The sequence below is a fragment of the Aeromonas sp. QDB63 genome (genome assembly GCF_027707425.1).
Taxonomy (GTDB): Bacteria; Pseudomonadota; Gammaproteobacteria; order Enterobacterales; family Aeromonadaceae; genus Aeromonas; species Aeromonas caviae.
The window spans coordinates 1-50,594 of sequence record NZ_JAPCIS010000033.1 but is presented as its reverse complement, the minus strand read 5'-3'; the positions used below and the strand labels follow the sequence as shown (position 1 = coordinate 50,594).

The following is a 50,594-nucleotide window of genomic DNA, read 5'->3' as shown; positions in this document are numbered from 1 at the left end:
TAGCGACTAATCAGATCGCACAAACTGGACTGAGTTCCCTTCCTCCGGTGATCTACTATTCGGAACAGCTATTTAGATGACGGGTTGTCCGAGTTCAGACTGAACGGCGTGTGTGTATTTTCTCCGGGTGCGGCGACGGGCCTGGACCGCCTCTGCCAGCATGGCAAGCAGGTGTTCACTCTCTTCCCAGCAGAGGCAGGCATCGGTCACTGACAGACCGTATTGCAGTTCACCCAGAGGAGCCGGTTTCTGGTTTCCTCCCAGCAAGAAGCTCTCGACCATGACGGCGGCGACGGCTTGGCTCCCTTCGCTCAGCTGGCGACAGAGCTCTTTGGCGACCTTCAGCTGGTTCGTGTGCAGCTTCTGGCTGTTGCCATGGCTGCAATCCACCATCAGGCGAGGGGGGAGTCCCTGGCGGGTGAGGCGGTCTGCTGCCTCCGCCACATCGCTCTGGTGGTAGTTGGGCAGGGTGCCGCCACGCAGAATGATATGGCCGTCGGGATTGCCTTCGCTCTTGATCACTACCATGCCGCCCTGGCTGCCGGGGGCGGTGAAGAGATGGGAGGCGGTACTGGCCTGGATGGCATCGATGGCGACCCGGATATTGCCGTCCGTACCGTTCTTGAATCCCACGGGGCAGGGCAGTGCGGAGGCCAATTGCCGGTGGACCTGAGACTCCGTGGTGCGTGCCCCGATGGCGCCCCAGCTGACGAGATCGGCGAGATAGAGAAAGCTGGTGGTGTCGAGGAATTCGGTGGCGGTGGCGAGCCCCAGTCCATTGATGTCGAGCAGCACCTGGCGTGCCAGATGCAATCCCCGATTGATGTCGTTGCTGCCGTCCAGGTGCGGATCGAAGACCAGCCCCTTCCAGCCCACCGTGGTGCGCGGCTTTTCAAAATAGGCTCGCATGACTATCTGAAGGCTGTCTTCATAGGCGGTGGCGAGTCGTGCCAGCCGTCCGGCATAGTCCAGGGCCGCGACGGGATCATGGATGGAGCAGGGGCCAATCACGACCAGCAGGCGATCGTCTTCACCTGCCAGGATCCGGCGTGCCTGATGGCGCTGGTTGTCGATGTGCCGGGCCATGTCGGCCGGACAGGGGTGCTGCGCCAGCAGCTCGGCAGGGGTGGGTAGCGCCTCTATGGCGAAGGCGCGCATGACCGAATTCAAAACTGCCATCTGGAGTTACCTTGCTGTGCATGTGTGCGATGGGGAACCCGTATGCGCCATCCTGTTGGGAGCAGACAGATTCACGGCTCATCGCAGTTGTTGAGAATGATTGTCATTATCTTGGTGTTTGTCTCAAATGCAAGTGCAATGAAATCGCCAGGCGAAGATGGGGGGAGAGAGAACGATGGCGGGGGAACCGCAGCAAAAGCAGGCCGCTTCCCCGAGGGAAGAAGCCCGCCAGTCACAAGATAAAGAGGGGATCAGCTGTCCATCACGGCGTGCCTGTCCTGATGGTAGGCGTCTTCATCCTTGCCGCTGCGCCAGTAGGGGACTGCGTAGACCCGCTGGCGCTCGGCATCCAGGGCGCGTCTGACGTGGCGGCGCAGCGGCACGACCAGGCTCTCTTCCCCGCCAAACCAGAAATAGCTCCCCTCGGCGACCATGGGCTGGGCGGTGAAATGCGCCACCAAGGTCGCGGCCTGCTCCGGATTGCCCACGAACCAGCGCAGGTCGACGCCGGCCGGCAGCGACAGATCCTGCACGTCGTCCTGATGGGGGACCAGCAGGGCGATATGGCCGAGGGCATGGGCCGGCATCACCTCCACCATGGCGCTGATGGCGGGCAGGGCGGTGAGATCCCCCGCCATGTAATAGTGCTCGGCCATTTGCAGCATGGGGTCGGGACCGCCCGGGCCCGAGATGGCGAGCTTGTCACCCGGTTTGGCGTGCAGGGCGAAACGACTGGCGGGGCCGGCCTCGCCGTGCAGGGCGAAGTCGATGTCGAGCTCCAGCGCCTCCCGGCGAAATGCGCGTATGGTGAAGGTGCGAATGACGGGTTTCTGGGCGGGATCGAGCCAGCGAGGCCCCTTGTCGGTGGGGGTGGGCAACACTATCTCGCGCTGACCCGGTCGGGGCAGCATGATCTTGACATGAGCACCGCCACAGCTGAAGGGGTAGTCCACAAGCTCGGGGCTGGTCAGGCAGATTCGGCGCAGGTGCGGGCTCACATCCTGAACATGCTTGACGGTGAGCAGGCGGGGGCGATTGGCCGGGGCGGGTTGAGACATGGGCATACTCCTGGCTGATGATGGCGCCCATTCTTGATGAAATGAAAACTATTATCAATTGGTTTGTGGAAAGAATGGGTCGCGATTGACCTCCTCGGGATGTCCATCGCGATCCCACACTCTTTGCCTGGGTCAGGATCGATCGCTTCCCCCCAGCGCCCGATAAATGCCTGCCATGTTGTTGAGCTGGGCCTGCTGCTGTGCCAGCAGAGCGAGCTCGGCATCCCACAGGCGGTTCTGCTCATCCAGCCAGGGTTGCACCCCGGTGGCTCCGGCCAGGAAACGGGCGCTTGCGAGCCTTTCGGCCTCCCGGGCATAGGCCCTCTGCTGCTCCAGATAGCGCAGCCGCTGTTCCCCTTGCTGACGGGCGGCCAGGCCATCCTCCACTTCCAGCAGCGCGGTATAGAGCTGCTTGCGAAATTCGGTTTCGGCAATCTGGTAGTCGATGTCGGCGCTGGCGATGGAGAGCCGGGTCTTGTTGTACTCGAGGAAAGGGAGCGCCAGCGTGGCGCCCAGGGTGCCAACCGGATTTTGCAGCACCTGGGTCAGGGTATCCGAGGTGGTGCTGGCACCGCCGGTCAGGCTCAGGGTGGGATAAAAGCCGGTGCGGATCTCGTCTCCCCTCGCGAGAGTCTTGCGCAGCCTGAGTTCGGCGGCGCGCACATCGGGCCGCCGGGCCAGCACATCGGCGGGAATGCCGGCCGCCAGGGACGGGATCGGGCCCATTACCAGGGCGTCGGGAGCGTCAGCGAGCGGCCCGCTGCTGCGGCCCAGCAGCAGGCGAAGAGCATTGCCCGCCTGTGCCCGCTGCTGGGTGAGGGTGGTGAGCTCCGCCTGCTTGCCTGCCTTCTGCTGGCTGGCCTGTACCAGATCGAGTCGAGTCACGGCGCCCGCCTCGTATTTGGCGCGGGTCAGGCGTTCAATGCGCTCCAGATTGGCCAGTTGCTGGGTGCCCAGGGTAATGGCCGAGCCGAGGTAGGCCAGTTGCCAGTATTGCTCCAGGGTCTTGCCGATGAGCAGCAATCGGGTGGCGGCCAGATCCTGTTCGCTGGCTTGTGCCTCCCAGCTCGCCTGATCCCTTGCCGCGGCCAGTCTGCCCCAGAGATCCACTTCGTAGCTGAGGTTGAGGGAGGGGCCCAGGTTGCTGCTGGCGCTGCCATCTTTCATGTTCTTGGTGCCGCTGGCCCCGAGATTGGCGCTGACCGAGGGGGTGAGGTTGGTGTCAGCCAGATCGGCGCCGAGCAGGGTGTTCTTGAGCTTGAGCCCGGCCACCCGCATGTCCGGGTTGGCGGCCAGCACCGCCTCGACCAGGCGATCGAGCGCGGGATCCTGGAATCCCTGCCACCAGGGACCAGCCTGCTGCACGGTGAGGCCCCGGCTCTCCTGCTGCCATGCTGGCGCCACGTCGAGATCGGGTCTGTGATAGGTGCTCTGCTGGCTGCAGGCACCGAGGCTGGCGGTGAGCATCAGGCTTAGCCCGAGCCTTGATAGGTTGTGCATCGTCATTCCCTCGCCAGTGCCTCCACCGGATCGAGCCTGGCCGCATTGCGGGCGGGCAGGTAACCAAACAGGATCCCGATGAGGGAGGAGCACCCGAAGGCCATCAGGATGGAGAAGAGCGAGAAGCGCATCTGGAAGCTTTCCACGAGCAGGGAGAAGAGAGCGCCGATGAGCAGGGCGAGGCCGATACCGAGCAGCCCCCCCAGCAGGCTGACCATCACCGCCTCGATGAGGAACTGCTGCAATATGTCGGACTGGCGGGCGCCGACGGCGATGCGGATCCCTATCTCCCGGGTACGCTCCACCACCGAGACCAGCATGATGTTCATCACGCCGACGCCGCCGACGATGAGGGAGATCACCGCGATGGCGGAGACCAGCAGTGTCAGGGTGGCGGTGGTCTTCTCCACCGATTTGACGATACTGTCGCTGCTGAAGGTGAAGAAGTCCTTCACGCCGTGGCGCTGGGTGAGCAGGGCGACTGCCGCCTGCTCGGCCAGGGCGGGCTGGACGCCGTCCTTGACCCGGATGGTGATCTGGGTGAAGTGCTGCTGGGAGAGGAGACGGCTCATGACGGCGCTGTAGGGGAGCCAGACATTGACCGACTGGCTGCTGCGGCCAAAGCCGGTCTCCTGGGTGACCACCCCCACGATGCGCACCGGCAGGGTGCCGACCAGCACCACCTGGCCGACCGGGTCCACCTTGCCGAGCAGGCTCTCTATGGTCTTGCCATCCACCACGGCGACTGCCGTCCGGTTTCGAATGTCCCGCTCATCGAGCAGGCGCCCCTGGGTGAGCGTCATCCCCTTGACCCGGAAAAAGTCGTTGCCGACCCCGATCACGCTGCCGCTGCTGGTCTTGTTGCGATAGCGAAGCTGGCCCGACGTCGCTATCTGTGGGCTGGCCCCCTCCAGATAGGGCTGGCCGAGCAGCGCGTCGAGATCCCGCTCGTTCAAGGTCTGGATGCTGGCGGCCTTCTCGTCTCCCCAGTCCTTGCCGGGGAAGATGTCGATGGTGTTGGTGCCCATGGCGTTGATGTCGTCGATCACCTTGGCGCGCGCCCCCTGACCCAGCGCCACCACGCTGACCACGGCGGCGATGCCGATGATGATGCCGAGCATGGTGAGGAAGGTGCGCATGCGATGGGCCAGCATGGCGTGCAGGGCCATGCGCCCCGCCTCCCGGTAGCGATCCCAGCCCCGGCTTGCGGTGCGGACGGCGGCGCCTGTGCCCCGTGCATCTTGCCCGACAGAGGGAGGGGCCAGCTGGCTGCCGTCACCTGGCTGCGGGTGGGCTGGCGCCCCGGATGGGGAGGGGGAGGCTGCGTTGTCATCGGACGCCCGATGGCCGCTGTCCTCCACTACCCGCCCGTCACGCAGGGTGATGATGCGATCCGCATGGCTTGCCACCGCCATGTCGTGGGTCACCAGAATGATGGTGTGGCCCTGGGCGTGCAGCTCCTTGAGGATGGTCATCACCTCCTTGCCGCTCTGGCTGTCGAGAGCGCCGGTGGGTTCGTCCGCCAGGATCACCTCGCCGCCGTTGGCGAGCGCCCGGGCAATACTGACCCGCTGCTGCTGACCGCCGGAGAGCTGGCCGGGTCTGTGGTGGCTGCGATCCTGCAGTCCCAGGCGGGTCAGCAAGGTGCGGGCTCGGGCCTGGCGATCAAGGCGGGCAGTGCCGGCATAGATGGCGGGGATCTCCACGTTGGCGGCCGCATCCAGATGGGGCAGCAGGTGATAGCGCTGGAAGATGAAGCCGAAGTGGTGGCAGCGCAGCCGTGCCAGGGAGAGGGCATCCAGGGTCGCGGTGTCTTGGCCGCGAAACAGATACTGGCCGCCGCTCGGGCGATCTAGGCAGCCCAGCAGGTTCATCAGGGTCGATTTGCCGGAGCCGGAGGCGCCGACGATGGCCACCATCTCCCCGGCATCGATGGCGAGATCCAGCGGGTGCAGCACGGTCACTTCGTGCTCTCCGCTCTGGTAGCGCCGCTCGATACCCTTGAGACGGATCAGGAGCTCGCTCACGGCTCCATCTCCCCTTCATCGTGCAGGGCCGGTTTGCCCTGCTCCAGGATCACCTTCTCCTGCTCGGTCAGGCCGCTCACCACCTCAATCTTGATGTCATCCTTCATGCCGGTCTTGATGCGGCGGGTCTCTCTCTGGTCCCCCTCCTTGAGCAGGCTGACCTCGTACTCGTTGTCGCCAGTCTTCTTGCCGAGGGCGGTCTGGGGAATGGCCAGTACCTGCTTGCGCTCGCCGAGCACGATGGTGACCTGGGTCGTCATGGCGACCCTCAACTGATGGCCGGGGTTGGGCACATCGAACAGGGCATAGTAGTAGATGGCTGCATTGCTGGTGGCCGTGGTGCTGGCCGTCTGCTCATTGATGTTGGTGGGGGCCAGCTCGACCGTGCGAAGGGTACCGTGGTAGCGAGTATCCGGATCCCCTATCAGGGTGAAATAGACCGGCATGCCTGCCTTGACACGGGTGACGTCCGCTTCGGAGATCTGGGCCTTGACCGTCATGGTGTCGAGATTGGCGAGCTTGAGCAGGGTCGGTACCGTCTGGCTGGCGGCCAGGGTCTGCCCCTGCCGGGTGACGATGGAGACGACGGTACCATCCATGGGGGCCTGAATGCGGTTGTAGCCGAGCTCCGTCTTGGCGCGCTCCACCTTGATGATGGCGTTGTCGATGTCGGCCTGGGCGCTTTGCAGCTCGGCCCGGGTGACGGCAAGCTGGGCTTCGGCGCTCTCCAGATCCGCACGAGAGCTCGCTTCCTGCCGAAACATCTGCTGCTGGCGGCGCCAGGCAAGCTCGTTCTGTTTGAGCTGTGCCTGCTTGATCTTGAGCTGGGCGCGGCGGCTGGCCAGCTCCGCCTCGGCGGTCTTGAGGTTGTTCTGGGCGATCAGGGGATCGATCTCCGCCAGCAGCTCTCCTTGTTTGACCTGTTGACCCGCTTCCACCGCGAGATAGGTGACCTGACCCGAGACCTGGGCCCCCACATCCACCTGCTCGATGGCCTGCAGTACGCCACTGGCGAGCACCGTCTGCTCCACATCCTGTCGGGTAACCGTTGCGGTCAGTACCGGGTCCGGTGTGTTGCCTGGCCAGGCCAGCCAGGTGACGAGAGGGATCAGCACAAGGGCGAGCAGGGCGAGCTTGCCGGGTTTTCGAAGAGCTTTCATTTATCACCTGAACGAAACGAGCGAAGGCGTGCAAGGGCCATATCGTGCAGCAAATGGCCCTCAAAAAGAAGCGAGCAATGTGTAAGAAATCGTGTGGTTCTGGCGGTGACGCAGTGGAGGAGGTCAAGCTGGGGGAGGATGACGGCGGGGCGTCAGAAACAAGAAGACCCGCTCAGGGAGCGGGTCTTGTGGTGTCAACCGACGGCTTTGAGCAAGGCGGCGTGAGGCTCGTGGCAGATCTGGATATCGAGGGGCAGTTTGTAGAGGAGCAGGCGGGCCAGCGAGCCCTCCATCCAGTGATGACGGCTGCCGACCAGCAAGAGGTCGGCGGGGTGGGCGGCCAGCCAGCGCTGGAGATCCGGTACCACGTCATCCACCACCAGGCACTGGTAATCCACCGGATGAGACAGCTGGGTGATGAGTTCACTGATGATCGCCTTGGCATCCAGGGTGCCCTGGGGGCTGCGCTCCTCTTGTGACAGGGACAGACTATTGCGACGGGTCTTGCTGCTGTGGGTCAGGTGCAACAAGGTCAGGTTGGCGCCCAGCCCTTGTGCCAGACGGCTCGCCTTGGCCAGTGTCTCCTGCTCGTAATCCTTGCCTTCCAGCAACAGCACAATATTGGTCGGGCTCATAAGCAGTTCTCCTTGGCAGGTGCGGGTCAGACGGCGGAAGCGCGCTCCCATCCTCCCTTCCCGCGAAATGTCAGCTCAAACGAACCCGGTGTGTTTGCATCAAGCGTCACCTTCTGTCGATGGCAACTGAAGGTACCGAGTCCGTTTACATCATCATAACAGACTGAGTTGAATGGAAAATGAAGGAGTGGGGCCGTTCGATATATGAATGAGTGCAACGAAGATGAGTGGCGTCCTGACCATGGCGATGGAAACCCGACTGGGTGATGACCAGGCTGGCAGGTTCAGACTGAGCATCAAGACACGTGCCGCGGATTAGCCAGGGCAGCTCCTCGTTCTTGCTTGCGGCTCACGGCATGGGTCAACCAGGCCGGCACCGTCGGCAAGAGGCTTCAACTGGCCAGCGCGATGATGGCACGGTCAATCTGAAAGGGCCGACATGGACGGGAGGGCATCCCTCCCGCCCCGTGGTCAGCTTGCGAGCAACTCACGGGCGTTGGCCAGGGTGTTGTCGGTGATCTGATCGCCCCCCAGCAGGCGGGCCAGTTCGTTGAGCCGGGCACCCGGGGTGAGCGCCTGCATCTGGGTTTCCGTTGTCTTGCCGTCGGTGTGTTTGCTCACCACCATGTGCTGGTGACCCTTGCCTGCCACCTGGGGCAGGTGGGTGACCACCATCACCTGGGTGGATTCGCCGAGCTGGCGCAACAGGCGGCCCACCACGGCGGCGGTCGGGCCGCTGATCCCCACATCCACTTCGTCGAAGATAAGGGTCGGGGTGGAGATCTTGCGGGCGCTGATCACCACGATGGCGAGGCTGATACGCGACAGCTCGCCGCCAGAAGCCACCTTGCCAAGGGGTTGGATGGGCTGACCCGGGTTGGTGGTGACCATGAACTCCACCCGATCGATGCCAAGGGGCGAGAGGCTGCTCTGGGCATCGGGTCGCACCTCGATGGCGAAGCGGCCATCGGGCATCGCCAGTTCGTGCATGCTGGCGCTTACCTTGGCGCCCAGCTCCTCGGCATAGCGCTGGCGGCTCTGGCTCAGGGCCTCGGCGGCCTGCACGAAGGCCTGGCGGGCCGAGGCCAGCTCGTCTTCCATCCCCTCGAGTCGCTCTTCGTCGGAGTTGAGGCGGGCCAGATCGGCGGCCAGCTCCTGATGGTGCAGGGCCAGCTCCGCCGGTTTGACATGGTGCTTGCGTGCCAGGTTGATGGCCTTGGAGAGGCGGCTCTCCAGCTCGTTGAAGCGCTCTGGATCCAGTTCCAGCCGGTCGAGATAGCTGCGCAGCTCGCTGTGGCTCTCCTGTACGCCGATCAGGGCTTCGTTGAGCATGCCGAGCACGTTGCCAAGCCGGCTGTCCATGCCGACCAGGGTCTCGGCCCTGTCCACCGCCGTCTGCAGCAGACCGGCGATGGTGGTCTCTTCATTGTCATAGAGCAGATCGAGGCAATACCCGCACTCCTGCATCAGCTCGGTGCCATTGGCGAGCCGCTGATGCTCCTCTTCAATCTCTTCAAACTCTCCCGGCTGAAGGGCAAATTCATCCAGCTCCTGCACCTGGTATTCGATGAGTTGACGGCGGGCTTCCCGCTGCTGCTGCTCGGCCTTGAGCCGGTTGAGCTCGTTTTGCAACTGGCGCCACTGCTGGTAGTGGCGGCGCACATCGTCGAGGAGCAGATGATGACCGGCGTAGCCGTCCAGCAGGGCGAGCTGGTAATCGGGTTTGAGCAGCATCTGGTGAGCGTGCTGACCGTGGACGTTGACCAGCAGTTGACCCAGGTTCCTGAGCTGGGCGAGGGGGACGGGAACCCCGTTGATATAGCTGCGAGAGCGCCCCTCGGCGGACAATACCCGCCGGACGATGCACTCACCGTCATTTTCAAGCTCGTTGGTGGCGAGCCAGGCCCGGGCGGCAGGATTACCCTCCAGCAGGAAGCGGGCACTCACCTCGGTCTTGTCGCTGCCCGGGCGCACCATGCTGGCTTCGGCGCGCTCCCCCAGGCACAGCCCCAGAGCATCGATGGCGATGGATTTACCCGCCCCGGTTTCCCCGGTGATGCAGGTCATCCCCGGTTGCAGATCGAGCTCGAGAAACTTGACGATGGCGAAGTTGTTGACGGTCAGCTGGGTCAGCATGGTCTCATCCTGTATGGGTCAACATTACTGTGTATGTATCCAGTATATACTGGTCTTATATACAGTAAAGTGGGCAGGGAGGATTTTTGCGAAACAGGGGGAGGGCAAGGATGTCAAGGCCGCGGCATGGGTGTGACGCCGATCAGATGGCCTGCAAAATCAACCTGCGTACCTGGCATGGGCTGAGGCGATGCGAGAAGCCACCTCGAGGGGCTCTCTTGTGGTGAGTGGCTGGCTGAGACACACTCGAAACAGTCCTGGTTGAGCCTGGGCTGTGTACAGACCTCTTCGCAAGGATGCGTCACGATGATCCATACCCCGACCCTGCTGCTGATCTCCCTGGCAATCAACCTGATGTCGGGGCTGATCATGCTGTTCATCCACTCCCTGAAGCCGGGTCGAGGCAACTTTCTGTACTGGTCCCTCTCCGCTTTTCTCTTCTCCCTCTCCATCCTGCTGCTCAGTCTGGGGGTATTGGGAGGGTATCCGGCGCTGGGCATCCGGGTCGGCGGCCTGGTCTCGCTCATGAGCATCCTGCTGTTGCTCGCCGGTTTTTGTGCGCTTTACGAGCGCGCATGGCATCCCCGTGCCGTGGGGGGAGGCGTGGCGGTGTTGCTGCTGCTCTATCTGGGGTTGTCCAGCCTCGCCCCCGTGCGTATTGTGCTGGCTCTGATGGAGTCGATGTTGTACCTGTGGTGCGCCTGCCTCATCGTCTCTCTCGGCCGGCAACAGAAGCGGGTGCTCCATGTGGTGGCGCTCATTTACCTGCTGCATTTCACCATCCTGCTGAGTCAGGGGGGGCTGCTCTTGCTGGGAGCTGAAGGGCGGATGGGAGACGGAGGCTGGCTCGATCTCATCTTCTTCATGCACATGGTGCTGACCATCGGCTCGGTGTTGTTGCTGCCTCTGGTGGCCTATGTGGAGACGGAGGAGGCATTGCTGGCGCTCTCGGAGCGGGATCCCCTCACCGGGGTGCTCAATCGGCGCGGCCTCTTCAGGCTCGGAGAGGGTACTACGCCTGGCCAGACGCGCTGCGTGGTGGTCCTGGACATCGATCACTTCAAGCGGGTCAACGACCAGTTTGGTCACGGCTGCGGGGATGAAGTCATTCGCTATGTGGCCGGGGTGCTGGTGGCCGAGGTACGCAAGGATGATCTGGTGGGGCGCATTGGTGGCGAGGAGTTCGCCATCATCATGGGGGGCGTGAGCGGCCAGATGGCCCGCGACATCTGTGACCGGATCCGCCGCCAGATAGAGACGGGCTCCCGGCAGGGGGCCTGCCTGCCGTGCGAGGGGGTTACGGTGAGCATGGGGGTTGTGTGCGCCAGTGCCGAGGCTGACCTGGCACTGATGCTGACCAAAGCCGATGCTGCCATGTACCGGGTGAAGGAAGCGGGACGAAACGGGGTGCATCTGGCATTCGAGCCGGCACTGCCTCGGCTGGTCGAAAGCAGCGAGGGGTAGACCCTCGCCACCGATGGTGCCTGGCTAGAAGAGTTTGCTGCCCCAACCGAGCTTGTTGCGCAGCACGTGGAAGTAGCTGTAATCCAGCGGATGCACCAGATGAAGCTTGTGGCTGCTCTTCTTGATGAGGATCTCGTCCCCCGGGTGGACCGCCAGGGTGACCTGGCCGTCGCAGCTCACCTGCATGGCGTCGTCCTGGTTGTCTGGCGAGACCAGCAGCCGCACTTCGCTGTCCGCATCCAGCACGATGGGGCGGCTGCTCAGGGTGTGCGGGAACATGGGCACCAGCGTGATGGCGTTGAGTTTGGGGGTGAGGATGGCGCCCCCTGCCGACAGGGAGTAGGCGGTGGAGCCGGTGGGTGTCGCCACAATGATGCCGTCCGAGCGCTGGCTGTACATGAAGCTGCCGTCGATGTAGACCTCGAATTCGATCATGTGGGCGATCTTGCCCGGGTGAAGCACCGCCTCGTTGACCGCGAGGTTGCTCGACTTGCGCTCCCCGTGGCGATAGACGGCGGCCTCCAGCAGGAAGCGATGCTCGCTTTTGAAGTGACCCGAGAGCACCTGCTCCAGGGGCAGCAGATAATCCTGGGGCGAGAGATCGGTCAGGAAGCCGAGGTTGCCCCGGTTCACCCCGATCACCGCCACATCGAACCGTGACAGCACCCGGGCGGCCCCCAGCATGTTGCCGTCACCGCCGACAACGATGGCGAGATCCGCCTGCTCGCCGAGCTGCACCAGATCCATCACGTTCTCCCCGAGCAGCCCCAGGGTATGGGCCACCCGGCTCTCCAGCAGCACACGAAAGCCGCGGCTGGTCAGGTACTGGTACAGGCCGGTCAGGGTCTGGTTGGCCCCCTCGTGATGGGGCTTGCCGATGAGGGCAACGGTTTTGAACGGAGAATCCATAGGTTATCGGGTCTGGGAGAGTCTTGGGGGGAGTATACCGCGCTTTGCCGGGGATTTGTCTGCCTCCGTGGTGGTTGGTGCAATCGGCCCCGAAAAGGGACTGCCTGGCACGCGGATGGGCGCCATTGTGCCCGATCTGCCCTTTTCCCCTTGAAAGCCGGGGCTGTGTCCCCATAATAGCGCCAACACAGGGTCTGCTGGCGCGTGTCGCTTGTCTGAACGCCAGCCACCCTCACACGCAACCCCTGAATATTGGAGATGTCATGAGCCACGAAGAACAAAAGGTTGAAGCGATGGAGCAAGTGGAAGCCCAGCCAGTCGAGCCGACCGATGTAGACAGTGAAGTGACAGCCGAGCAGGCCCGTATCGCCGAGCTGGAGGCCCAGCTGGAGACGGCCCAGCAGGCCTCCCTGGAAGAGCGCGAGCGCGCCATTCGCGCCGTCGCCGAGATGGAGAACCTGCGTCGCCGTGCCGCTCAGGACGTGGAGAAAGCCCACAAGTTTGCACTGGAGAAGTTCGCCGCAGAGCTCTTGCCGGTGCTGGACAACCTGGAGCGCGCCATCGAGCTGGCGGACAAGGAGAACGACACCCTCAAGCCGATGATTGAAGGGGTCGAGCTGACCCTGAAATCCATGCAGAGCGGCGTGGCCAAGTTTGGCCTGGTGGCGCTGGACCCGACCAACCAGCCGTTCGACCCCAATGCCCACCAGGCCATGAGCATGGTGCCCAGTGCCGACGTGGCGCCGAACACCGTGATCGCCGTGATGCAGAAGGGCTACGAGCTCAACGGCCGCGTCATCCGCCCGGCCATGGTGATGGTCTCCAAGTCCGCTGACTGATCGCGCTGTTCTCACCAAGCCCGCCGCTTGGCGGGCTTTTTGTTGGATGTGGCGCCAAAAGACGTGTCTGGCGTCATTTGGCTGTCAGGTGGCCTGTATGCAGGTTTTTTCAGGGCCGGACTTGAAGCGCCGACTTGAGACCCCATATAGGTTGCAAGGCCACGGCGGCACAAAAAATTTGATGCCGGGAGCTTGAAAGCCACAGTGGCAGGCCCCACCTAGCCGTTAACGTATCAAGGCGAGCCCCTCGCCAGTTTATTCAAAGTATTTGGAGATTCGTCAAATGGGTAAAATCATCGGTATTGACCTGGGTACTACCAACTCCTGCGTCGCTATTCTGGATGGCGACCATGCTCGCGTGATCGAGAACGCGGAAGGCGACCGTACTACTCCGTCCATCATTGCCTATGCCGATGACGGCGAAATCCTGGTTGGTCAGCCGGCCAAGCGCCAAGCCATCACCAACCCGAAGAACACGCTGTTCGCCATCAAGCGTCTGATCGGCCGTCGTTTCGAAGATGACGAAGTACAACGTGACCTGAAAATCATGCCGTACGCCATCGCCAAGGCCGACAACGGTGACGCCTGGGTTGAAGTGAAAGGCAAGAAAATGGCACCGCCGCAGATCTCTGCCGAAGTGCTGAAAAAGATGAAGAAGACCGCCGAGGACTACCTTGGCGAGCCGGTGACCGAAGCCGTCATCACCGTACCGGCCTACTTCAACGACGCTCAGCGTCAGGCCACCAAGGATGCCGGTCGTATCGCCGGTCTGGATGTAAAACGCATCATCAACGAACCGACTGCAGCTGCTTTCGCCTACGGCGTCAACAAGGTCAAGGGCGAGCGCAAGGTTGCCGTATATGACTTAGGGGGCGGTACCTTCGATATCTCCATCATCGAGATCGACGAAGTCGAAGGGGAAACCACCTTCGAAGTGCTGGCGACCAACGGTAACACCCACCTGGGTGGTGAAGACTTCGACAACCGCGTCATCAACTACCTGGTTGACGAGTTCAAGCGCGAGCAGGGCATCGATCTGCGCAACGACCAGCTGGCCTTGCAGCGTCTGAAAGATGCCGCCGAAAAAGCCAAGATCGAGCTCTCTTCTGCCCAGCAGACCGACGTGAACCTGCCGTACATCACAGCAGATGCCACCGGTCCGAAGCACATGAACATCAAGGTGACCCGCGCCAAGCTGGAATCCCTGGTGGAAGACATGGTGAAAGACTCCCTGGAGCCGGTTCGTGTCGCCCTGAAAGACTCCGGTCTGGCGGTTGGCGAGATCGACGACGTCATCCTGGTGGGCGGTCAGACCCGTATGCCGCTGGTTCAGAAGACCGTGGCCGACTTCTTCGGCAAAGAGCCGCGCAAAGACGTCAACCCGGACGAAGCCGTGGCCATGGGTGCTGCCATCCAGGGTGCCGTACTGTCCGGTGACAAGACCGACGTACTGCTGCTGGACGTGACTCCGCTCTCCCTGGGGATCGAAACCATGGGCAGCGTGATGACCGCGCTCATCGAGAAGAACACCACCATTCCGACCAAGAAGTCCCAGGTGTTCTCCACCGCCGAAGACAACCAGTCTGCCGTGACCATTCACGTGCTGCAGGGTGAGCGCAAGCGCGCCAGCGACAACAAGTCCCTGGGCCAGTTCAACCTGGAAGGCATCCGTCCGGCACCGCGCGGTCTGCCGCAGATCGAAGTGACCTTCGACATCGACGCCAACGGCATCCTGCACGTCTCCGCGAAAGACAAGGAGACCAACAAGGAGCAGAAGATCACCATCCAGGCCTCTTCCGGTCTGTCTGATGACGAGATCGAACGCATGGTACGCGAAGCCGAAGCCAACGCGGCCGAGGACAAGAAGTTCGAAGAGCTGGTGCAGGCCCGCAACCAGGCTGACGGTCTGGTCCACTCCGTGCGCAAGCAGGTCACCGAAGCCGGTGAAGCTCTGCCTGCCGACGAGAAGACCAAGATCGAGACTGCCCTGAGCGAGCTGGAATCCGCCATCAAGGGTGACGACAAGGCTGCCATCGAAGCCAAGCAGCAAGCGCTGCTGGAAGCGTCCCAGAAGCTGATGGAAATTGCTCAGCAGCAGGCTCAGGCGCAAGGCGCCGCCGGTGCTGACGCCGGTCAGTCCTCCTCTTCTGCCAAGGCTGACGACGACGTGGTCGACGCCGAGTTCGAAGAAGTGAAAGACGACAAGAAGTAAGCCCGACCCGGATGGGCGAAGTCCGCTTCGCCCATCGGCTCAGAATCTGTTCACGGTCTATCGCGAGAGGCCGTCAGCAAGGTAAAGAGCAGCGCAAGAACCGGAGTCTATGTGAATACATGAGCACTCTTGGTTACAAACAAGCGAGCTGCACATGAGCCTTGATCACGGCTTCGTAGTAAGAGTGTGAGCAGATTCGTCAATGAATTTACGGGCGTTGGGTAACCAACGCCCGTCTGCGTAACTGCTGATATAGCAACAGGATGAGTATGTCGAAGCGCGATTTCTACGAAGTGCTCGGGGTGTCGAAAGGTGCCGACGAGCGCGAGATCAAGAAGGCGTACAAGCGTCTGGCCATGAAGTATCACCCGGATCGCAACCAGGGTGATGCCGGGGCTGAAGAGAAGTTCAAAGAGGTCAAGGAAGCCTACGAGGTCCTGACCGACGAGAACCTGCGTGCCCGTTATGACCAGTACGGTCATGCCGGGGTGGATCCGAGCCAGGGTGGCGGCCACGGCGGCTTTGGCGGTGGTGCCGATTTCGGCGATATCTTCGGCGACGTGTTTGGCGACATCTTCGGTGGTCGCGGGGGCGGTCGTCGCGGCCCGGCCCGTGGCTCCGATCTGCGCTACAACATGGAGCTGACGCTGGAAGAGGCGGTGCGCGGGGTCTCCAAGGAGATCAAGATCCCGACCCAGGTCCACTGCGAAGTGTGCAACGGCTCCGGTGCCCATACCGGAAGCCAGGCCCAGACCTGCCCCACCTGCCACGGCTCCGGCCAGGTGCAGATGCGCCAGGGCTTCTTCGCGGTACAGCAGCCCTGCCCCCACTGTCACGGTCGCGGCAAGATCATCAAGGATCCGTGCCGCAAGTGCCATGGGGAAGGGCGCTACCAGAAGACCAAGACCCTGTCGGTCAAGATCCCGGCCGGGGTCGATACCGGGGATCGCATCCGTCTCTCCGGCGAAGGGGAAGCGGGGGAAACCGGCGCATCGGCGGGGGATCTGTACGTACAGGTTCACGTGCGCGAGCACGAGATCTTCGTCCGTGACGGCAACGACCTCTACTGCGAAGTGCCCATCAGCTTCACCACGGCGGCGCTCGGCGGCGAGATTGAAGTGCCGACCCTGGATGGTCGGGTCAAGCTCAAGGTGACCCCGGAGACCCAGACCGGCAAGCTGTTCCGCCTGCGGGGCAAGGGCGTCAAGTCCGTGCGCTCCGGCCAGGTGGGGGATCTGATGTGCAAGGTGGTGATCGAGACTCCGGTCAAGCTGACCGAGACCCAGAAAGATCTGCTGCGCCAGCTGGACGACTCCTTCAGCGGCGCCGCTGCCAAGACCCACAAGCCGAAATCCGAAGGCTTCTTCGAAGGGGTGAAACGCTTCTTCGACGACCTGACCAAATAAACGCGACCCGCGTTACCCAAGCCGGCACGGATGTGCCGGCTTTTTTTTGCCCGCCATCTGGCCTGGATCCCCCCTTATTGAGTGGATCCCGATGAGGGATCCTCCTCACAACTTCCGCCAATTCCCCCTGTACAAATGTTATCCCGCTCACACTCCTGCTGAAACGGTTTAGCTGACATATTGAGTCAGCTAAAGCGGTTTAGCTATCCTCGGCTCGTCAACAACAACAGAGCCCGGACGGGCGACAGAAGACAGGTGAGGACGATGACGATGTTCAAGAGCAAGTTGGCGCTGGCCGTGGCGCTGGGATTGGGAATGAGCAGCCCGCTGTGGGCGGCGGATGGCGGTATCGAAGCCAGGCTGGCGGCGCTGGAGGCGCGGGTGCAGGCGGCCGAGGCGCGCGCCACCGCTGCCGAAGCGCGGGCCGATGAGGCCCAGAGCAAGGCAAACGAAGCCCGCGAGACCGCCGCCGTGGCCAAGGCCCAGAGCGAGAAGGTGGACAAGCAGACTGCCGGTGCCCAGGGCTTCGAGTTCCACGGCTATGCCCGCTCGGGCCTGCTGGTGAACGGCAACGGCAATGGTGGCCGCGGCGGCCCCTACATCACCCCGGCCGGCTCGGTGGGCGGCGCCGTGGGTCGCCTTGGCAACGAGGATGACACCTACATGGAGGCCAACCTGCTGAAGACCCAGACCTTCGACGATGGCAGCTGGGCCCGCTACAAGCTGATGCTGGCGGACGGAGTGGAGACCAGCAACGACTGGACCGCCAGCGATTCCAGCCTCAACACCCGCCAGGTGTTTGCCGAGCTCGGCGATCTGGCGAGCTTCAGCGGTCCTTTCCAGCACTCGGTGCTCTGGGCGGGCAAGCGCTTTGACCGGGACAACTTCGACATCCACTGGCTCGACTCGGACGTGGTCTTCCTGGCCGGCACCGGCGGCGGCGTCTACGACGTGCAGCTGGCCGACAGCTGGAAGGCGAACTTCTCCCTCTACGGGCGCGACTACGGCGACATCAGCGCGAGCGGTCTCTCCGACATCGAGAGCTACATCCTCACCATGAACAACCGCGTTGGCAACTGGCAGTGGATGCTGAACGGCCTCTCCGCCAAGGACAACGAGGCGCGCATCAATGACGGCGGCGCGGGCAGCGAGGCAGCCGACAAGGGGGCCCACACCCTGGTGGCCTACCACGCCGACAGCTTCTTTGGCATCAACCCCGGTTTCTCCAAGGCGGCGGTGCTGTATGGCCACGGTCTGGGTGCCGAGCTCAAGGGGCTGGGCTCCGACAGCGAGCTGCTGCCGGATGCCGATGCGGTGCGGGTCGCCGTGTTTGGTGCCACCGATCTTGCCCCGCGCTGGCGTGTCGCCCCGGCCCTGCTGGCCGAGCACAGCCAGGATCGTTACGTGAAGGGGGACGAGTACCGCTGGGTGACCCTCAATGGCCGCCTGGCCCAGGTGCTGAGCCAGAACGTCGAGCTGGTCTACGAGGCGACCTGGCAGTACATGGACCTCGATCCCAAGGGCTACAAGGGTCGTCAGGCGGTGAGCGGCGATTTCACCAAGCTCACCTTCGCGCCGACCTTCAAGGCGCAAACCGCCGGCTTCTTCGAGCGGCCCGAGCTTCGGGTGTTCGCCACCTGGATGGACTGGTCCTCCGAGCTCGACAACTACGCCAGCTCCGATGCCATGGGCCAGAGCAACTTCACCGCCGGGGGCGAGTGGAACTTTGGCGTGCAGATGGAAACCTGGTTCTAGTTCGTTATCCCGATCACAAAAATGGCAGGCGGCCCCGGGATCTGTTGGTTAGCTAAAACGGTTTAGCTGATAATGCGGACCCAGAACCCGGGGCTGACCCCGGCAAATCCTGTGCAGCAGTGGAGTAGCAACAAGGTGACGAATCGTGTGTGGGTAATGGGGGATGCGGTAGTGGACTTGATCCCGGAAGGGGAGCAGCACTACCTCAAGTGTCCGGGTGGCGCACCGGCCAACGTGGCGGTGGGCGTTGCCCGGCTCGGCGGGGAGTCGGCCTTCATTGGCCGGGTCGGCGCGGATCCCTTCGGCCGCTTCATGGGGGAGACTCTGGCCAGGGAGGGGGTCGACATTCGCCATCTGATCCAGGATCCGGCCCATCGCACCAGCACGGTACTGGTGGATCTCGATGAGGCGGGGGAGCGCAGCTTCACCTTCATGGTGCGCCCGAGCGCCGATCAGTTCCTGAGCCACGCCGATCTGCCGGTCTTCCAGGCCGGGCAGTGGCTGCTGACCTGCTCCATTGCGCTCGCCAACGAGCCGGTGCGCAGCAGTTGTCTGCAAGCCATGGCGACCATCCGTGCCGTCGGGGGGCGGGTCTGCTTCGACCCCAACCTGAGGCCAGAGGTGTGGGGCAACCCTGCCGAGATGCTGCCCGTGGTGCGCGAGGCCATGACCCTCGCCGACGTGGTCAAGCTCTCGGTGGAGGAGCTGCAACTGCTGAGCGGTCTGGACGATCTGGCGGCGGGGCTTGCCACTCTTTCAGGCCCGGCCCTGGTGCTGGTGACCCGGGGGGCGGGGGGCGTGGTGGCCCGTCTGGGTGGCGAGTTGCTGGAGTGGGTGGGGCCCAAAGTGACGCCACTCGATACCACGGGGGCGGGGGACGCCTTCGTCGCCGGGCTGCTGGCGGCCTTGGCCGAACGGACCTCGCTGCCGACGCTGGCCGAGCTGCCCGCCATTCTGGCTCAGGCCCACGGCTGCGGGGCGCTCGCCACCACCGCCAAGGGGGCGATGACGGCACTGCCCACCCGCACCCGGCTGGATGATTTTTTGCGATCAGGCGCAGACGGCTGTTGATCTGCGGCTAGAAGCCCGGCTCGACAGCCCCTACTCTCATGTGACAAGGGCCCGCCAGCGTGGCGGGTCATAAGAGGAAGAATATGAATATCAGTGCGATAGCCCAGGATCTGGTGCCCCTGCTCGGGGGCAAGGAGAACATCGTCAGCGCCGCCCACTGCGCCACCCGGCTGCGGCTGGTGCTGGCGGACGACAGCAAGGTGAACAAGGCCGCCATCGACAAGCTGGAGGGGGTCAAGGGGTGCTTCAGCAACGCTGGCCAGATCCAGGTCATTTTCGGCACCGGCCTGGTCAACAAGGTCTATGCGGAGTTCGTGGCGCTGACCGGGACCGGCACCGCCAGCAAGGCGGAGCTGACCGACATGGCGACGGCCAAGCTCAACGTGGCCCAGCGTCTGGCGCGGACCCTCTCCAACATCTTCGTGCCCATCATTCCGGCCATCGTCGCCTCCGGCCTGCTGATGGGGCTGCTCGGCATGGTGCGCACCTACGGCTGGGTCAACGCCGACAGCGCCCTGTTCGTCATGCTCGACATGTTCAGCTCGGCAGCCTTCATCATCCTGCCGATCCTCATCGGCTTTACGGCGGCGCGGGAGTTTGGCGGCAATCCGTACCTCGGGGCGACCCTTGGCGGCATCCTCACCCACCCGGCCCTGACCAACGCCTGGGGCGTGGCCGGGGGCTTCAAGACCATGGACTTCTTCGGCCTGGATGTCGCCATGATCGGCTACCAGGGCACTGTCTTCCCGGTGCTCCTGGCGGTCTGGTTCATGTCCCACCTGGAGAAGCAGCTGCGCAAGCGCATCCCTGACGCCCTGGATCTCATCCTCACCCCGTTTTTGACCGTCATCATCACCGGCTTCGTGGCGCTGCTTTTCATCGGCCCCGCCGGGCGGGTGCTGGGGGATGGCATCTCGTTCGGTCTGAGCGCCCTCTATGAGCAGGCAGGCTGGCTGGCGGGTCTGGTGTTTGGCGGGACTTATTCCCTTATCGTCATCACCGGCATCCACCACAGCTTCCACGCCATCGAGGCGGGGCTGCTGGCCAACCCTGCCATCGGCGTCAACTTCCTGCTGCCCATCTGGGCCATGGCCAACGTGGCCCAGGGTGGGGCTTGCCTCGCGGTCTACTTCAAGACCCGCGATGTGAAGATCAAGGCCATCACGGTGCCGGCGGCCATGTCCTGCCTGCTTGGCATCACCGAGGCGGCGATCTTCGGGGTCAACCTGCGCTACATCAAGCCCTTCCTGGCCGGTCTGTTCGGCGGGGCCTGCGGCGGCGCCTACGTGGTGGCGGCCAAGGTCGGCATGACGGCGGTGGGCCTGACCGGCATCCCGGGCATGGCCATCGTCCAGCCCATGAGCCTCATCCACTACGTCATCGGTCTGGTGATCGCCTTTGGCGCCGCTTTCGCCGCCTCCTACCTGCTCAAGTACAAGGTGGAGTGATGAAAGACGTCGCATTGCTCAACCAAATTGTCCGGTCGCTGCTGGCCGGACAGCTCAAGGCGGCGGCCGATCCCCATCGGCCGCGCTGGCACCTGGCGGCCCCGGTGGGGCTGCTCAACGACCCCAACGGCTTCATCGAGCACGGCGGGCGCTACCACCTCTTCTACCAGTGGAACCCGCTCGGTTGCGAGCATCGCAACAAGGGCTGGGGGCATGTCACCTCCACCGATCTGCTGCACTGGCAGCACGAGCCGGTGGCGCTGCTGCCCACCGAGGAATATGAAAGCCACGGCTGCTATTCGGGTTCGGCGGTCAGCGATGAGCAGGGGCGCCTGACTCTCATCTATACCGGCAACGTCAAATACCCGGACGGCAGCCGCACCGCCTACCAGTGTCTGGCCTGCGCCGACGATGAGGGGGGCTTTGCCAAGCTGGGGCCTGTGCTGGACCTGCCCGCAGGCTACAGCGGCCATGTGCGCGACCCCAAGGTGTGGCACGACGGCCAGCAGTGGCTGATGGTGCTGGGGGCTCGCACCCTGGACGACAGGGGGGAGGTGCTGCTCTATCGCGGTGATACCCTGGATGCCTGGACGCTGGTGGGCCCCATCGCCGGCAGCGGGCACGGCGGTCTCGGGGAGTTTGGCTATATGTGGGAGTGTCCGGACCTCTTCCCCCTGAGTGATCGCCATGTGCTGATCAGCTGCCCGCAGGGGATAGCCCCGCAGGGAGAGGATTATCGCAACCTCTACCAGTGCGGCTGGCTGGCGGGTGACTTCGACGGCGAGCGCTTCGCGTACGGGGATTTCCACGAGCTGGACAGGGGCTTCGAGTTCTATGCCCCCCAGACCACTCAGGACAACCAGGGGCGGCGCCTCTTGTTTGGCTGGCTGGGCTTGCCGGAGGAGAACGAGATGAGCCAGCCCACTCTCGAGCACGGCTGGCTGCACCAGATGAGCTGCCCGCGGGAGCTGTTCTGGCAAGACGACTGGCTCTGCCAGCGGCCAGTGGCGGAGCTCGCGGCATTGAAGGGGGAGCAGACCCGCTTCGAGGGGACGCTCGGTGAATTTCCGGGGCTGGCCATCGACTCGGCCTGGCTCGATCTGGCGCTTGGCGGTGAGGGCAGCCTCTGGTTTGGGGCCGTGGTCGAGCTGGTGTGGCAGCCGGGGCGTCTTGTCCTGCGGCGCCAGAACTGGCAGAGCGGGGAGTGGGAGGAGCGAAGCGCCCCCTGGCTTGGGGGCAAGATCACCGTCTTGTGTGACCGCTCCAGCCTGGAGTGCTTCGTCGATGGCGGGCGCCAGAGCTTGTCGACCCGTTACTTCCCCGGCGAAAACCCAGTACTTTCCGCACGTTGCGGTGGTGATGACAGCAAAATTTGCCTCGATCACTGGCCGCTGGCGACCTGCCTAGTACAATAGCCCGGTGTCAGTGTGCCGGGAGGTCAGGTGGAGAAGAAGAAACGGATCACGATTGCCCAGATAGCCACGCTTGCGGGGGTCTCCAAGGCCACCGCCAGCCTGGTGCTCAACGGCAAGAGTGCGGAATACCGCATCGCCGACGATACCCGCAAGCGGATCCAGGCGGTGGCGGACGAGTGCCACTATCAGCCGAGCATCCATGCCCGCTCCCTGCGGGAGGTGCGCAGCTACACCTGGGGGCTGGTGATCCCTGACCTCACCAACTTCGGCTTCGCCAGCATCGCCCGGGCCCTTGAGGCCCGCTGTCGGGAGGCGGGGATCCAGCTGCTCATCGCCTGCTCCGAGGATGACCCCACCCTGGAGCAGCGGGTGGTGGACAACCTCATCAGCCGTCAGGTGGATGGCCTCATCGTCGCCTCCAGCGGCCACAGTGACGACATCTATGCCCGCATCCACGACCGCTTGCCGGTGGTGCAGCTCGACCGCCACATCGGTGAGTCGCGCCTGCCCATGGTGATCTCGGACGCCTGCAAGGCTACCGCCGAGCTGGTGCAGGATATGGCCGAGGATTGCGGGGAGGAGATCTACTACTTCGGCGGTCTGCTGGATCTCTCCCCCAGCCGCCACCGGCTGGCGGGTTACGAGCTCGGATTGCACCGGGCCGGGCTGGAGGCCACTTCAGACCGGGTCCGCCACCGTGACTACCAGCCGAGCTCGGGCTATCAGCTGATGTCTGAGCTGGTGGACGAACTCGGGGCACCGCCGAAGGGGCTTTTTACCGCCTCTTTCACCCTGCTGGAGGGGGTGCTGCGCTACCTCAACGAGGCGGAACTGATGGAGACCGGCATGCGCCTGTGTACCTTCGACGATCACGATCTGCTCGACTGCATCCCCATGCGCATCGATTCCGTGGCCCAGGATTGCCCGGCCCTGGCCCGGGCCGCCTTCGAGATGATGCAGCAACTCATCGCGGGCAATCCCCCAGCCCAGACCGCCCAGGTCATCAACCCCAGGGTGCGCTGGCGCAGCCGCCGCTAGGCACACGGCTTCCCTTTCCTGTGAAAAAGCCCCGCCGTATCCGGCGGGGCTTTTTCTGCTGCATCTGGTATGAGGGCGTCAATCGGTGATGCTGGCCCGCCAGAAGATCTGCTTGATGTGAGGGTGCTCCCCGAGCGTGTTCATCAGGGCATCGAGCTTGGTGCCATCGATGGCGGTGGCGAGCAGCGCCGCCGAGATCTCGAGATCCTGATCGCCGAAGGGGGTGATGTCGAGCTCGCTCAGGGGGTAGTGGGCCTGCTCCAGCATCTGCTCGAGCCAGGGCAGTACCTCCTTCTGGTGAGCGCGGCCGATGAGAGCGGTCACGTGATAGGTCACTTCGGTGTCCATGTTGTCCACCGGGTCACGGTTTATCTGGTTGACCAGGGGACGCAGCAGGGTGTTGGCGGCCAGCACGAAGAGGGCGCCGAGGATGGCCTCCAGGGCGAACCCGGCGCCGCAGGCGGCCCCGACCGCGGCCACGCCCCACAGGGTGGCTGCTGTGTTGATGCCCCGGATGTTGCCGGATTCCCGCATGATGACGCCAGCGCCGAGAAAACCGATGCCGGAGACGATGTAGACCACCACGTGGACGACCCCGTAACTGCCGCCATGCAGGTCATAGATGCGCTGGGCCAGGTTGACGAACAGGGCCGCCCCCACGGCGACCAGCACGTTGGTGCGAAGACCGGCGGTGCGCTGGCGGTACTGGCGCTCCAGGCCGACCAGGCTGCCCAGCACGAAGGCGAGCAGCAGGCTGGCCAGGGTGTCGAGCAGGGCGAGAAAATCGAGTTGTTGCCACATTCTCATGAAGGGTCTCCTTCTGGGGATGCCGACCAGCCTTCGCCCCCGGGTTGCGTGAGAGACGGGGGGCAAGGTCGACATCGTGGTGAATGCAAGGGCGCGACCCGCCTCCTGACGGGGCGGGATGGCGCAGAACAGGGTACAGGTCCTTCACGGTTGCCCGGGAAGGACCCGCCTCATTCGAGGGTCAATGCCTGGTGGCGTCGTCCCCGGCGCGGGGGCGCAGTTCCCAGCGTACCGGGTGGACAGCCCCGACCTGGTGGATGAACTGCACCAGATAGCGGCGCTGGGGCGGCGTGCAGTAGAGGCTCAGCACCAGCACGCGGCCTTCACCGCGCCCGGGCTTCATGGACTGCAGGGGACTGAGTCCGGCCGGTTGCAGGGTGTGGCTCACCGCCGCCAGCACCTGCTCCATGTCGGCTCTGTCTTCGCAGCGGATGTGCAGCCGATAGAGGTGCTGACGCCGTCTGCCACGTTGCCAGAGTGGCCGCAGGCCCCATCCCAGTCTGCTCAGCAGGGAAGGGGATTTGTCAGCGACAGGGTTGTTTGAAATCAAGCGCATAGCAGCCTCCTTTTGGGAAGCAGAAACTATGCAGGCAAGGTGTCGGGGGATGAGTCCGCGTCACCTGACGTCAAGTGTGAAAAGCGGGGAAAAGAGGGATCCACTTCTCGCAGGGTGGCGAGTCGCGGCAGAGAAAAACCTGCGGCTAGCTCGCGACCAGGGTGCCGACGACGAGGGTCGGCGTGCGTCTGTCACTTGATGAGTTGCCCACCGATGGTCTCCGCTAGTGATAAAGAGGCGACATGGTAGCCGATACGGCGGCCTGGGTAAACCCCGAGCCCTTGATAGCAACATATTGAAACATAATAAAAAAGAGATGAAAGCGCCGGTGAAGGGAGCCCTCTTCCCTTCACCGGCGGGCCCTTGGGGGGTTACCGGGTCTTGTCGATGCCCAGGTATTTGAGCATCAGTTTTTCATAGATGGGTTCGGTGTCGCCCACCTGCATCTTGTGCAGGAAATACTTCTCGAACGCTATCTTGGCCAGGTGGACCCACTTCCCTTTCTTGAACCAGGCGACGTTGCGCGGCGGGATCTGCGGCATGGCCACGAAGGCGGCCCCTGTGTCCCCCATGTCCGCCAGACAGATGGCATTCCACACCGCCCGGGTGACCGGGGGCTGGCCGTCCAGCTCCGCCTTGATGTTGTGGCTCAGGGTGCGCACCATGGCCTCGATCATGTAGCCGGTCTTGGGCACCCCGGTCGGTACCGGCGTCTTGTGCTGGGGCGGGATGGCGATGCAGACCCCGGCGGCGTAAATCTGCGGGAAGACAGGGTTGCGCTGGTGTTCGTCGACGATGACGAACCCGCGGGGATTGACCAGCCCCTCGAGGCTCCGCAGGGGGCTGATGCCGGCGAAGGCGGGCAGCATCATGGCATGCTTGTAGGGGAGGTTGTGGGTGCGCTTGACGTTGCCATCTTCATCCAGCTCCTCCACCGTCATCACCCCATCCCTGGCCGCCACGGTGCGGGCATTGCAGATCCATTGCATGTCGCGCATGCGCAGCTCGCTCTCCAGCATGCCCTTGGAATCCCCCACGCCGTTGAGGCCGAGGTGACCGATGTAGGGTTCGCTGGTGACGAAGGTCATGGACACGTCCTTTCTCACCTTCTTGTCGCGCAGGTGGCGATCGAGGATGAAGGCGTATTCGTAGGCCTGGCCGAAGCAGGAGGCGCCGGGCATGGCACCGACGATCACCGGACCCGGTTCGTCGAGCAGCCCGTTGACACTGTGCTGGCACTCCTCTGCGTGGGAGAGGGTGCAGACGCTGGCGGTGCCGCCCGCCGTCGGGCCCGCTCCCTGCACCTCTTCAAAGGCGAGTGCGGGGCCGGTGCAGAGCACCAGAAAGTCGTAGTGCAGGTGCTGGCCATCGGAGAGGCGGATCTGCTGTTCGAGGGGTTGCAACCCGGTCAGGGCGGCGTGGATGAAGCGGATCCCCTTCTTCTTCACATGAGGCTCTATGGGGAGGGAGATATCTTTGCGCTCTCGCCACCGGACCGCAATCCACGGGTTCGAAGGGTTGAATTCAAAGTCGGGTTTGTCGTTCACCAGGATGACGTCGTGCTGCTTGCCGAGTTCGGCCTTGAGCTCGTAGGCGGCCGACATGCCCCCCAACCCTGCCCCGATGATGATGATGGTTGCCATAATGAGCCTCCGCTCTATTACACGGCTCCTGTGAGCCAATATGTCCGCCTGCCTATTTGAGCCCCATTCGCCTGAGCACGGCGGCGGCGGGACAGACCCCGGTGAACGCGCTCTGGATCAGGTTGACCCCGACAAAGACGCTCAACCAGACAAAGCCCGGGTGGACCCAGGCTGTGAGCAGCAGCGACAGCAGCAACATGCCACCCGCGACCACTCTGACTCCGTTATCGATGGTCATTTCTCGTCTCCCCTTTTGTTTAGTGATTGCTAATTTAGCGTTGTTTTATACAATAGAACAAATATCAGCAATTGCTAATTTAATCTTATGAGCCACTTCGACGAGATGAACCGACATGCGACTGCCGCCGCCGGCCTGCTCAAGGCGCTGGCTCATCCCGAACGCCTGATGGTGCTCTGCCAGCTGGTGGAAGGGGAGAAGGGGGTCGGGGAGCTGCTGGCCCACAGCCAGCTCGGGCAGTCGGCCTTCTCCCAGCAACTGTCGGTATTGAAGCGCCAGGGCCTTATCCGCTCGCGCAAAGTCTCCCAGCAGATCTACTACTCCCTGGTGAGCGAGGCGGCGGCCGATGTGCTGGCGGCGCTGCAAACCCATTTTTGTCACTCAGATGAGGAAATTCGATGATGGAAAGCCAATGGCTGCTCTCGTTGGGGGGCGGCATGCTGGCGGGGCTCTCGGCCCTGATCCTGATGTTGTTCAACGGCCGGGTGGCCGGGATCAGCGGCATTCTGGCCGGTGCAATGCAGTACAAGACGCCCTGGCGGGTGCTGTTTCTGCTGGGATTGGGACTGGGGGCCTGGCTGGCGCTGACCCTGGGTTGGGCCACCATGCCCGCCTTTGATGCCTTGCCCGGCTGGCCCGTGGTGGTGCTGGCCGGCCTGCTGGTGGGCATCGGCACCCGTCTTGGCAATGGCTGCACCAGCGGTCACGGCATCTGCGGCATGGGGCGGCTGTCGACGCGCTCCGTGGTAGCGACGCTCACCTTTATGGGGATGGGCGTGGCGACCGTGTTCTTTACTCACCACATGTTTTGACGGGTTGATTGCCATGAAATTGCTGACAAGTGTGTTTGCGGGTCTGTTGTTCGGGCTGGGAATGGCCCTCTCCGGGATGATGGATCCGGCGCGGGTCACCGGGTTTCTCGATCTGGCCGGTGCCTGGGATCCCAGCCTGGCCTTCGTGATGGGAGGGGCCCTGGCTGTCTTCATGCCGGGCTACTTCCTGCTGGTGAAGCCCCGTCGTCTGAGCCTGCTGGGGGAACCCATGGCCCGGGTTCCCGCTCCCGTGCTGGATCGCCGCCTGATTGGCGGGGCCGCACTGTTCGGGATCGGTTGGGGCCTGGTCGGCATCTGTCCAGGGCCTGCCTTGAGTCTCATTTCCAGCGGACAGCCCGTGATATTGTTGTTCATCGGGGCCATGGCGGCCGGGATCCTGCTGGTGGACAAGGTCTGGAACAGGGTGCTGGAGAAGGCTCGCCAGCACCGTATTGCCTGAGTTTTCAAGGTGCCCATGAGCCAGGGAAGGAGAATCATGATGAACACAATCCGGTTGCTGGTGACCACCCTGCTGGTCATGACATCCACCCTGGTGGCGGCCGAGGAGGCCAAGGGGCCGCTGACGCTGACCCCGCAGCGCGTCACCGACTGGCTCACCCTGAGCGGTACCGTGAGCGCCATTCATCAGGGGACGGTCGCGGCCCAGACCAGCGGCCGCGTCTCCCGCATGCTGGTGGATGTGAACGACGAGGTACAGGCCGGGCAGCCCCTGCTCGAGATAAGCGGCAAGGAGCAGTCTGCCGCCGTGACCGGCGCCGAGGCGCGGGTGGCCAGGGCCCAGGCCCAGCAGGTGGAGGCCGAGCGCCAGCTCACCCGTTATCAGGCCCTCATCGCCAAGGGGGTGATCACCCGGGCCCAGCTCGACAACGCCCAGGCAACGGATCGGGCCGCCCGCGCCGAGGTCAATGCCGCCGAGGCCGCCCTCATCCAGGCCCGGGAAGCCTACGGCTATACCCGTATCCTCGCCCCCTACGCCGGGGTGGTGACCAGGCGGCTGGTGGAGCTGGGGGAGACGGTGGCCCCCGGTACGCCGCTGCTATCCGGTTTCTCCCTGGGCGAGCTGAGGGTGGAGCTGGAGCTGCCCCAGTCCGCGCTGGCTCTCGCCGGCCAGCCGTCGGATGTGCAGGTGCTGCTGCCTGGTGGCAAGGCCGTGACTCCCGTCAAGCTGACCCGCTTCAACTACGCCGACAGCCAGAGCCACAGTTTCCGGCTGCGCCTCGATCTGCCGCCGAACACGGCAGGGGTGCTGCCCGGCATGTGGCTCAAGGTGCAGCTCAAACAGGGTGAGCGTCAGGTGTTGCAAGTGCCGGAGCCCGCCCTGCTGCGGCAGGGGGAGTTCAACGGCGTCTACCTCAAAGAGGGGGAGGGCTGGGCCCTGACCCCGGTGCGGGTCGGCCACTGCGAGGCTGGGCTGTGCGAGGTCTTGGCGGGTCTCAAGGGCGGTGACACCCTGGCCCCCGATGCCTGGACCCGTCAACAGGAGGTGTCCCATGAGTAGCGAGCTGAACGGCAACCATGGCCACCTGGGGCCGGCGGGTCGGCTGGCGGCCCTGTTTCAGGGCTCGGCCATCACCCCGCTGCTGGCGCTGGTGGGGCTCTTGCTCGGCCTCTTTGCCGTGCTGGTGACCCCCAAGGAGGAGGAGCCCCAGATCGATGTCACCTTCGCCGACGTCTACATTCCCTTCCCGGGAGCCAGCCCGGCAGAGGTGGAGTCCCTCGTCACCACCCCTGCCGAGCAGGTGGTCTCCCAGATAAAGGGGATAGATACCCTCTACTCCTTCTCCCAACCCGATGGCGCCCTGCTGGTGGTGGTGTTCAAGGTAGGCGTGAGCCGGGAGCAGGCCATCGTGGATCTCAACAACCAGCTCGACTCCAACCGCGACTGGTTGCCACAGGGGATCGGAGTCGGTCAGCCACTGGTAAAACCCCGGGGGATCGATGATGTTCCCATCGTCAGTCTGACCCTCTGGAGCAAGCAGCTGGGGGCCTCCGATCTGACCCGGGTCGCCCACGAGCTGGAGACCGAACTCAAGCGCATTCCCGGTACCCGCGATATCTACACGCTGGGCAGCCAGAGCGCCGTGCTGCGGGTGATGCCGGATCCGGCGGCCCTCAGCGCCCATGGCATCAGCTGGGGCGAGCTGAGCCAGCGACTTGCGGCCGCCAACCGGGTGGGCAGCGAGCAGGCCGTGGTGCAGGATAACCGGGAAATCAAGGTGCAGGTGGGGCAGTTCCTGCAAAGCGAGCAGGAGGCCCGCGAGCTGGTGGTGGGGTTGCACGACGGCAAGCCCGTCTACCTCGGTGAGGTGGCCCGGGTGGCGCTTGGGGAGGAGACCCCGGTCCAGCGCAGCTGGATGGGGCAGGGGCAAGCCAGCTACCCGGCGGTGACCCTGGCCATCGGCAAGCAGCCGGGGCAGAACGCGGTGGAGGTGGCCAAGCGGGTGGAAGAACGGGTGGAGAGCCTCAGGAACCGGCTCATCCCGGCTGGCGTCGAGGTGACGGTGACCCGTGACTACGGCGTCACCGCCGAGACCAAATCCAACACCCTCATCGGCAAGCTCATCTTTGCCACCACGGCGGTGGTATTGCTGGTGCTGGTGAGCATGGGGTGGCGCGAGGCGCTGGTGGTGGGGGTCGCCATCGTCATCACCCTGGCACTGACCCTCTTTGCCAGCTGGGCGTGGGGCTTTACCCTCAACCGGGTGTCCCTCTTTGCGCTGATCTTCTCCATCGGCATCCTGGTGGATGACGCCATAGTCGTGGTGGAGAACATCCACCGCCATCGCGGCCTGGGCAAGGGTTCCCTCAAGGATCTCATTCCAGGCGCGGTGGACGAGGTGGGGGGGCCGACCATACTGGCGACCCTGACCGTGATCGCGGCCCTGCTGCCGATGGCGTTTGTCAGCGGCCTGATGGGCCCCTACATGAGCCCCATCCCCATCAATGCCAGCATGGGGATGCTTATCTCCCTGCTGGTGGCCTTTATCTTCTCCCCCTGGCTGGCGGGCCATCTGCTCAAGAGCGAGGGGCATGTCGCCCACGGGGAGGCCAGGGCCGGCCTCTTTCACCGTCTGATGACCCCCTTCCTGATTGGCGCTGGCGCCAGGAGCGCGAGACGCAAGCTCTGGCTGGTCATCCTGCTGCTGGTGGCGGGCGCCGCCGCCATGCCCATGGTGCAGTGGGTGGTGCTCAAGATGCTCCCCTTCGACAACAAGTCGGAATTCCAGCTGGTGCTCGACATGCCGGAGGGGGCGACCCTGGAACAGACCGAGCGCACCCTGCTGGCGGTGGGTCGGGAGCTTGCCAGGGTGCCCGAGGTGAAGGATTACCAGATTTACGCCGGCAGCGCCGCCCCCATCAACTTCAACGGGCTGGTGCGCCACTACTTCATCCGCAGCGGCGCCAACGTGGGTGATATTCAGGTCAATCTGGTGGACAAGCATGAACGGGATCGCAGCAGTCACGAGATTGCCCGGTCGGTGCGTGCGCCCTTGCAGGCCATCGCCAGAGCGGCAGGGGGCAATCTCAAGGTGGTGGAGGTGCCCCCGGGACCGCCTGTCTGGTCACCCATCGTCGCGGAAGTGTATGGCCCGACGCAGGCCGCCCGTGAAGCCGCTGCCCGCGCCGTACAGGCCCGCTTTGTGGCCACGGCGGATCTGGTGGACGTGGATATCTATCTGACCGCCCCCCAGCCCAAGTGGCGGCTGGTGGTGGATCGCGCCCAGGCGGCCCTGCTCGGGGTCGATCTCGGGGATCTGGTGGCGACCCTCAACGGGGGCGTGGGTTATCAGGATGCCAGCTGGCTGCAGGGGCAAGGCGCCAAGTATCCGGTGCCGATCCGCATCGAGCTCGCCCCCGGTGACAAGCGGGATTTGACCGGCATCCTGGCTCTCAAGGTGCGCAGCCAGAGCGGCCAGCTGGTGCGGGTCTCCGAGCTGGTGAGCCGTCGTGACGAGGTGGCCCCCAGCTACCTCATGCACAAGAACATGCAGCCCATGGTGATGGTGGTGGCTGACATGGGCGGCCATGCCGACAGCCCGCTCTACGGCATGTTTGCCGCCGGTGCCGACATCTCGCTGCCACAGTATTACGTGCATCAGCCCGACAAGCTGGGGGAGGTGGCCCTCTTGTGGGACGGGGAGTGGAAGATAACCTACGAGACCTTCCGCGACATGGGGCTGGCCTATGGGGTGGGGATGATCCTCATCTACCTGCTGGTGGTGGCCCAGTTCCGCTCCTATCTGGTGCCGCTCATCATCATGGCCCCCATTCCGCTCACCCTCATCGGGGTGATGCCGGGTCACGCCCTGCTGGGGGCCCAGTTCACCGCCACATCGATGATAGGGATGATTGCGCTGGCCGGGATCATCGTGCGCAACAGCATCCTGCTGGTGGATTTCATCGAGCAGCAGCGGGCGAGTGGCATGGCGTTCGAGCAGGCGGTGATCGAGGCGGCGCAGGTGCGAGCCAAACCCATCATGCTGACGGCGCTGGCGGCCATGATAGGGGCGCTTTTCATCCTGGATGACCCCATCTTCAACGGGCTGGCCATCAGCCTGATCTTCGGGATCCTGGTTTCCACCCTGCTCACCCTGGTGGTGATCCCGCTGCTCTACTACAGCCTGCTCGTTCGCCGAAGTCAGAGGTAAACACAGGGGGCACGTGCCCCCTGTTTTCTGGCATCACACCGCCTCGCGGGCATCGCAGGTTTTCATCAGGGGGAAATAACGGCGATCCGCCTGGCTCATGTGACCCACGACCAGCTCCTGGATGATGAAGTTGAGCAGGGCGTCGTTGCCAAGGGTGCCCGCCTGTGCGGCCACCATCAGCTGACCGGCTTTTTTCAGCAGATGCTGGTGCTCCTGGCGATGGGCCGCCAGCTCCTCATAGCCATATTGCGCGAGGACCAGCTCTTCGAGGAGGAAGTGCTGGCGCGCCATCTCGAATATCTGCGCCATGTCTGCCAGCAAGGCATCGGGATGGATGCCGGGATCCTGCATGTGCTCGAGCAAGCGGTTGGCCAGCAGGTAGAGCTGGCGGTGGTCCGCATCGATACGGGGGTGGCCGCATGCGTGGGCAGGCTGCCATTGCAGGGTGCCGGGGAGGGGATCCTGCCCGGTGGAAAACAGGCAGACCCTGCCCCGGCCATGGTGCTTGGCTTGATACATGGCCTTATCGGCGTGGTGCATCAGGGTCTTGGGGTCGGTGCCGTGATCCGGATAGAGGGCGACCCCTATGCTGCCGGAGATGCGCAGCGCCTGCTGCTCAAGCTGGAAGGGGTGATGCAGGCAGTGGTGCAGCTTGTCGGCGACCGCGAGGGCCGAGGCATCCGTATCGGGCAGCATGATCACGAATTCGTCCCCCCCAAGGCGTGCCACCAGATCTTCTTCCCTGACGCACTCCCCCATGCGCTCGGCCACCAGCTTGAGCAGCAGGTCGCCGGTTTCGTGGCCGAAGGTGTCATTGATGGGCTTGAAGTGGTCGAGATCGATGAAGACCAGGGCCAGGGGCTGCTGGGGAGCCTGCTCCAGGGTCTCCTTGAGCCGCTGTTGCAGCAGGCGGCGGTTGGCCAGGCCGGTGAGGGGGTCATAGAAGGCGAGGCGGCGCATCATCTCCTCCCGGGCCGAACGTTCGGTGACATCCCGGGTCACCCCCAAAATGGCGTCCGGTCTTGTGCTGGCGCTGCCATGCAAGGTAGTGACCGTCTCGATGGCCACCAGATGACCCTGCTTGTGGCGCAGCTGGGAGTGGATGACGCACCGGGTCTGCCCATGATCCCCCCGTTGCCAGGCCTCGAGGGAGGTGGTGATGCCGTCGCGAAGCTGTTTCCAGGACTCATCGGGGAGCAGCTGGCGCAGGGAGAGGGCAAAGAGTTCGGCGGGCTCATAGCCGCTTAGGGACGCGATGGCGGGGCTGATGTAACGAAAACGCAGGCTGCCGGTGTCCATGGTCCAGATCACGTCGCCGCTGTTCTCCGCCACGAAACGGTAGTGCTGCTCGCGCTGGGCCAGTTCCCGGGTGAGCCGCTGTCGGTCACTGGCCTCTTCCCGCAGACGCAGATAGAGGTGCAGGAAGACGCCGAGCAGGGCCAGCAGGGAGAAAGAGATCAGCATGGCGATGGCCACGCTCCTGTCGAGCAGTTGGCGCTGTTGGCGAAGGCTCGCCTGGGAACTGTTGTAGAGGAAGGGGGTGAGGTTGGGCACCGCCTTGATCATCCCGGCCTCCTGGTAGGTGCGTGCGATCTGCTGCCAGCGATCCTGCTGCATGTAGCCGGGCTCGATGATGTCGGGCTGCATCAGGGCCCGGGTTTCACGGGCCTCGAAGGCGAGCGCCTCGCGCCCGGCCCCGCTGGGGTAGTGCTCCAGGATCAGGTTGATCATCTCCTCGGGATGATCCATGGCATAGCGCCACCCCTTGAGGCTGGCCTGCAAGAAGCGCTGGACCCGTTCCTGCTGGTTGATGACCTCACTCTCCGAGGTGAAGAGGTTGTCTCCGTAGAAGTCGTACCCGATGTCGCGGGGACTGAACACCCGGTAGGGAATGCCCTGTTGCTGCAGGGTGAAGGGCTCGGTTGTGCTGTAGGCGCTGATGGCGTCCGCCTGGCCCCTCAGCAGTGCCTGTACCCCCCTCTCGTAGGGCAGGGTATCCCACTGCCGGCTGCGGGTGTAGCGATGCAGGTAGGTGAGCAGCTCGTTGGAGCCGGGTTCGAGCATCAGCCGCTTGTTGGCCAGATCGCCCGGGGTCTGGATATCCGGCCGCTCCAGGGTAATGAGCATCAGGGGGGAGTGCTGCAACATGGCGGCGAGCACCACCACAGGGCGACCTGCTGCCCGGGCCAGCAGCAGATCGCTGCCGCGGATGCCGAACTGGGCGCGACCCGTGGTGACTTCATTGATGACGTCGGTGCCCGGCCCCGCCTCCCGCAGGGTGACTTGCAGGCCGGCCTCCCGGTAGAACCCCTTGGCGATGGCGGCGTAGTAACCGGCAAACTGGAACTGGTGCTGCCAGGGAAGTTGCAGGATGACGCGCTCATCCGCCCTGAGGGGAGCCGTGGTCAGGGTGGCAATCATCACCCAGAAGGGCAGAAGCCAGCGTACAGGCTGGCGAGATGCATCGGACTCCGTCATACCGCTGTTCTCTCGGGAGGTGCTCTTCTGGCTAGAGTCAAACAATTTCCTGTTATTCGCAAGGGGAGCAAGCCCCAATAAGATGGGGCGCGGGAGGCAGTAAAAGTCATTTTTGTGTCATTCATCACGCCAATGGGCGTCACGGCTCGTTTTGAAACCTTGTTAACCCGTCACCGACCCGGTGGCAAGGGAATAAGGTGTCATTCCAGGAGGGGTGGCTGCCGCCTCTCTTCTCGCCTGTTAATGATAAACTGCGTGTTTTCGGCAATTCCCTCTTGTCTTCTCCTGTCGTATCAGAAGTTGATGCTCTTGCCCCTATCGGGTGTCGACCTGTGGCGGTCGGGGGACGCCTTCCTCCGTTCAGGGTGGTATGGTAGTCATCCGTTTCCTGTTTTCCGAGAAGGTCCTGTCATGTCTTCCTTGCGCCTGCTGCTCTCCGACTCCCACGATCCCCTGTTCAACCTCGCGGTGGAGGAGTGCATCTTTCGCCAGATGGACCCGGCCCAGCGGGTGCTGTTCCTGTGGCGCAACGACAATACGGTGGTGATAGGCCGGGCCCAGAACCCCTGGAAGGAGTGCAACACCCGCCGCATGGAAGAGGACGGGGTGACCCTGGCCCGGCGCAGCAGCGGGGGTGGCGCCGTGTTCCACGACCTTGGCAACAGCTGTTTCACCTTCATGGCGGGCAAGCCCGGTTATGACAAGAGCGTCTCCACCACCATCGTCATTGATGCCCTCGCCAGACTAGGCGTGAGTGCTTTTGCCTCCGGGCGCAACGACCTGCTGGTGGCGACCCCGGACGGGGATCGCAAGGTGTCGGGTTCGGCCTACCGGGAGACCCATGATCGCGGCTTTCACCACGGTACCCTGCTGCTGGACGCCGATCTTGGTCGCCTCGCCCACTACCTCAATCCCGACCCCAAGAAGCTGGCGGCCAAGGGTATCAGCTCGGTGAGAAGCAGGGTGGCGAACCTTGGCGAGCTGTTGCCTAGCCTGGGTCATGAGCAGGTGGTGCAGGCCCTGTGCGACGCCTTCTTTGCCCATCACGGTGAGGTGGTGCAGCCTGAGCATATCTCCCCCGAGCGGATGCCCGACCTGCCCGGCTTTGCCGAGATCTTTGCCCGCCAACGCAGCTGGGAGTGGAACTTCGGCCATGCTCCCGCCTTCAGTCACCTGCTGGAGGAGCGCTTCCCCTGGGGCGGGGTCGAGCTGCATTTCGATGTGGAGAAGGGGGTGATAGGGCGGGCACAGATCTTCAGTGACACCCTGGACCCTGCGCCCCTGGATGACCTGGCCGCACGCCTGCCCGGGGTGGCCTATCGTCCCGAGGCCATCGACGAGTTGCTGCGTCAGTGGCGGGCGACGTTTTCGGCCAACCCCGAGCTGGAAGGGTTTTCGGCATGGCTGCTGACCGCCCTGCGCTGACCTTGCCCATGACCAGGATCACAAGATGAACAGGGGAAAAGAGGGAAGAGGGGGCGCGGCGCCCGTCAGGGCGCCAACATGACAAAAAGTAGGGCAGACCATTAGTTATTGTCTCTGTTGATAGAGGTGTCACTGGAGTATAAAAACCGCACCTCAGCAGTATCAATGGTATAAAAATGAATCACTTGGTCTATCTGAAAGATGAGGGCGTCAACGCCGTCTCCCCCGAATTCGCCCGCCGTTTTGCCACCGCCAAAGCCCACTTTTTCTCACGCAACCCCGACCTCTGGCCGGTCTTTCGCGAGCCCGGCTTTGCCACCCTCAACGAGTTTCGCGCCCGTGGACTGGCGCCGGCTGCGCGGCTCAATGCCTGGCCCGATGGCCGCGCCCGTCTCGCCGATCTCTGCGAAACCATGCCGGTGCCGGCCACCATGCGCACGCCGGGGGAGCCCATGGCGGAGCTGCTGTTTGCCGGCGCCCTGTCAAAGGATTGGGAGAACCCCTCCAGCGTCGAGAACGTCATCACCATGTCGGCGGATCCCGCCATCTATGGCGCCCAGATGGGCATATTGGCCAACCCTAACCTGGTCTACTCCGAATACGCCGGGGTGGCCGAGGAGCTGGAGAAGAAGGTGGTGCGCCAGATAGCGCTGCTGGCGGGTTACGACCCGGCCCGCGCCACCGGCATCTTCACCCAGGGGGGGACCTTCTGTAACCTCTACGGCTACCTGCTCGGCATCCGCAAGAGCCTGCCACAGGCCAAGCACAAGGGGCTCGGCCACTATCAGGATTACCGCATCATCAACTCCCAGGGCGGTCACTACTCCAACATCACCAACCTCTCCCTGCTCGGGGTCGACATCGAGAACAAGACCATCCGCATCCAGGTTGGCGAGAACAACGACATCGATCTCGACCACCTCGAGCGCACCCTGACCGCCTGCTTCGCTCTCAAGCACGTGGTGCCCACTATCATGCTTACCATGGGCACCACCGACACCTTCGGAGTGGACCAGGTGAAACCCGTGGTGGACCTGCGGGATCGCCTCTGCGAGCGCTTCGAGGTGGCGGTCAGGCCCCACATCCACGTCGACGCCGCCATCGGCTGGTCGATGATCTTCTTCCTGGATTACGACTTTGCCGCCAACCCGCTGGCCATCAACAGCGCCACCTTGGCGGGGATCGAGCGCAACGTGAGCCGCTTCGCCGAGCTCAAATACGCCGACTCCTTCACCGTCGACTTCCAGAAGTGGGGTTATGTGCCCTACACCTCCAGCCTGGTGATGATCAAGGAGCAGGACGACCTCAAGGCGATGGAGAACGACCCGGAGAACTTCTCCTACTTTGAGCGGGACATTCAGGGCCAGACCCACCTGCAGTCCACCATCGAGTGCTCCCGCGGGGCGAGCGGCCTGTTTGGTGCCTATGCGGCGCTCAACTACCTGGGGGTGGAGGGGTATCGCACCGTGCTGGCCCACTGCCTGCAAAACGCCAACTACTTCCGCTTCCGGTTAAGCCAGCTCGGCAACGTCAAGCTGGTGGCCCAGGAGAACCAGGGGCCGAGCGTGGGCTTCAAGATCTACAACCCCGAGTGGGTGCAGGACCCCGAGGCCGAGTTCGCCTTCGAGCTGGCGCGCAGCCCGGATGCGGCCTACAAGGCGCGCTTGCAGCGCAACACCGACTACCACCGCAGCCTGTTTACCGGGCGCGGCAAGGTGGGGCTCTACACCAACTGGGTGGAGGCCATCGCTCACTCCGACTATGACGCTCGTGGCAAGTACTCCTACATCGCCGGGGAGAAGGCGGTCTTCATGAACCCGGCCTGCGGCCGCGAACAGATCGACGCCTTTATCGCGCATATTCGCGGCTGACAGAGCCACATCTTGTGATGTCATAAATAAAAACGGCGGGATAATCCCGCCGTTTTTATGGCTCAAGGCAGTGGTTACCGTTTCTGGATGGCGGTCACGGTGAGCTTGCCGGCCGGGTTTTCGGCGTGAAAGCGCACCGCATCCCCCACTTTCAGATCCTTGAGCAGTGCGGGATCGGCCACCCGAAACACCATGGTCATCGCCGGCATCTTGAGGTTCGCGATGGCCTCGTGCTTGATGCCGACCTTGCCGTTGGCCGCGTCGATGCGGCTGATGACCCCCTGGGTCATCGCCATCTCGTTCATGCCTTCCATCTGGCTCATCTGGCCCATGTCGTGGCCGGCATGGTTCATCATCTCGGCAGCCTGCAGGCTGGTGTGGGTGGCAAGGCCGAGCAGCAATGTCAGGGTCAACGTCTTGTAATTCATGATCTTTTCCTCGTCGTTTATTCAAAGTCGGTGGTGAAGTCGGGTCAATCGGCTTGCCGGGTTTCGGTCTTGCCAAGGCTGCGGCTGCGCCAGAGGTAATAGGCGGCAGGCAGCACCAAGAGGGTCAGCACCAGCGCGCTCACCATGCCGCCAATCATGGGGGCGGCGATGCGCTGCATCACCTCGGAGCCGGTGCCGTGGCTCCACATGATGGGCAACAGGCCCGCGATGATGGTCACCACCGTCATCATCTTGGGGCGCAGGCGCAGGGCGGCGCCGTGGATGACCGCCCGGTGCAGGCCCGCCTTGTCCGGCTTGCCGCTCGCCACCAGGTCATCCCAGGCGTGGTTGAGGTAGACCAGCATCAGGACGCCGGTCTCCACCGCCACCCCCGCCAGGGCGATAAAACCTACCCCTACGGCGACTGACAGGTTGAAGTCCAGCAGCCAGAGGGTCCAGATCCCGCCCACCACCGCCAGCGGCAAGGTGGTGAGAATGAGCAGCACCTCCTGGAAGCGGCGAAACGCCAGATAGAGCAGCAGCACGATAATGGCGATGGTGAGCGGCACCACGTAGGCGAGGCGTGCCTTGGCCCGCTCCATGTATTCGTATTGACCGGACCAGGTGAGGGCGTAGCCCGCCGGCAGCACCAGCTGCCTACCCACCTCGGACTTGGCCTCTGCCACAAAGGAGCCGATGTCGCGGCCGCGAATGTCCACGTAGACCCAGCCGTTGAGGCGCGCGTTTTCACTGCGCAGCATGGGCGCCTCGTCGCTGATGTAGACCCGCGCCACGTCCGCCAGGGCGATGCGTTCCCCCTTGGGGGTCACCAGGGGCAGCAGCTCGAGGCTGGCCACCGAATCGCGGTAGCTCTGGGGGTAGCGCAGGTTGATGGGATAGCGTTCGCGCCCCTCTATGGTCTGGCCCACCTCCATGCCGCCCACCGCGGTGGCGAGCACCGCCTGCACGTCGGCGATATTGAGGCCGTAGCGGGCCGCCTTCAGCCGGTCGATGTCCACCTTGACGTAGCGGCCACCCGCCACCCGCTCGGCGTAGACCGATGAGGCGCCCTCCACCTTTCCGACTACTTGCTCAAGCTGTTGGCCGAGCTGCTGGATCACCTTGAGATCCGGCCCCGCTATCTTGATGCCGACCGGGGTCTTGATGCCGGTGGCCAGCATGTCGATGCGGGTCTTGATGGGGGGCACCCAGGCGTTGGTGAGACCGGGGAAGCGGATGAGGGAGTCGAGCTCCTCCTTGAGCTTCTCCGGGGTCATGCCGGGGCGCCACTGATCCTTGGGCTTGAGCTGGATGCTGGTCTCCATCATCACGAGATCCGCAGGGTCGGTGGCCGAGTCGGCGCGCCCCGCCTTGCCGAACACGTTCTGCACCTCGGGCACGGTGCGAATGAGCTTGTCGGTCTGCTGCAAAATCTCCCGCGCCTTGCCCACCGAGATGTTGGTCGCCGTGGTGGGCATGTACATGATGTCCCCCTCGTCGAGCGGCGGTATGAACTCGGAGCCCAGATGCTGGAGTGGCCAGAAGCCCGCCACCGTGACCACGGCGGCGATGGCCAGGGTAGTTTTCGGACGAGCCAGCACGGCCTTGAGCAGGGGCACATAACCCTGGCTCAGCCAGCGGTTGAGGGGGTTGGCCTGTTCGGCCAGCACCTTGCCACGGATGAAGTAGCCCATGATCACCGGCACCAGCGTGATGGCGAGCGCGGCGGCGGCGGCCATGGCGTAGGTCTTGGTGTAGGCGAGGGGGTGGAACATCCGCCCCTCCTGCGCCTCCAGCGCGAACACCGGCAGGAAGCTGATGGTGATGATGAGCAGGGAGAAGAAGATGGCGGGCCCCACCTCTATGCTCGCCTCGGTGATGATGCGCCAGCGGTTCTTGTCGGTGAGCGCCTCCCGCTCCATGTGTTTGTGGACGTTCTCGATCATCACGATGGCACCGTCCACCATGGCGCCGATGGCGATGGCGATGCCCCCCAGCGACATGATGTTGGCGTTGATCCCCTGCAGGTGCATGACGATGAAGGCGGTCAGGATGGCGATGGGCAAGGAGATGACCACCACCAGGGACGAGCGCAGGTGGAACAGGAAGGCGAGGCAGACCAGCACCACCACGGCGAACTCTTCCACCAGCTTGCCGGAGAGGTTGTCGATGGCGCGCTGGATAAGATCGGATCGATCGTAGACGGTGACGATCTCCACCCCCTCCGGCAGGCTGGATTTGAGCTCCGCCAGCCGCGCCTTGACCCCGTCTATGGTGTGCTGGGCATTCTCGCCATAGCGCATGACGATGATGCCGCCCACCACTTCCCCTTCGCCGTTGAGCTCGGCCAGGCCGCGTCGGCTCTGGGGGCCGGTGACCACATCCGCCACATCCCCCAGCAGCAGGGGGGCGCCGCGCACATTGGTGCCGAGCGGGATCTGCTTCAGATCCTCCACGCTTTTCAGATAGCCATTCGAGCGCACCATGTATTCCGCTTCCGCCATCTCGATGACGGAGGCGCCGGTCTCCTGGTTGCCCTGCTTGATGGCGGTCTCGATAAGGGAGAGCGGGATGCCGTAGGCGCGCAGCTTGTCCGGGTCGACCCGCACCTGATACTGGCGCACCATGCCGCCCACGGTGGCGACCTCGGAGACGCCGTCCACCGTCTGCAGCTCGAACTTGAGCAGCCAGTTCTGCAGGGAGGTGAGCTCGCTGAGGTCATGCTTGCCGGTTCTGTCCACCAGGGCGTACTGGTAGACCCAGCCCACCCCGGTGGCATCGGGGCCGAGCTGGGGGCGGGCGGAGGCGGGCAGGTTGGGGGCCACCTGGCTCAGGTACTCCAGCACCCGGGCTCGGGCCCAGTAGAGGTCGGTGTCGTCGTCAAACAGCACGTAGACGAAGGAGTCGCCGAAGAAGGAGTAGCCGCGCACCGTGGTGGCGCCCGGCACCGCCAGCATGGCGGTGGTGAGCGGGTAGGTCACCTGATCCTCCACCACCTGCGGCGCCTGGCCGGGGTAGGAGGTCTTGATGATCACCTGGACGTCGGAGAGATCCGGCAGGGCGTCCACCGGGGTCTGTTTGACCGACCAGAGCCCCCAGGCGGTGAGCATGAGGGTCAATAGCAGCACCAGGAAGCGGTTGCCCACGGACCAGCGAATAATCGAGGGGATCATGGTTGGGCTCCTTGCTCATTGGGTGCAGAGAGCGGAGAGCGGTTGCCTGTCAGGCAGCGAATGATGGCAGGGATCATGACTTCTTCTCCATCTCGGGCATCGCCATCTGATGCTGGCCATGGTCCATGCCTTCCATTTGCTCCATCTCATCCGTTGCTGGCTTGGTGGCGTCGCCGGGTACTGGCGCTTGTTCCTGATGGATGGTGGTGATGCGATATTCATCCCCCTCCTGCATCACCTGCAGGTGCAGGGTCTGTCCCTCGGTCAGCTTGCTCATGTCGACCCCCTCGGCCACGGTGAACTCCATCTCCATGGCGGGCCACTGCCACTCGGGGATGGGCTGGTGGGCGACCATCAGGGTACGCCCGGCCAGGTCGATGCCTTGCACCTCCCCCTGGGTCCAGATCTGGGCGGGGCGCACCGCCGTCATGCGCTGGAAGTCCGAATCGATGGCCGACTCCGAGTCGAGCAGGAACTGGGCCGAGCTGACGATGCTGTCCCCCGCTTCAACCCCCTCCCGGATGGCAACCTTGTCGCCAAACTGGGGGCCCAGGGTGACGGCTACCGACTTGAAGCTGCCATCCCCCAGCGCCAGCACCAGCCTGTCCTGGCTGCCGGTGCGGATCACCGCTTCGCTCGGCACCACCAGTCGGGGCTCGCCCTTGCCTGTCTGAATCGTCACCTTGGCGAACATGTTGGGTTTCAGGAACTCGTCCGGGTTGGCGAAGCGCAGCCGTACCTTGAGGGTGCGGGTGGCGGCATCCAGGGTGGGGTAGAGGTAATCGACCCGACCCTGCCACTGGCGGCCCGGGGCGTAGTCCAGGGTCATGGTGACCGGATCGCCCACCTTCAGCTGGGCGGCCTGACGCTCGAACACCTCGGCACTCACCCACACCTGCTTGAGGGTGCTGATGTTAAAGAGCGCCGCGGCGGGTTCCACATACTGGCCCTCGCGCACCTTCAGCTCGGAGACATAGCCGCTGCTCGGGGCATAGATGCGCACCGTCTCCTGCACCTGACGGGTGCGCTTGAGGGCCGCTATCTGATCCGCCGGCACCTGCAGGGATTTCAGCTTGCCCTCGGCGGCGCGCAGCAGCAGCGGGTTGGTGGTGTTGAGGGCGAGCAGGTACTCGTGCTGGGCGTTGACCAGATCCGGGGCATAGAGCTCGTAGATGAGGCTCCCCTTGCTCACCTGCTGCCCCTCGCTCTTGATGGCGAGGGTGCGGATCCAGCCCGCCATGCGGGCGTTGACCGCCTCCAGCCTGTCCTCGTCATAGCCGACGTAGCCCACCGTCTCGACCTGCTGGTGGATAGGCAATTTCTCCACCTTGGCAAGCCGCACCCCCAGGTTCTGCTGGATCTCGGGGCTGATGGTGACGGTGCCCGGCGAGCCGCTTTTCTGCTCCTCATAGACGGGAATGAAGTCCATCCCCATGTTGTCCTTGGCGGGGCCGTCGCGCTTGTCGCGGGGATCCATGGGGTTGACCCAGTAGAGGGGCTTCTTCTCGGCGCTGGCGCCATCCGTGGTCTGTTTGGCGGCCCAGTAGCCGCCGCCGGCCCCGAGGGCGAGCAGCAGGGCAGACAGGATCAGCGTCTTGTTCATGACTGGCCTCCGGCGCGAGTCTGCAGGCAGAGCGTGCGGGAGGGCTGGGCGCCACGGGGCGCAAATGTCTTGGGTGATGACATGGTACTTCTTCTCTCGTATCGGGCCGTCCGGCCGTGAGCGGATGCGGTGCAACAGGCACGTGGCGCTCGGCTCGCGGTGGACAGGATTGGCCGACAATCGGGGCACCGCCGACGAAGCGGCCGGTGCACGGCATGGCGATGGCAGTGCCATCGCCCGGGCTAACGGGAGAAGCGGTTTCTAATGGCGCAGCACGGACAACATCAGATGCCGTCTGGGCCAGGAAGGGGGATGGGTACCACGCAGGCGCAGGAAGGGATCCCGCAACCAGTTGTCCAGCAGGGGGCCGATACTCCACGAAGAGGGGAGCAACAGCAGGGGCAGCAACAGCAGTGACAGCAGCATGCCGAGCAGGGGGGGCGCACTGGCGGAGCCGGAGAAGCCGGGCTGCATCTGACACTCATCCCCCGACAGGGTCCCCGCATTCATTGTGCCCGAATGGCAGGAGAGGGAGGCGGTGTCGACCTGGTCAGGAGTCATGGCGGCGTGCTGTACCGGCCCGCTCTGGTGCAGCCCATGAGACAGGGAGGGCTGTGGCGGGGCCAGGATGGGACCGGATGCGTCGCCCGGGAGGGCGGTAGCCACCCCATGCCAGCCGATGCACAGGGTGAGATTGCAGACGAGCACCAGCGCCAGCAATAGCCGGGCGATGAGCGCTGTGGGCAATCTCGATGACAACATGGTGCAGGTTCCCTGTGACGTATGGGATGAATGTAAACCTTACCTATAGGAGAAGGTCAAGGTTCGGCCTGTACCATCTGCCAAAGAGTTGATATGGATTAAGAAATGCCGGATTGGCAGACGAAGAAGCCCCCGCGTGGCGGGGGCTCAGGGTCAGGAGTGACAGGGCAGCCCGACGGCCGGGATCAGGCGAAGCAGGTCCAGATGGGGGCGTGATCGGAGGGCTTGTCGATGCCGCGCAGCTCGTAGTCGATGCCGGTCTCGGTCACCTTGTCCTTGAGGGCGTCGGAGGCCATGATGAGGTCGATGCGCAGACCCCGGTTCTCGTCAAAGCCCCTGGAGCGGTAGTCGAACCAGGAGAAGCGCTCGCACTCGGTGGGGTTGGCGGCGCGGAAGGTGTCGGTCAGGCCGAACCCCTTGAGCCGTTCCATCCACTCCCGCTCGATGGGCAGGAAGGAGCACTTGCCATCTCGCAGCCAGCGCTTGCGATTCGCCTCGCCGATGCCGATGTCGAGATCCGTGGGGGAGATGTTCATATCCCCGATCAGCGCTATCTGATCGTCCGGGCTGTGGTGGGTCTCGAGGTAGTGCTGCAAATCTTCATAGAACTTCTGCTTGGCCGGGAACTTGGTCTCGTGATCCTGGCTCTCCCCTTGCGGGAAATAGCCGTTCATCACTGTGATGATGGAGCCATCTTCCCGCTGGAAGTCGGCCATGATCATGCGGCGCTGGGCGTCTTCCTCATCGGTGGGAAAGCCTTTTTGCACCTTGAGCGGCTTCTGCTTGCTCATGATGGCCACCCCGTAGTGACCCTTCTGGCCGTGGAATTCCACGTGATAGCCCATGGCCTCCACGTCCGCCACCGGAAAGGCCTCGTCGTGGACCTTGATCTCCTGCAGGCCGATCACATCCGGCTGGTGTTTGTCGATAAGGGCTTGCAACTGATGAAGACGGGCGCGCAGGCCATTGATATTGAAAGAGATGATCTTCATGTTCGGGGTGCTCATGTCGTTTTTGTTCGTCGCTTATTGGACTAGGAATCCGCGATGGATGCAAGTTCGGGGGCTGTGACTGGCGCAGCGGCTCGGTAACCTGTTCACGATCTGTCGCGAGAGGCCGTCAGCAAGATGAAGCGCAGCAGAGGAACCGGAGTGTATATGTATACATGAGAGCTCCTGGCGACACATAAGCGAGCAGCACATGAGCCTTGGAAGCGGCCTCGCAGCAAGATCGTGGACAGGTTTTTAGCGGGTCATCTTCTTGACAAACACCACCACGAACAGCGCCAGCGTGAAGCTGCCGGTGAAGGCCTCGAAGGCGGCGAAGATCCGCGACAGGCCGACCGGGGTGAAGTCGCCATAGCCCAGGGTGGTGAAGGTCACCACGCTGTAATAGAGGCATTCCAGCAGGAAGATGGCGTTCTGCTCCAGGGGGGCGTCCGGGCGGTAGATGAGGTGGTTGCCCGCGAAGTTGAGGCCGCAGAAGAAGTAAAAGATGCTGCAGATGACGATGAGCAGCAGGGAGAAGAGCACCACCCGCATGGGGGCCTCGCCGTAGCCGCAGAAGAGATCCACTATCCAGGAGGCGAAGCGTTGATAGGACCAGAACGGCATCTGCAGGCGGCGCATGGTGAGCTCCTGCTGGATGTAGCGACCGGACATGGTGAAGATGCCCTGGGCCTCCGAGGCCTTGCGCAGATCCCGGTAGGTCTCCTCCGCCTCCTTGAACCAGACGCGGGCCTGCGCCGGGTCCCGCTCGCGGCGCCCCTTTCTGTCCTGCATCAGCCGCTTGCCCGTCTCCAGGTTGTCGAGGCGGGTGTTCTTCCAGCGGATGCCGAGCAGGTTGACGTCGTCGAGGGCGGCGCAGTGGAGGTTCGCATCGCTCAGATCGGCCTTCATCAGGCTGCCGCCCTTGATGCGAATGCCGTAGAGATGGGCACCTCGCAGGTTGGCGCGATAGAGGTTGCACTGCTCCAGCAAGAATCCCTCCGGACCCTGCCTGTTCACCAGGTTGAGATCCGCCAGCTCGGCGCGGGCCAGTTGCAGGCCGTGGCACAGGCCTCCCTGGCGCACATAGCGCTCCAGCGCCTCGGCGGTATCAGGGGTGTTGTGGGCCGCAGCGGGGTCGTGCCAGCGGCAGAGATCATGATCCCCTGCCTCTTCGGTGCAGTGGCGGCCATCGGCCACCAGGTATCGGCACATTGCCATGGTGTTGCCCCTCCCTTCCCTGAGTCAGTATCAGCATAGGTGAGGGGAGGAGGGGGGATATCAGCTGTGCTGATGATATTCCTGGCGCAGCTTGCGAAAACGTTCCTGCTGGGCGGGGTTGAGGGGGATGCCCTCCAGCACCTCCAGGGTCTCCTTGCACTCGGCGCCAAACTCCGGGCTCTTGCGGTTCTTCTGCATGAGTTGCAGCAGCACCTGGATCTTGTTGAGGGCGGCGCCGGTATTGGCGGGCGCCCGGCGCAGGGCCTCGCGAAAGTGGCCGAGGGCCTGCTCCAGCTCCCCGGCCTGATAGGCCTTGATGCCCAGATCGTTGAGCTGCTGATAGCGCTGGCGCCGCTCCTGCACCGTCTTGTCATCTCGGGTCACCTGGATGCAGGTGGTGAGCAGCCGATCCTCATCCTCCGCCAGCAGGGGTTGCAGGCTCTCGGCGTACTCGAACTCCCCGAGCTGATAGAGGGCGAGTATGGTCTCGCCAAGGAGGGCCGGAGGCATGGTGGCGGGCTCGTCCAGCCAGTTCTGGTTGGCGCGATAGAGCATCTTTTTGCCCTTGAGCAGCTCCCCCAGGGCGATGCGCACCCGGGCCTGGCAGATCTGCTCGAACACCGGGTAGTTGAACTCCGACATCATCAGGGAGTCGCGGATGCGCGACAGGGCGGAGTTGACCTGCTTTTGCAGGTTGGCGATGTGGTAGCCGTCGTTGCTGTTGAGGGCATAGAGGGTAAGGGTCTGGATATAGGCCCCGAGATAATGCGGCGTGCGGTGGATCGAGTTGCGCGACAAGTCGATGAGGGCGAGCAGCACGTCCTTGGCCTGGGCGTAGTCGTGCCGTTGCAGGCACACCTCCGCCAGACGGCGGGAGAGCTGCACTGATTGGGGAGAGATGTCCACCGCCCGGCGCAGCTCCTGCTGGGCCTGCTCGTCATTGCCCAGCGCCAGCAGGGACTCCGCGAGCCAGAGGTAAGCCTCCACCATCAGGGGGGTGTGTTTCAGGGTGGCTTGCAGGTGGCTCACCGCCTCCTCGTGCAGACCCAAGGTATGGCACGCCTTGCCCAGGGTGAGGCGAGCCCAGCTGTTCTCCTGCCCCGCCAGCAGCTGGCGCATCAGGCTGCGGGCCTCCTTGGCCTGGCCCAGCTTGAGCTGGGTGTCGGCCTGCAGGCAGCGGCAGAAGTTGGCAAAGCGGGGCACCGCGTCCGCCTGTTTGGCACAGGCCTCCACCAGGGCGGGCAGATCGTCCCGGGTGAGGGCGCTGAAGACGCTCTCCAGTGCCTGGCGACGGGCGAGGGCGCGTTTGAGGCGAAACGAGAACTGCTCCTGGGAGAAGGGCTTCATCAGGTATTCGTCGGGCTCGGCTTCCAGCGCGCTCAGCACCATGGCGCGGGAGCCGTCGCTGCTGACCATGATCACCACGCTCTGGGGCGGAATGAGTTGCTGATCCCGCAGGCTTTCCAGCAACTGGCGGCCGTTCTCGCCCGCCCCCAGCTCATAGTCGAGCAGATAGATGTCGAAGCTCTCTTTCTGGCAGCGGCGGCGGGCCTCGTCGGCGGAGTTGGTGTAGGTGATGCGGTTGATGCCGATGTTGATCAGCATCGCCTTCATCATCATCTGGAAGGAACGCTGTTCGTTGACCAGCAGGATGCGCTTGGGCTTGGGCTGGGGTTTCTTCTCGGGTACGGAGTCCGGTATCTGCATCTGTCTGGCATCAAGGCGCTACGGGCTGGTGGGAGAAGTGTGCCACCAAAGTCCGCAGGCAGGCAATTGCACATGGGAAGGCCCCCCGGTTTTTCCCGCAGACCTTGGGTGAAAAAAAGGGTGTCTTGCCTTTGATCCCGGTCAAGGGAAGGTGAGTTGGCACTGGCAGGCGCTGTCCCGGTTTTTAGACTTGAAGAGTATCAGCATGCGGGAGGCGGCAGGGGGCAGGGTGCCCGTCTGCTCCCTTGCCCGCTCACAAGGAGGGATCAGATGAGTTTGCTACCGAGTCGCACCAGCCTGTTTGATGACCTGTTCCACGACATGGCCTCCGGCTTCTACATCCGCCCCCTGCACGGGGACCCGTTGCCCGGCCAGATCAAGCTGGATCTGCGGGAGAGCGGGGATGACTACCTGCTGCTGGCGGAATTGCCCGGGGTGGCGAAGGAGGACATCCACGTGGACGTGCACGGCAAGCTGGTGACCCTGAAGGCGGAGATCCGCCAGTTTGACAGCCAGAGCAAGGATGAACGGGCCCTGCGCAGCGAGCGCTACTATGGCAGCGTGTCGCGCAGCGTCGAGCTGCCGGTGGAGGTGTCGCCAGAGCAGGTGAGCGCCCGCTTTGACAACGGCATCCTCACCCTGCGCCTGCCCAAGCAGGCGGCCAGCCCCGCGCCCCACCGCATCCCCATCGAATAGGCGGTCAGTGAACGAGGCCCCGCACTGCGGGGCCTCGTCATTCAGGGCTGCTTGCGCACCAGATAGGGGGCAAACTCGGGGGTGTGGCTGGCGGCAAAGCCCGTGGCGGTCTTCTCGATGAGATAGACCGCCAGCTTGTGCTCCCTGGCAAAGGCCATCGCCCGCTCGGGACCCATCACCATGAGGGCGGTGTCGAGGGCATCGGCCTCCAGGGCCGTGGGGGTGATGACGGTGGCGGAGACCAGCTTGTGGGTCACGGGCTCGCCGGTGGCAGGATCGATGATGTGGGAGTAGCGCTTGCCGTCGAGCTCGTAATAGTTGCGATAGCTGCCGGCGGTGCTCACCGCCATGCCGTTCGGGGTCACCACATCCTCGATGGCGCCCGGTCTGTCCGAGGGCTCGACGATGGCCACCTGCCAGGGATTGCCCTTGTCGTTGTGCCCCTTGCTGCGCACCGCCCCCGCCACTTCGATGAGGTAGTTGTGGACCCCTTTTTGCTCCAGCAGCCCGGCTATCTCGTCGGAGGCCGCCCCCTCGCCCAGGGTGGAGAGATCCAGATAGAGATCTGGGATGGCCTTGCCGAGCAGGAAGTGATCCCCCTCGGGGGTCAGGGTGAGTTTGTCGATGCCGACCCGCTCCCGCGCCTTGGCGATCTGCTCTGCGCTGGGCCGCCTGACCGGGCGCTTGTCCGGCCCGAACCCCCACAGATTGACCAGGGGTCCCACGGTGACATCGAGACCCCCCCGGGTGAGGTGCCCGGCGTCAATGCCCTGTTGCACAATCTTCGCCATGGTGGCCGGGATGACCAGGGGGGGCTGCCCCGTTCCCTGATTGAAGCGGGAGATGAGGGAGCCCGGATCATAGGTGGAGATCTCCTTGTTCAGGCGTGCCAGCAGTGCCTCCACCTCCTGATGCAGTGCCCCCTGTCCGCCGGGGAAGGGATCGCTCAGGGTCACCGCATAATAGGTGCCCATGGTATTGCCCTGGATGCGGGTCTGGGTCGGGGCCGGCTGGCAGGCGCCAAGCAGCAGGATCAGGGAGAGCAGCAGGGTGCGCGTCAGCGCAGGCGCAAAGGGGAACTTCATCTCTCATTCTCGCGGGAGTCATCGACGGGGGGGCAGCTTAGCCAACGGCTGCGGTGTTGGCGAGTGGCCGTGGGCGGGAAGGCCGCAAATAATTAAGCCAGACGGGGATGTGATCAACCCGCTTTGGGCCCGGGGTCGGGAGAAAAGAAGTGACCGGGCCCGCAGGCTGGCCCAAAAGCGGTCGTCCTTCGGCGACATTTGAATACAATGAAGATCGATCCTGACAGCATCTTTGCGGGTCGCACCCACGGGGGCGAGATGCCTGTGCTGTCATCCTTCGTCAATCAAAGGAGAAAATGATGAAAAAGATGTTAACCCTGCTGCTTCTTGGCTCCCTCGCCACCCCGGTCCTGGCCGACGAGTGCGCACTGGTGATCGAAGGCAATGACGCCATGCAGTACAACCAGACGGCGATGAGCGTGCCGGCCACCTGCAAGGAGGTGACGGTGACCCTCAATCACACGGGCAAGCTGCCGGTGGCCAACATGGGCCACAACTGGGTGCTGGCCAACACCGCCGACTATCAGGCCATCGCCACCGCCGGCATGAGCGCCGGGGTCGATCACGACTACCTGCCCAAGGATGACCCCAGGATCCTGGCCCACACCAAGCTGGTGGGGGGCGGCGAGAGCACCAGCGTCACCTTCAAGACCGACGGCCTGGCGGGCAAGGATCTCACCTTCTTCTGCTCCTTCCCGGGCCACTTCGCCCTGATGAAGGGCAGTTTCAAGGTGGGGTAGTGCCAAGGGGCGTGTCGCCGCCAGCACAAACAAAAGCCGGGAGGGTCCCGGCTTTTTGTTTTGACCCTTATAGCCAGAGGGTAAACTCCGCCAGGTCATAGCATTTGATATTCTTTTCTGCGCACTTCGTTGCTTCAGACTTCAACCATTCGAATGCTGCTTTTTTGTGCCCTTGGCCTTCAATCAAGATAATGACATTAGGTTCTGGTGCTTTATGGGCACTTTGTAAAAAGAAAGGAAACTTACGGTCAACTGAGCCTGAAACCTGTTGTTGGTGAGGTTCCACTCTAGTCAAGCCATCGAGTGGATGGTTAATGACAAAAGCACTAAAGGCTTTCAATCCATACAGATCTTCGTAGGGGACTCTAAATAGCTGTTCCGAATAGTAGATCACCGGAGGAAGGGAACTCAGTCCAGTTTGTGCGATCTGATTAGTCGCTA

40 protein-coding genes are annotated in these 50,594 nt (G+C 63.7%); 18 read left to right on the top strand and 22 right to left on the bottom strand.

Features of this window, described 5'->3' with window-relative positions; all coding sequences use genetic code 11:
• Positions 1-72: 72 nt before the first annotated feature.
• The 7 genes from PG879_RS17090 to recN all read right to left on the bottom strand — a co-directional run bounded on the left by PG879_RS17090 (position 73) and on the right by recN (position 9,695).
• Positions 73-1,179: a 3-deoxy-7-phosphoheptulonate synthase gene (locus PG879_RS17090; RefSeq protein ID WP_045524002.1), complete on the bottom strand. Its 1,107-nt coding sequence runs from the start codon at positions 1,177-1,179 to the stop codon at positions 73-75.
• Between the two features lie 251 nt (positions 1,180-1,430).
• Positions 1,431-2,237 carry a siderophore-interacting protein gene (locus tag PG879_RS17085; protein WP_203764617.1) on the bottom strand — a complete coding sequence of 269 codons (807 nt, stop codon included), beginning with the start codon at positions 2,235-2,237 and terminating at the stop codon, positions 1,431-1,433.
• 132 nt (positions 2,238-2,369) lie between these two features.
• Positions 2,370-3,743, bottom strand: coding sequence for an efflux transporter outer membrane subunit (locus PG879_RS17080; protein WP_270830475.1), 1,374 nt, complete (start codon positions 3,741-3,743; stop codon positions 2,370-2,372).
• Positions 3,740-5,764: a MacB family efflux pump subunit gene (locus PG879_RS17075; protein WP_270830474.1), complete on the bottom strand. Its 2,025-nt coding sequence runs from the start codon at positions 5,762-5,764 to the stop codon at positions 3,740-3,742. Before PG879_RS17075 ends, PG879_RS17080 begins: the two co-directional genes overlap by 4 nt.
• On the bottom strand, positions 5,761-6,924 hold the full coding sequence (locus tag PG879_RS17070; protein WP_119197447.1) for an efflux RND transporter periplasmic adaptor subunit: 1,164 nt from the start codon (positions 6,922-6,924) through the stop codon (positions 5,761-5,763). The genes PG879_RS17075 and PG879_RS17070 overlap by 4 nt, the downstream gene beginning before the upstream one ends.
• A gap of 194 nt (positions 6,925-7,118) precedes the next feature.
• On the bottom strand, positions 7,119-7,559 hold the full coding sequence (locus PG879_RS17065; RefSeq protein WP_039039240.1) for a universal stress protein: 441 nt from the start codon (positions 7,557-7,559) through the stop codon (positions 7,119-7,121).
• A 471-nt stretch (positions 7,560-8,030) separates the two neighbouring features.
• On the bottom strand, positions 8,031-9,695 hold the full coding sequence (gene recN / locus PG879_RS17060) for a DNA repair protein RecN (RefSeq protein WP_042014248.1): 1,665 nt from the start codon (positions 9,693-9,695) through the stop codon (positions 8,031-8,033).
• Positions 9,696-10,001: 306 nt separating this feature from the next.
• On the opposite strand from recN, the gene PG879_RS17055 reads away from it, so the two are divergent.
• Positions 10,002-11,159, top strand: coding sequence for a GGDEF domain-containing protein (locus PG879_RS17055; RefSeq protein WP_270830473.1), 1,158 nt, complete (start codon positions 10,002-10,004; stop codon positions 11,157-11,159).
• Positions 11,160-11,183: 24 nt separating this feature from the next.
• Here the strand turns inward: PG879_RS17055 and nadK are convergent, their stop codons facing one another.
• Complete coding sequence (nadK, locus tag PG879_RS17050) at positions 11,184-12,068, bottom strand: NAD(+) kinase (RefSeq protein WP_010673644.1); 885 nt, start codon at positions 12,066-12,068, stop codon at positions 11,184-11,186.
• Positions 12,069-12,331: 263 nt separating this feature from the next.
• Here nadK and grpE point away from each other — a divergent pair, with 263 nt between their 5' ends.
• The 8 genes from grpE to PG879_RS17010 all read left to right on the top strand — a co-directional run bounded on the left by grpE (position 12,332) and on the right by PG879_RS17010 (position 23,252).
• Positions 12,332-12,907, top strand: coding sequence for a nucleotide exchange factor GrpE (gene grpE, locus PG879_RS17045; protein ID WP_216986814.1), 576 nt, complete (start codon positions 12,332-12,334; stop codon positions 12,905-12,907).
• 283 nt (positions 12,908-13,190) lie between these two features.
• Positions 13,191-15,119, top strand: coding sequence for a molecular chaperone DnaK (gene dnaK, locus PG879_RS17040; protein ID WP_010673646.1), 1,929 nt, complete (start codon positions 13,191-13,193; stop codon positions 15,117-15,119).
• A gap of 269 nt (positions 15,120-15,388) precedes the next feature.
• Positions 15,389-16,525, top strand: a complete 1,137-nt coding sequence (gene dnaJ / locus PG879_RS17035) for a molecular chaperone DnaJ (RefSeq protein ID WP_039039235.1) — start codon at positions 15,389-15,391, stop codon at positions 16,523-16,525.
• 264 nt (positions 16,526-16,789) lie between these two features.
• Entirely contained in the window at positions 16,790-18,280 is a 1,491-nt protein-coding gene (locus PG879_RS17030) for a carbohydrate porin (RefSeq protein WP_270830472.1), read from the top strand.
• A gap of 111 nt (positions 18,281-18,391) precedes the next feature.
• A complete protein-coding gene (locus PG879_RS17025) occupies positions 18,392-19,351 on the top strand; it encodes an aminoimidazole riboside kinase (RefSeq protein ID WP_270830477.1) in 960 nt (319 codons plus the stop codon).
• 83 nt (positions 19,352-19,434) lie between these two features.
• Entirely contained in the window at positions 19,435-20,799 is a 1,365-nt protein-coding gene (locus PG879_RS17020) for a sucrose-specific PTS transporter subunit IIBC (RefSeq protein WP_102948701.1), read from the top strand.
• Positions 20,799-22,214, top strand: coding sequence for a glycoside hydrolase family 32 protein (locus tag PG879_RS17015; RefSeq protein WP_270830471.1), 1,416 nt, complete (start codon positions 20,799-20,801; stop codon positions 22,212-22,214). The genes PG879_RS17020 and PG879_RS17015 overlap by 1 nt, the downstream gene beginning before the upstream one ends.
• 27 nt (positions 22,215-22,241) lie before the next feature.
• The gene (locus tag PG879_RS17010) at positions 22,242-23,252 is read left to right on the top strand and encodes a substrate-binding domain-containing protein (RefSeq protein ID WP_041213247.1); all 1,011 of its coding nucleotides are present in this window, start codon (positions 22,242-22,244) and stop codon (positions 23,250-23,252) included.
• A gap of 78 nt (positions 23,253-23,330) precedes the next feature.
• Here the strand turns inward: PG879_RS17010 and PG879_RS17005 are convergent, their stop codons facing one another.
• The 4 genes from PG879_RS17005 to PG879_RS16990 all read right to left on the bottom strand — a co-directional run bounded on the left by PG879_RS17005 (position 23,331) and on the right by PG879_RS16990 (position 26,496).
• Positions 23,331-24,059, bottom strand: coding sequence for an MgtC/SapB family protein (locus PG879_RS17005; RefSeq protein ID WP_124813227.1), 729 nt, complete (start codon positions 24,057-24,059; stop codon positions 23,331-23,333).
• A gap of 181 nt (positions 24,060-24,240) precedes the next feature.
• Positions 24,241-24,615: a hypothetical protein gene (locus PG879_RS17000; protein WP_270830470.1), complete on the bottom strand. Its 375-nt coding sequence runs from the start codon at positions 24,613-24,615 to the stop codon at positions 24,241-24,243.
• 371 nt (positions 24,616-24,986) lie between these two features.
• Complete coding sequence (locus PG879_RS16995) at positions 24,987-26,258, bottom strand: NAD(P)/FAD-dependent oxidoreductase (RefSeq protein ID WP_270830469.1); 1,272 nt, start codon at positions 26,256-26,258, stop codon at positions 24,987-24,989.
• Between the two features lie 52 nt (positions 26,259-26,310).
• On the bottom strand, positions 26,311-26,496 hold the full coding sequence (locus PG879_RS16990; protein WP_069785324.1) for a YgaP family membrane protein: 186 nt from the start codon (positions 26,494-26,496) through the stop codon (positions 26,311-26,313).
• 87 nt (positions 26,497-26,583) lie between these two features.
• On the opposite strand from PG879_RS16990, the gene PG879_RS16985 reads away from it, so the two are divergent.
• The 5 genes from PG879_RS16985 to PG879_RS16965 are packed head-to-tail and all read left to right on the top strand — an operon-like array spanning position 26,584 to position 31,978.
• The gene (locus PG879_RS16985) at positions 26,584-26,898 is read left to right on the top strand and encodes an ArsR/SmtB family transcription factor (RefSeq protein ID WP_039039225.1); all 315 of its coding nucleotides are present in this window, start codon (positions 26,584-26,586) and stop codon (positions 26,896-26,898) included.
• The gene (locus PG879_RS16980; protein WP_162540542.1) at positions 26,895-27,308 is read left to right on the top strand and encodes a YeeE/YedE family protein; all 414 of its coding nucleotides are present in this window, start codon (positions 26,895-26,897) and stop codon (positions 27,306-27,308) included. The genes PG879_RS16985 and PG879_RS16980 overlap by 4 nt, the downstream gene beginning before the upstream one ends.
• A 13-nt stretch (positions 27,309-27,321) precedes the next feature.
• On the top strand, positions 27,322-27,768 hold the full coding sequence (locus PG879_RS16975) for a YeeE/YedE family protein (protein WP_042881672.1): 447 nt from the start codon (positions 27,322-27,324) through the stop codon (positions 27,766-27,768).
• A gap of 39 nt (positions 27,769-27,807) precedes the next feature.
• Positions 27,808-28,827: an efflux RND transporter periplasmic adaptor subunit gene (locus PG879_RS16970; RefSeq protein WP_042881670.1), complete on the top strand. Its 1,020-nt coding sequence runs from the start codon at positions 27,808-27,810 to the stop codon at positions 28,825-28,827.
• A complete protein-coding gene (locus PG879_RS16965; protein ID WP_124813223.1) occupies positions 28,820-31,978 on the top strand; it encodes an efflux RND transporter permease subunit in 3,159 nt (1,052 codons plus the stop codon). Before PG879_RS16970 ends, PG879_RS16965 begins: the two co-directional genes overlap by 8 nt.
• 33 nt (positions 31,979-32,011) lie before the next feature.
• Here PG879_RS16965 and PG879_RS16960 read toward each other — a convergent pair whose 3' ends face one another.
• Positions 32,012-34,399: a diguanylate cyclase domain-containing protein gene (locus PG879_RS16960; RefSeq protein WP_235663347.1), complete on the bottom strand. Its 2,388-nt coding sequence runs from the start codon at positions 34,397-34,399 to the stop codon at positions 32,012-32,014.
• Between the two features lie 468 nt (positions 34,400-34,867).
• Between PG879_RS16960 and PG879_RS16955 the strand changes: the two genes are divergently transcribed.
• Positions 34,868-35,881 carry a lipoate--protein ligase gene (locus tag PG879_RS16955; RefSeq protein ID WP_124813219.1) on the top strand — a complete coding sequence of 338 codons (1,014 nt, stop codon included), beginning with the start codon at positions 34,868-34,870 and terminating at the stop codon, positions 35,879-35,881.
• A 176-nt stretch (positions 35,882-36,057) separates the two neighbouring features.
• Positions 36,058-37,752, top strand: coding sequence for a pyridoxal phosphate-dependent decarboxylase family protein (locus PG879_RS16950; RefSeq protein ID WP_124813217.1), 1,695 nt, complete (start codon positions 36,058-36,060; stop codon positions 37,750-37,752).
• Between the two features lie 74 nt (positions 37,753-37,826).
• On the opposite strand, the gene PG879_RS16945 is transcribed toward PG879_RS16950, so the two are convergent.
• From PG879_RS16945 to PG879_RS16915, 7 genes are all read right to left on the bottom strand, one after another.
• A complete protein-coding gene (locus tag PG879_RS16945) occupies positions 37,827-38,180 on the bottom strand; it encodes a copper-binding protein (RefSeq protein ID WP_102948692.1) in 354 nt (117 codons plus the stop codon).
• 44 nt (positions 38,181-38,224) lie between these two features.
• The gene (locus tag PG879_RS16940) at positions 38,225-41,353 is read right to left on the bottom strand and encodes an efflux RND transporter permease subunit (RefSeq protein WP_270830468.1); all 3,129 of its coding nucleotides are present in this window, start codon (positions 41,351-41,353) and stop codon (positions 38,225-38,227) included.
• Between the two features lie 73 nt (positions 41,354-41,426).
• On the bottom strand, positions 41,427-42,956 hold the full coding sequence (locus PG879_RS16935) for an efflux RND transporter periplasmic adaptor subunit (protein ID WP_185702523.1): 1,530 nt from the start codon (positions 42,954-42,956) through the stop codon (positions 41,427-41,429).
• A gap of 261 nt (positions 42,957-43,217) precedes the next feature.
• The gene (locus PG879_RS16930; RefSeq protein ID WP_124813864.1) at positions 43,218-43,718 is read right to left on the bottom strand and encodes a hypothetical protein; all 501 of its coding nucleotides are present in this window, start codon (positions 43,716-43,718) and stop codon (positions 43,218-43,220) included.
• A gap of 185 nt (positions 43,719-43,903) precedes the next feature.
• Entirely contained in the window at positions 43,904-44,710 is an 807-nt protein-coding gene (gene xthA / locus PG879_RS16925) for an exodeoxyribonuclease III (protein WP_042076059.1), read from the bottom strand.
• 252 nt (positions 44,711-44,962) lie between these two features.
• The gene (locus PG879_RS16920) at positions 44,963-45,925 is read right to left on the bottom strand and encodes an ion channel (protein WP_143237818.1); all 963 of its coding nucleotides are present in this window, start codon (positions 45,923-45,925) and stop codon (positions 44,963-44,965) included.
• 60 nt (positions 45,926-45,985) lie between these two features.
• Complete coding sequence (locus tag PG879_RS16915; RefSeq protein WP_270830467.1) at positions 45,986-47,632, bottom strand: tetratricopeptide repeat-containing response regulator; 1,647 nt, start codon at positions 47,630-47,632, stop codon at positions 45,986-45,988.
• Between the two features lie 270 nt (positions 47,633-47,902).
• Here PG879_RS16915 and PG879_RS16910 point away from each other — a divergent pair, with 270 nt between their 5' ends.
• The gene (locus tag PG879_RS16910) at positions 47,903-48,328 is read left to right on the top strand and encodes an Hsp20/alpha crystallin family protein (protein ID WP_010673670.1); all 426 of its coding nucleotides are present in this window, start codon (positions 47,903-47,905) and stop codon (positions 48,326-48,328) included.
• Between the two features lie 41 nt (positions 48,329-48,369).
• Here the strand turns inward: PG879_RS16910 and PG879_RS16905 are convergent, their stop codons facing one another.
• On the bottom strand, positions 48,370-49,413 hold the full coding sequence (locus PG879_RS16905; RefSeq protein ID WP_270830466.1) for an FAD:protein FMN transferase: 1,044 nt from the start codon (positions 49,411-49,413) through the stop codon (positions 48,370-48,372).
• A 299-nt stretch (positions 49,414-49,712) separates the two neighbouring features.
• Between PG879_RS16905 and azu the strand changes: the two genes are divergently transcribed.
• A complete protein-coding gene (gene azu / locus PG879_RS16900; RefSeq protein WP_210600776.1) occupies positions 49,713-50,153 on the top strand; it encodes an azurin in 441 nt (146 codons plus the stop codon).
• Between the two features lie 67 nt (positions 50,154-50,220).
• Here the strand turns inward: azu and PG879_RS16895 are convergent.
• A partial coding sequence (locus PG879_RS16895) for a PD-(D/E)XK nuclease superfamily protein (protein WP_270830465.1) occupies positions 50,221-50,594 on the bottom strand: 374 nt, incomplete at its 5' end.

Excerpts from the sequence above, each read along its gene's own strand:
- PG879_RS16975 (WP_042881672.1), top strand. The coding sequence starts at position 27,322 with ATGAAATTGCTGACAAGTGTGTTTGCGGGTCTGTTGTTCGGGCTGGGA.
- PG879_RS16980 (WP_162540542.1), top strand. The coding sequence starts at position 26,895 with ATGATGGAAAGCCAATGGCTGCTCTCGTTGGGGGGCGGCATGCTGGCG.
- PG879_RS17090 (WP_045524002.1), bottom strand. The coding sequence starts at position 1,179 with ATGGCAGTTTTGAATTCGGTCATGCGCGCCTTCGCCATAGAGGCGCTA.
- PG879_RS16960 (WP_235663347.1), bottom strand. The coding sequence starts at position 34,399 with ATGATTGCCACCCTGACCACGGCTCCCCTCAGGGCGGATGAGCGCGTC.
- PG879_RS17005 (WP_124813227.1), bottom strand. The coding sequence starts at position 24,059 with ATGAGAATGTGGCAACAACTCGATTTTCTCGCCCTGCTCGACACCCTG.
- PG879_RS17000 (WP_270830470.1), bottom strand. The coding sequence starts at position 24,615 with ATGCGCTTGATTTCAAACAACCCTGTCGCTGACAAATCCCCTTCCCTG.
- PG879_RS17030 (WP_270830472.1), top strand. The coding sequence starts at position 16,790 with ATGACGATGTTCAAGAGCAAGTTGGCGCTGGCCGTGGCGCTGGGATTG.
- PG879_RS16965 (WP_124813223.1), top strand. The coding sequence starts at position 28,820 with ATGAGTAGCGAGCTGAACGGCAACCATGGCCACCTGGGGCCGGCGGGT.
- PG879_RS16970 (WP_042881670.1), top strand. The coding sequence starts at position 27,808 with ATGAACACAATCCGGTTGCTGGTGACCACCCTGCTGGTCATGACATCC.
- PG879_RS16910 (WP_010673670.1), top strand. The coding sequence starts at position 47,903 with ATGAGTTTGCTACCGAGTCGCACCAGCCTGTTTGATGACCTGTTCCAC.
- PG879_RS16945 (WP_102948692.1), bottom strand. The coding sequence starts at position 38,180 with ATGAATTACAAGACGTTGACCCTGACATTGCTGCTCGGCCTTGCCACC.
- dnaK (WP_010673646.1), top strand. The coding sequence starts at position 13,191 with ATGGGTAAAATCATCGGTATTGACCTGGGTACTACCAACTCCTGCGTC.
- PG879_RS16930 (WP_124813864.1), bottom strand. The coding sequence starts at position 43,718 with ATGTTGTCATCGAGATTGCCCACAGCGCTCATCGCCCGGCTATTGCTG.
- PG879_RS16915 (WP_270830467.1), bottom strand. The coding sequence starts at position 47,632 with ATGCAGATACCGGACTCCGTACCCGAGAAGAAACCCCAGCCCAAGCCC.
- PG879_RS16995 (WP_270830469.1), bottom strand. The coding sequence starts at position 26,258 with ATGGCAACCATCATCATCATCGGGGCAGGGTTGGGGGGCATGTCGGCC.
- nadK (WP_010673644.1), bottom strand. The coding sequence starts at position 12,068 with ATGGATTCTCCGTTCAAAACCGTTGCCCTCATCGGCAAGCCCCATCAC.
- recN (WP_042014248.1), bottom strand. The coding sequence starts at position 9,695 with ATGCTGACCCAGCTGACCGTCAACAACTTCGCCATCGTCAAGTTTCTC.
- PG879_RS16920 (WP_143237818.1), bottom strand. The coding sequence starts at position 45,925 with ATGGCAATGTGCCGATACCTGGTGGCCGATGGCCGCCACTGCACCGAA.
- PG879_RS17065 (WP_039039240.1), bottom strand. The coding sequence starts at position 7,559 with ATGAGCCCGACCAATATTGTGCTGTTGCTGGAAGGCAAGGATTACGAG.
- azu (WP_210600776.1), top strand. The coding sequence starts at position 49,713 with ATGAAAAAGATGTTAACCCTGCTGCTTCTTGGCTCCCTCGCCACCCCG.
- grpE (WP_216986814.1), top strand. The coding sequence starts at position 12,332 with ATGAGCCACGAAGAACAAAAGGTTGAAGCGATGGAGCAAGTGGAAGCC.
- PG879_RS16950 (WP_124813217.1), top strand. The coding sequence starts at position 36,058 with ATGAATCACTTGGTCTATCTGAAAGATGAGGGCGTCAACGCCGTCTCC.
- PG879_RS16905 (WP_270830466.1), bottom strand. The coding sequence starts at position 49,413 with ATGAAGTTCCCCTTTGCGCCTGCGCTGACGCGCACCCTGCTGCTCTCC.
- PG879_RS17015 (WP_270830471.1), top strand. The coding sequence starts at position 20,799 with ATGAAAGACGTCGCATTGCTCAACCAAATTGTCCGGTCGCTGCTGGCC.
- PG879_RS16955 (WP_124813219.1), top strand. The coding sequence starts at position 34,868 with ATGTCTTCCTTGCGCCTGCTGCTCTCCGACTCCCACGATCCCCTGTTC.
- PG879_RS17055 (WP_270830473.1), top strand. The coding sequence starts at position 10,002 with ATGATCCATACCCCGACCCTGCTGCTGATCTCCCTGGCAATCAACCTG.
- PG879_RS16940 (WP_270830468.1), bottom strand. The coding sequence starts at position 41,353 with ATGATCCCCTCGATTATTCGCTGGTCCGTGGGCAACCGCTTCCTGGTG.
- PG879_RS16985 (WP_039039225.1), top strand. The coding sequence starts at position 26,584 with ATGAGCCACTTCGACGAGATGAACCGACATGCGACTGCCGCCGCCGGC.
- PG879_RS17085 (WP_203764617.1), bottom strand. The coding sequence starts at position 2,237 with ATGTCTCAACCCGCCCCGGCCAATCGCCCCCGCCTGCTCACCGTCAAG.
- PG879_RS17070 (WP_119197447.1), bottom strand. The coding sequence starts at position 6,924 with ATGAAAGCTCTTCGAAAACCCGGCAAGCTCGCCCTGCTCGCCCTTGTG.
- xthA (WP_042076059.1), bottom strand. The coding sequence starts at position 44,710 with ATGAAGATCATCTCTTTCAATATCAATGGCCTGCGCGCCCGTCTTCAT.
- dnaJ (WP_039039235.1), top strand. The coding sequence starts at position 15,389 with ATGTCGAAGCGCGATTTCTACGAAGTGCTCGGGGTGTCGAAAGGTGCC.
- PG879_RS16990 (WP_069785324.1), bottom strand. The coding sequence starts at position 26,496 with ATGACCATCGATAACGGAGTCAGAGTGGTCGCGGGTGGCATGTTGCTG.
- PG879_RS16935 (WP_185702523.1), bottom strand. The coding sequence starts at position 42,956 with ATGAACAAGACGCTGATCCTGTCTGCCCTGCTGCTCGCCCTCGGGGCC.
- PG879_RS17080 (WP_270830475.1), bottom strand. The coding sequence starts at position 3,743 with ATGACGATGCACAACCTATCAAGGCTCGGGCTAAGCCTGATGCTCACC.
- PG879_RS17020 (WP_102948701.1), top strand. The coding sequence starts at position 19,435 with ATGAATATCAGTGCGATAGCCCAGGATCTGGTGCCCCTGCTCGGGGGC.